The organism is Actinomadura syzygii (genome assembly GCF_008085905.1).
GTDB lineage: Bacteria > Actinomycetota > Actinomycetes > Streptosporangiales > Streptosporangiaceae > Spirillospora > Spirillospora syzygii.
Genome location: NZ_VSFF01000019.1, coordinates 1 through 56,491, shown reverse-complemented (window position 1 = coordinate 56,491; position 56,491 = coordinate 1). Strand labels below are relative to the sequence as shown.

Sequence of the window (56,491 nt, the reverse complement as noted above, 5' to 3'; positions counted from 1 at the left end):
GTGGACGGCCGCCGCGCCCGGCCCGGTCGCCGAGCCGCTGGTGGACGCGGTCGTCCACGAACTGCGGAACCTCGGAGCCAAGGTGGAGACGGGCCGGTTCGGCGCGGACATGAAGGTCGCCCTCGTCAACGACGGCCCGATCACCCTCATCCTGGAATTCTGAGGACGGCGGTCAGCGGAAGCCGTACACCATTCCGACCAGGGTCCCGATCGTCCCGAGGAGGGCGAGGACGATGAGGGTCTTGTCGACCGAGGTCAGGCGTCCGCGCACGTCCGACGAGTAGACGACCCCGCCCGGCTCGTGTTCCACGTCGCCTTTCTGGAACGGGTTGCGCAGCCAGACCAGCCGCCACAGCGCATCGGACTTCAACTGCTGGTGCGCGGGCCCGCAGGCGAACAACCGTCCGCGAACCCGTTTCGTGCACGGATGCCCCTGCACCTTCAGCACCCGGCACAGCGTGGGGACGAGCAGGAACTCGTAAAGGCACCACGTGAGCAGCCCGAGCAGCGCAATGCGCCACGAATGCAGCCACAGGGCGACGCCCGCGAACGCCGCGAACAGGGCCCACCACACGAGCGCGGACTCCCTACGCGGAAGCCGCCGGGCCCCCTTGCGGGACGCCGACGGCTCATCCTCCCCCAGGTTCGCGACCATCGGTAGGAACCCCACCTCCCCGAGCGGTGGCCGGTTGAAAATCGTCTATACCCGACGATATTGCCCAGGGGATGCGGGTGCTACCCGTGCTCCTCGCGCTACCCGTGCCGCGCGGGCCGCCGGCGCAGTTCGATCTTGGCGTTCGCGCCGGTGTCCGGCGAGACGACGATCTCCTGCGCCGCCGCCACGCCGCCCGCCAGGAGTTCGGCGTCGACCGGGACGTTGCGTTTGACCAGCGCCAACGCGACCGGCCCCAGCTCGTGGTGGCGGGCCGCCGTCCCGACGAACCCGACCGTCCGCCCGCCGGGGACCTCGACCGGGTCGCCGTGCGCGGGCAGCCGGTCGACGCTGCCGTCCAGGTGCAGGAACACGAGGCGGCGCGGCGGACGCCCCAGGTTGTGGACGCGGGCGACCGTCTCCTGCCCCCGGTAGCAGCCCTTGTTCAGATGGACGGCCGTCTCCACGAACCCCGCCTCGTGCGGGATGGTCCTGTGGTCGGTGTCGAGCCCGAAGCGCGGCCGGTGCCCGGCGATCCGCAGCGCCTCGTACGCCCAGAGGCCCGCCGGGCGGAGCCCTTCGGGGAACTCGCCGCGCGGGACGATCCGGGTGACCGTCCCGGCGACGTCCGGCCAGGCCAGGCCGCCCTCCGGGGACTCGGGGCCGGTGATCACCATGAACTCGTCGGACACGTCGGCGACCTCGACGCGGAGCATGAACCGCATCCGGTCGAGGAACTCGACGAGCGGCGCCGCCGACCCCGGCTCGACGTGCGCCCACGCGGCCTCGCCGTCGTCGATCAGGAAGAGGTGGTTCTCGATGTGCCCGTTGGGGCCGAGCAGCAGCGCCTCGGTCGGCTCGAACGGCTTCAGGCCGTCCAGGTGCTGGCTCAGCAGGCTGTGCAGCCAGCTCAGCCGGTCGGGCCCGGAGACCCGCACCACGCCCCGGTTGCTCCGGTCGACGAAGGCGGCGCCCTCCGCCAGGGCGCGTTGCTCCTGGGACGGCTCCCCGTAGTGGGCGGCGACCTCCTGGTCGGGCGCGTCCGCGGGGACGGCTCCTGGCGACTTCAGCAACGGGCTCTCCATGCGTCCAGGTTATGTCGCGCGGCAGTCCTTGCACCGTCCGTAGACGGTGAGGTGGTGCACGTCCGTCTCGAAGCCGTAGTCGCGGGCGAGGACGTCCGCGAGACCGGCCGCGGCGCGGGGGTCGACGTCCTCGACGGTCTCGCAGCCCCGGCACACCAGGTGGATGTGCTCGGCCTCGGCGGCGAGGTGGTAGTTCGGCGGTCCGTGCCCGAGATGGGCGTGCTTGACCAACCCGAGCTCTTCGAGGAGTTCGAGCGTCCGGTACACGGTGGAGATGTTCACGCCGCGGGCGGTGCGCTGCACCTCCGTGCAGATCTCCTCGGGGGTCGCGTGCTCCAGGTTGGTGACAGCTTCGAGGACCAACTGGCGCTGGGGGGTGACCCGGTACCCCTTCGCCCGCAGCTCCTCCTGCCACGACTCGACCATGCTCCGAGTCTAGATCCCGGCCCGGGGTGCCCATCCGGTTCTTGTTCGCTCGCCGGAAACTCACTTGCCTCTCCGCGCGGGGCTCGCATACGTTCGAGTCACGCGCGAAAGGAGGTGGTCCAAGCAATGGTTGATTGTAGGACTCGCGAGGTGGCTGTCAGCTAGTCGCCGTTCCGCCTCGGCGCCGCCGCTCGTAGCGGTGGCAACCGGTCGCGACGGTGACCGGCGAATACCAGGCAGTTACCCGGTCCCCGGACCGATGGACCCGTCCTGTCCATCGTCTCGCCCCATGGCGGGAAGGTCCGGGGATCGCTCATTTCCAGGGCGCCTCGACCGCTCTCACGCGACGCGCTTGAGCTGCGCGGACAGGTGCGACTGGAGCTTCTGCCCCACCGCCCCCATGTCGTACGCCCAACCGAGGTCCTCGCCGATCATCCCGTAGAGGCGGTGGCCGGACGTCACCTCCTTGGCCGACTGGGTGCGCGCGACGACGTCCGTCTGCAGCTCGACGCGGCTGAACGCGACCGTCCCGACGTAGATCTCCACGATCCCGGTCGGATGGGCGAGGGTCACCTCGACCTCGTTGTTCGGACGCGCCCGCCAGTACCCCGTCTCCGTGGCGAGCGGACGTCCGAGGGTGCCGTCCGGCTCGATCAGCCACGTCCGGCTGGAGTAGATCAGAAACGGCTTCCCGTTGTGGGTGAAGGACAGTTCCTGGCCGAAGTTGAACGACTCGATCGTGGGATAGCCGCCGACACCGGCGCCCTCCCACGTGCCGAGCAGGAACTCCAGGGGCTCAAGGTCCGGGTGCAGCTCAGGATCCATGGGCATCGAGCGTAGCGGCGGCGGGCGCCGTTGCCGTAGTTCCCGTTGTGATGGTCCGCGTTGCCGTGGTCCGGGGCGTCCCTCCTAGCGGAGGCGGCCGAGCCGGACCACGAGGAGGACGGCGGCGACCGCCGTGACGCCCAGGAAGAGGACGAGAATCCCCGCGTTCACCATCCCGCTCATGCCCGTCCCCTCCGCTGATCCATAGCGGGATGCTACGCGGGACGGCCCCACTAGAGTGCGAGGCATGGCGAGACCACTGGTGATCAAGGTGACGGCGGGCGCGGACGCGCCCGAGCGCTGCAACCAGGCGTTCACGGTCGCGGCGGCGGCCGCGGCGAGCGGCGTCCCGGTGTCGCTGTGGCTGACCGGCGAGTCCGCGTGGTTCGCGCTGCCGGGGCGCGCCGCCGGGTTCTCACTGCCGCACGCCACCCCCCTCGACGACCTGCTGTCCGTCATCCTCGCGACCGGGCGCGTCACCCTCTGCACGCAGTGCGCCGCCCGCCGCGGGATCGGGCCGGACGACGTCCTGCCCGGCGTCCGCATCGCCGGGGCGCCGACCTTCGTCGAGGAGATCACGATGGACGGCGTCCAGGCGCTCGTCTACTGACCGGGCGTCCGCCGCGCGGCGGGTGCGGACGGCGAGGGCGAGGCCCGCGACGACCGCGCCGGTGAGCCCGAGCATCAGGTCCCCGATGGTGTCGCGGTAGGCGGTGACCGATTCGGGGGTGTCGAGGATGAACAGCTCGTACTCGACGAATTCCCAGACGATCGCGGTGATGGCGCCGATTCCGGCGCAGCAGAGGCCGAGCGTCCAGGACGAGAGGCCGCCCCATCTCCGCAGCGCGATCCCGGCGGCCGCGCACAGCAGGGCCCAGTTGCCGAAATGGCAGGCGTCGTCGAACCAGCCGATCGAGTCGTAGAGGTCGGCGGCGTTTCCGCCGACGTCGATGACGAACGGCGCGGTGACGAGAAGGTCGATGTCCCAGGGGAACGGCCGGGCGCGCCCCCGCAGCGCCCAGCCGAGGGCGACCACCATGACGGCGGCCGGATAGGCGACCGCGCGGGCGCCCATGGCCTTGTCCGCGAACCGGTCCCATTCGGGGAACGCGACGGCGAGCGCGAGGAGCGCGGCCAGGGCCGCCTTGGCGGCGAGCGCCGGCGCCCGCCAGCGAGAACTGTGCATGAGTCGAGGATGACCGCCCGCGCGGTGTCGCGACATCTGCGCGGATACTCATGTTCGTCTGAGTGCGTGCGCCGTCCCGCGCGCGGTAGAAGCGCCGTAGATCGGAAATAGGACTGCCGACGCCCCGAACCGAGTGGAGCAGCCGGATGGTCGACGTACCCGCCTGGGCCTGGGCCGCGACGATCGGCCTGATCATCGCGCTCTTCGTGTTCGACCTGCTGGTGGCCGTCCGCCGCCCGCACCGGGTCGAGATCCGCGAGGCGGCGTTCTGGTCGGTGTTCTACATCGCGGTCGCCCTCCTCTTCGGCCTCGCCGTGTGGGCGGTCGGCGGCGGGACGGCGGGCACCGAGTACTTCTCCGGATGGATCGTGGAGAAGAGCCTGTCCGTCGACAACCTGTTCGTCTTCGTGATCATCATGGCGCGGTTCGCCGTGCCCGCCGAGTTCCAGCAGCGGACCCTGCTGTTCGGCATCGCGGCCGCGCTGGCGCTGCGGGCGGTGCTGATCGCGATCGGCGCGGCGGCGATCAACCTTTTCTCGTTCACGTTCCTGCTGTTCGGGCTGATCCTGATCTGGACGGCGGTGCAACTCGTCCGGCACCGCAACGAGCAGCCCGACGTGGAGGACACCTTCCTCGTCCGCCGCGCCCGCAAGATCCTGCCGGTGAGCGACGATTTCCACGGCGGGCGAATGCTCGCCCACGAGGACGGGCGGCGCGTCATGACGCCGCTCCTCCTCGTCTTCGTCGCGATCGGCAGCACGGACGTCCTGTTCGCGCTCGACTCGATCCCGGCCGTTTTCGGCGTGACGAAGGACCCGTTCCTCGTGTTCACCGCCAACGCGTTCGCGCTCCTCGGCCTGCGCGCCCTCTACTTCCTCATCGAGGGGCTGCTGGAACGGCTCGTCTATCTGTCGATCGGTCTGTCCACGATTCTCGGGTTCATCGGCGTGAAGCTGATCCTGCAGTTCCTGCATGAGGACGTCTCCCATTCGGTGCCCGAGATCCCGACGCCCTTCTCGCTGGGCGTGATCCTGCTGATCCTGCTGATCACGACGGGGGCGAGCCTGGTGCGCGTCCACCACCATCCGGAGGAGAAGGCGCAGGCGGGCTCTCTGCGGAAGCGCCGCGAGAAGAAGCCGCGCGAAGAGGAACCGGTCCACCACTAGAGGAGGAGGCCGCCGGTCGCGCGGATGTTCTGGCCGGTGATCCAGCGCGCGTCGGGACCGGCGAGGAAGGCGACCACGTCCGCGATGTCCGCGGGCTGGCCGATCCGTCCGAGCGCGGTGAACACCGAGGTCTGCTCCAGGCTCTCCGGCGAGTTCCCCACGCGCAGCGCGGCGGTGTCCGTGGCGCCCGGCGAAACGGTGTTGACCGTGATGTCCCGCGCACCGAATTCGCGTGCCGCGACCGCCGTGAACTGCTCCAGCGCCGCCTTGCTCCCCGAATAGAGCGCCAGCTCCGCCATCGGCAGGACGGTGTTGAGCGTGGAGATGTTGACGATCCGGCCGCCGTCCGGCATGAGCGGCTCCGCGCGGCGCATCGCCATCAGCGGGTATTTCGCGTTCACCAGCATCACCCGGTCGAACAGCTCCGGGGTGACGTCGTGGATCGGCGTCTTCGGGACGAGCGCGGCATTGTTGACGAGGATGTCCAGGCCGTCCGCGACGGGCTCGAAAAGGGCGTCGAGGCTCGCCGGATCCTCCTGGTCGGCGCGGACGGCGACCGTTCCCGGAATCTCCTCGACGAGCGCGTCGGCGGCGGGCTTCGCGTCCCGGTAACTGAAGACGACGCGGGCGCCGTCCCGGGCGAGCCGCCGGACGATCGCCGCGCCGATCCCCCGCGAGCCGCCCGTCACGAGCGCCCGCCTGCCATTGAGCGTCATGCTGAGCGTCATGCCCCCGGACGCTAACCGTCGAGCGGCCCGGTGTATTGAAGAATCGCGCGGAGTTCGGTGGGGGTGACGCCCGCCATCGTCCGGACTTCGCGGGTGAAATGCGGCTGGTCGGCGAATCCGCAGGCGGCGGCCGTCCCGAAGTCGCCGGACGGCGCGCCCAGCACCGACGCCGCCCGCTGGAACCGCGCGACGCGCGCCACCGTCTTCGGGCTCAAACCGAATTCCCGCTGGAAACCGGTCTCCAGACGGCGCCTGCCGATGCCGAGTTCCGCCGCCAATGGACCGACCTTCATGCGTCCCGCCACCTCGTGAATTCGCCACCAGGCTCGGGCCGCCGGAGCGTCGGGGCTTTCGCCGTCCGGGCTCAGCCATTCGGCGAGCAGGCCGTCGAGGACGGAGAGCCGGGCCGACCAGCCCGGCTCGGCGAACAACCGGTCCTCCAGTTCGGCGGTGCGGCCGCGGCCGAGGAGGTCGTCGAGCGGCACGACCGCGCCGGTCAGCGCGCTCATCGGCGTCCCGAACAGGGCGCGGACTCCGGCGGGCGTCAACCCGACCGTGACGCCCCGCTCCCACGCCGCCCCCGCGTGCACCAGCGGCGCGCCGCGCGCCCCGAAGGCCAGCGCGCCCCGCCCGGCGAGGTCGACGATCACCGTGACCAGGTTGAGCGGCAGCACCCGGCGCGGCGCGGGACCCGCCGTCCCGATGCGGAAGGCCCCGTACCCGGCGACGAACGGACGCAGCCGGGGCGCGGCCGGGCGGGCGCGCGTCGCGCACGGCTCCGCCCCGGCCCGCACCAGCACCGAATGCACCTGTCCCACGCGCCCATTCTCGCGGGGCGGCGCCGGTCCGGTCAGCCCATGCTCTTCGCGCCGTCCAGGGACTCCCGGATGATGTCGGCGTGCCCGGAGTGCTGGGCCGTCTCCGCGACGATGTGGATCAGGACGCGGCGGACCGACCAGTGCGTCTCGGTGTTCCAGGGGGCCTTGGGCAGTTCCTTGAGCTCGTCCAGGTCGGGGAGGGCGGCGACCAGTTCGTCCGTCCGGCGGGCGACCTCGGCGTAGGCGTCGAGGACCTCGGCCAGGGTCTCGCCGGGCAGCATGCGGAACTCGTCCGCGCGGCGCTGGAAGTCCTCCTCGGTCATCTGCGTGAAGTCGGGCATCGCGGACGCGCCCTCCTGGATGAACTCCACCCATCCGCGCTCGCACGACGTGACGTGCTTGATGAGCCCGCCGAGGCACAGTTCGCTCGCCGTCGTCCGCAGGCCCGCCTGCTCGTCGGTGAGGTCGCGGGTCGTGAACCGCAGGAAGTGCCGGTGCTTGGCCAGCATCGCCAGCAGGTCGGCGTGCTCTCCGGCCGGGGCCGCCTGCTGCTCGTCGGTCGTCATCGTCACGTCTCCACCTTCGGTCGCTTGGTCGCTTGGTCGCTTCTCGCTGACGGACACCACGCTAGGAGCGATAGCGGCCACTTCCTGACCTGAATAGCGGGAAGAATCGGACACATGGCGAACACCAGCTCACGGACCCTGCGCCTGCTCTCCCTGCTCCAGACCCACCGGTACTGGCCGGGCGCCGAGCTGGCGGACCGGCTCGGCGTGTCCGTCCGCACCCTGCGGCGGGACGTCGACCGGCTCCGCGACCTGGGCTATCCGGTCGAGGCGCAGCGCGGCGTGGACGGCGGCTACCAGCTCGCCGCGGGCGCCGCGCTGCCGCCGCTGGTGATCGACGACGAGGAGGCGGTCGCGCTGGCCGTGGGCCTCCAGGCGGCGGCGCAGGGGTCGGTCGAGGGCATCGCCGAGTCGTCGGTGCGGGTGCTCGCGAAGGTCGTGCAGGTGATGCCCGCCCGGCTGCGGCGGCAGGTGGAGGCGCTGCGCGCGATGACCGTGCCGACCGGGTTCGGCGGCGTGTCCGGGACGGAGGTCGACGCCTCCGTCCTCACCGTCATCGCGCTGGCCTGCCGGGACGCCGAGCGGCTCCGCTTCGGCTACACCTCCGCGGGCGGCGAGCGGACGGAGCGCGAGGCCGAGCCGTACCGGCTCGTCCGGCTCGGCCGCCGCTGGTACCTGGTGGCGTACGACCTCACCCGGCACGACTGGCGCAATTTCCGGGTCGACCGGCTTTCCGGGCTGGACGTGACCGGGGCGCGGTTCCGTCCGCGCGAGCTGCCCGCGGCGGACGCGGCGGAATTCGTCCGCGCCGCCGTCGACGAACGGGCCCGCTCCTACCAGGTTGAAGCGCTGGTGAGCGCCCCTGCCGAAACCGTGCGCAGGCGTATCGGACGATGGTGCACGATCGAGGAGATCGACGCCGGGCACTGCCGGGTGCGGATGACGTCCGACTCCCTGGATTGGCCGAGCATGGCGCTGGGCGCCGCCCGGGAGGACTTCCAGGTGGTGGAGCCCCCAGAACTCCGGACCTTCATGCGGGAATGGGCGTCCCGCTTCTCCCGTGCCTAACGCGGCCCGCAAGGTCGGCGGCGGCCTCAGACCATTCGGAGTACTCGAAGGAGAAACCCGCCTGGGTGAGCCGTCCCGGCACGACGCGGCGGCTCTTGAGCAGGAGTTCGGTGTCCGACCGGATGGCAAGCGCACCAAGCTCCGCCATCCATTTCGTCGCAGGCAGGCCCACCGGAACGCCCCAGGCGGCACGCAACGCACGCATGAACGCCCGCTGTGGCAACGGCCCCGGCGCGGCCAGGTTCACCGGCCCTTCGAGATCGTCCCGCTCAGCAAGAAACTCCACCGCCCGAACGAAGTCGCGGTCGTGAATCCAGGACACATACTGCCCACCGCCCGCGACCGGCCCGCCAAGCCCGAGCCGCGCGAGCCACAGCAGTACATCGAAGACCCCACCGCGATCAGGACTCATCACCATCGCGGAGCGCAAGGCGACCTTCCGCGTGGACGGCGTCTCGGCCTTCTCCTGCGCCCGCTCCCACGCCTTGGCGATTTCGACGCTGTAGGCCCAGTAGCGCGGCACGCCTTCCTCGTCCCCGCCGATCACGCCGGTCACCTCGTCGTTCGGCGCGTCGTAACGATGCGCGTAAATGGTCGCGGTACTCATCTGCAACCACACGCGGGGCGGCCGCTTCGCCCCCGCGATCGCCTCCCCCACGACCTCCGCGGAGCGCACCCGCGAATCCATCATCTCTTGCAGATTGGCCGGGGTATAACGGCAGCTGACACTGCGCCCGGCCAGGTTGACGACCACGTCACTGCCGTCGATCACCTCGTCCGCCCAGGGCCCTAAGGTCTCACCGTCCCAGCGAACCTCACGATCGCCCCGCGGGTTCCTGGTCAACACCACGACCTCATGCCCCGCACCGCCAAGCGCCCGCCTGAGAACCGTCCCGACCTGCCCGGTCCCGCCCGGAATCACAACCTTCACCAAGCCACCTCCCACCTTCCAGGACCGACCCTAACCCTCGAACTTGAACACGTTCAAACACTGAGACAAGTCTCACCCGGGGAGCGACGTGCGTAGATTGTTGGTTTTGCCCAAGAGTGGGTGGGTTTGTCCAGGTCAGTGGGTGAGTATCACACGGGGAGCACCGGGATTCGGCGAGTGCGGGCCCGGCCGCACCGGTCCCGGTGCGGTGGGGGGCGTCGCGATGAGAGTCATGCTCAGAGCGGAGATGGACACCAGGATCGCCAACGACGCGATCAAGACCGGCAGGCTTCCCGAGGTCATGGGGTCGCTGATGGAGAAGCTCGATCCGGAGGCCGCCTATTTCGGGCCGAGCGACGGCGGGCGCTCCTGCACGCTCGTGTTCGACATGCAGGACTCCTCGGCGCTGCCGAGCATCGCCGAGCCGCTCTTCCAGGAATTCGGCGCGAAGATCGAGATCCAGCCGGTGATGAACAGGGAGGACCTGGAAAAGGGGCTCGCCGCCCTGGGGTGACCGGCTAGACGTGGTCCCAGGGAACGGACGAGTACGCCTCGTGGACGGGGACCATCCAATCGTCGCGCGCCGGGTATTTCACGTCGCCTATCCGGCTCACGGGCGCGATGCCGAGCGAGTTGGTGACGAACGCGCCGTCGAATGAAGGCAGGTCGTCGACTCGGATCACGGCGCGGTAGGGGCGGAGTATCTCGTCCAGAAGTCGCATGGTGATGCCGCGCAGCATGGGGGCGTCCGGCCAGATGATGCGGCCGTCGCGGAAGAAGCCGATGTTGGTGATGCCGCCTTCGGCGACGCGGCCGTCCGACAGGACGAGCAGCGCCTCGTCGAAACCGGCCTGTTCCGCCTGGAGCCCGAAATGGATCTGGCCGAACGTGCCGACGTGCTTGATATGCGGGACGGGCCGCTCGTAGACGACCGGCAGCAGGCTCTGCGGTTTCGACGGCGCCTCGCCCGGCGGCCGCACGACCACCTGGACCACGGGTTCCGAGTCCGGCCGGTGGACGCTCACCCGGACGGAGGCGTCCGCGTCGCCCACGGCGTGCCGGATCAGTTCCCGGACGCGGGCGGGGTCGAGGGACGTCCCGAACAGTTCGCGGGTCGCGGCGTCGAGCCGTTCCAGATGGGCGAGCAGGCCCCGGACGCGGCCGGACCGCACCTGCATGGCGGTGAAATGGCCGTAGTTGACGAGCGCCGGGTGCGCGAGCGTCTCCGCCGTCGCCGGACGTCCGTCCACCTCGATGCGCATCTTCGTCCTCGGGCTCGGGGGAAGGGTGCTGAATTCTATGAGGAACCGCGGTTCCAGGAAGGGCCGCGGCCGGGCAGGGGAAGCGGCGTCGCGCGCAGGTCGGCCCAGTCGCGAAGCTCGCTCGCGAGGTCGGGGGCGATGGTGCGGGGCAGATGCGGGAGGGCCGCGTCGACCATGTTCTTCATTTCCCGCCAGCGCCGGACATAGGACGGGTCGGGCGACGCGAACCGCGGCGGGACCGCGTCGGCGCGGCTCATCGGCATCGCGGCCAGGCAGTCGCGGACGACGTCCTCCGCGGGCGGCAGCTCACCGGACAGCGCGTCCCGGAGGCCGAGTTCGTGCAGCGTCTCAACGAGCCCGGCCTTCGTTAAGGCGGCCCGCGCGGGCGGGAACGGCTGCGCGGACTCGGCCTGCCGCAGCAGCCAGAGGCCGAACCGCCCCCATTCGGCGCGCTGCGCGGGCGGGCCGTGCAGGCGGGCGAGCACGGCGCCGAACAGGTCCGCCCACCAGTCGGCGCGGTCGGGTCCGGCGGCGGGCTGCCGTTTCGCGAGCCAGCGCACGCGGTCCTCCGGGGACATGCGGCTCACCGCTGCGGTGGCGTCCTGCAGCGCGCCGCTCCGCGGCTTCACCGGCAGGGCCGCGGGCATGCGGATGCCGTGCACGTCGCCGGGCTGCGTGGGCATCCGGGGATCGGGCTCGCCGTCGTCCACCCAGATCGCGGTCTGCGAGTCGGGCTGGACGAACCAGCGCCAGCCCGGCTGGGTGGGAAGCTCCTCCAGGACGAGGCCGCGACTTTCCAGCTCATCGCGGAACTCCGGGAATCGGACCGCGCTTCGGAACGGTCCGTACGCCTCGCGGACGGTGGGCGGGACGACGTCGCCGTAATGCAGGGTGAACACGCGGACGGCGAGGCTGACGCCGTGCCACCGGCCGCTGCCGAGGCCCGTCCAGCACGACTCCACGAGCCCCAGATGGCGAACGGGATACGCCTTCTGGGCCTCGCCCTCGTCGCGGTCATAACCAAGACGAACTGCGAGGTCGCCCGTGTCCCAGGTCTCGTCCAGGCCGAGGACGGTTCCGGTCGCGACGACCGAGGCGTAGAAGTCGAAATCGTTCACCCGTACATTTTCGCAGGAAGAGCGAGATCCGTGCCCAATGACTTCTGAATTCCGGCAGCCGAATTTGGAGGTCGGGGCCGCTGGGCCGCGACGGTTTCAGCGCCGGGCGCGCGGTCCGGGTTTCCGGATGATCGCCAATGGCCCGTACCAGGCCCTGTGGCGGGCCGGACCGGAATGGCCGAGCGCGGCACGCGCTGCACAATGCACGCCCGCGCCGTCGGCCGCCCGCCGGGACGCGCGGGCCCCGGCGGCCGGCCTGCGGGTCAGCCGGCGGGTCAGCCGACGACGGCCTTGAGGCGCTCGTCGCGCAGGCGGCCCGCCCAGGAGTCGTCCAGCGGCTGGAGCTCGGCGCCGACCGCCCAGCGGAGCAGCAGGTCGGCGAGGCCGGGGTTGCGGACCAGCGCCGGGCCGTGCATGTACGTGCCGAGCACGCGCCCGTTGTAGGCGCCCTCGAACCCGTCGCCGTTGCCGATGCCGTGCACGACCTTCGCGAACGGACGCGCGTTCTGCCCCAGGTGGGTGACGCCCTGGTGGTTCTCGAAGCCGGTGATGCGCGGCACGTTCAGCTCGCCCGCGACGTCCCCGACGATCTCGCCGACCGCGCGCTGCTCGCCGCGCGTGGACCGGATGTCGAGCAGCCCGAGGCCCGCGACCGGCTGGCCCTCCTCGCCGCCGAACTCGTGGCCGAGGAGCTGGTACCCGGCGCACACCGCGAACACGACCGCGCCCGACTGGACGGCCCGCGCCAGCCCGCCGTCGCCGCGCAGCCGCTGCGCCGCGAGGATCTGCGGCCGGTCCTCGCCGCCGCCGAGCAGGTAGATGTCGCCGTCGGCGGGGACGGGCTCGTCCGACCGCAGGTGCACGGTCTCGGTCGGGATGCCGCGCAGCGCCGCCCGCCGCTCCAGGACGATCGTGTTGCCCTGGTCGCCGTAGGTGCTGAGCAGGTCCGGGTAGATCCAGACGATTTTGATGCGGTCAGACGACACGGCCGTACCTCGTTCGGATGGACTGGAAGGCGGTGTAGTTGGCGATCACGTCCAGGTGGCCCGGCGGGACGGCCATGACCGCCTGGTCGATGTCGTCCACGACGGTGAAGGAGACCTCGGCGGCCTCCAGCCGGGCGGCGAGGTCGATGCGGCGCTCGCCGCTGACCCAGACGGGACGGCCGCGCAGGATGCGGTAGTCGACGTCCCACAGCCAGGACGTGTCGCGGCCGTCCGGACCCTGCGCGTTGATCGACAGCGCGACCGGGCCGGGCGCGGGCTGCAGGACGTCGAACGCCTCCAGCCAGCCCGCCGGGTTCTTCGACAGCAGCAGCCGGATCGACCGGCCCTCGTGCTCGACCGTCGTGTACCGCCCGGCGACGGAGGTGACCTGCGACAGCAGCGGCAGCGCCTGCTCGGGCGGAACGCCGAACTGCGCGACGACCGCGAGCGCGATCAGCGCGTTCGACCGGTTCGCCCGGCCCGGCAGGGACAGCCCGGTCAGCGGGAACGTCCGGCCGTCCGGCGCGGTGATCTGGTCGCCGCGCAGCGCCCAGTCGGGACGGGGCCGGGAGAAGTGGCACTGGCGGCAGCGCCAGTCGCTGTCCTCGTCGGTGTCCTGCCGGTCGAGGGGACCGCCGCACTCGGGGCAGCACCAGGAGTCCTCGCGCCAGTGCTGGCCCGCCGCGACCCACGTGACGCTCTTCGCCGTGGCCGCGCCCCACGTGACGAGCGGGTCGTCGCAGTTCGCGATGACGTGGCTCTGCGGCGACGCCTCGAGCGCGCGCCGCCACTTGCCGGCGAGCAGCCAGATCTCGGCGGCACGGTCCATCTGGTCGCGGCTCAGGTTCATCAGCGCGACGACGTTCGCCCCGGTCTCCCGCAGGACCATCGGGACGTACTTCTCGTCGCACTCCAGAACCCCGTACCGGGCCGTCGGCGCGGACGCGAGCGCGGACACGTGGCCGGTCGGCATGTTCGCGCCGAACGCGTTGGTGGCGACCTCCCCGAGCGGCGTCATCGCCGAGGTGATCAGCCGGGTCGTCGTCGTCTTGCCGTTGGTGGCGCTGACGAGGACGAGCTTGCGGTCCTTCGCGAGCCTGGTCAGCAGCTCGGGGTCGAGGCGGAGGCCGACCTTTCCGCCGATCACCGAGCCGTCCCCGCGGCCCGCCATGCGGGACATCTTGGCGGCCGTACGACCGAGCGCGACGGCCAGCTGCGAACGCAGCGGAAGATCGCTCATGGACTCCGTCTTCTCTGGATGCGTCTGGTATGCGCCGGTAAACCGCTCCGAGCCTAGCCGCTGACGGCCCCGGTCCGGGCTCGTCCCCGGCGCTCCGCGGCGGGTTGCGGGACGGCCGGGACGGACGGGGGGCAAGATGTGAGCAGCATCACGGGACGTCAGGTAAACCAGCGCGGCCGGTCTTGACCCGTACCGAGATGTCGTGATTCGGTGCGACCTCCGACTGCGGTGTGCCAGATTCCCATCCACACGTCCGAGAACGGCGGCACCGACTACTTTTGTCGGGGGCCCTGCTGGTCGCGGGGGACGCGACGGCCGCCCGCGGCGGCGGGCCGGATCGCAAGGCGTGGACAGAGCGGCGATAAGGCGAGGTCTCAGCGATGCAGTGTCCGACGTGCGGGAACGACACGCCCGGGACGCTCGGCAAGTGTTCACACTGTGCGGCCCCGATCGACGTGTACTCGGCCGGGCCCGTCCTTCCCCTGTCGGCGCCCCTGCCGGCGCCGCCGGCGATGGGGACCGCCGACGCGCTCGGCGACCGGACGGTGATGGTGCCGCCGCCAACGCCGTCCTGGGCGGGCAGCGCGCAGCCGCCCGTCACGCCCGACCTCGACCTGCCGGGACACAACGGGCACTCGGAGAGCACGCGGTCTGCCACGCAGCGGACGGCGCCCGAGCCGCCGGGGACGGGCGGTCAGCCGCCGCTGCGGTTGACGGTCGAGCCGTCCACGCCTCCCGTGCCGCCTGTTTCGCCCGTGTCGTCCACGCCGCCGGTGTCGTCTGCGCCGCCGGTGTCGCCCGGGTCGTCCACGCCGCCCGCTTCGCCGCTGCCGTCCTTCGACCCCGAGGACACCGCCGCCTGGACGTTCGTCCCGGAGGACGACGACCCGTCCGGCGGCTTCGCTGCGCCGCCGCCTCCCGCGCCGCCCGCGGCCTCCGCCGCCGCGCCGGGCGCGTTCGGGCTGGAGCCCGCGCCGGAGCGGTCGGAGTCGATCGTCCCCGACTCGTGGTTCGCGCGGCCGCGCAAGCCCGAGGCGGAGGCCGACGCGACGCAGGTGTACCAGTCCCCCGTGCCGCCGCGGCCGCCCGCGCAACTGCCCGCCGTGCGGGACGCCGACGCGACCCAGATCGCCCCGGGCCCCGGCTACGGCAACACCCAGAACTTCGGCAACGCCCCCGGCTACGGCAACGGCTTCGGCAATGGCCAAGGCTTCGGCGGCGGGCCGGGCGGCTTCGGCGGCGACGACTTCGATCAGACCCGGATGGACCCCGGCACGCCCATGGGCGCCCCGCCGATGGGGCAGGGGCCGATGGGGCCGGGCCCCATGGGTCCAGGTCCCATGGGCGGTCCGATGGGTCCCGGCATGCAGCCGGGCCCAGGCATGCAGATGGGGCCGGGCGACCCCGCGTTCGGCGGGTACCCGCCGGGGCAGGGCGGCGGGCGTCCGGGCGGCGGCGGGCCGAGCAAGCCGCTGATCGCCGCCGTCGCCGCGCTGGTGACGGTCGCGGCCGGGGCGGTCCTGTACGTCGCGTGGCCGTCCGGGGACGACTCGTCCGGCAAGACCGGCGCGCATCCGTCGCCGTCCAACACGCAGGTCGCGCAGAAGAACCCGATCGCGCCCGCGACGAAGGAGCAGGCCGCCGCGCTGAACGCGATCCTGGACGCGAGCGTCGACACCCGCCGGATCCTCGCCGGGGCGCTCGGCCGGGCCGGGAAGTGCAAGACGCTGCCGCAGGCGATCCAGGGTTTCCAGGTCGTCGCGCAGCGGCGCCAGAACCAGCTCGTCCGGACGCGGAACCTCCAGGTCGACAAGCTCGCGAACGGCGAGCGGCTCCGCGCGTCGCTGACCGAGGCGCTGACGGCGTCCCTCCAGGTCGACCAGGTCCTGCTCCAGTGGGCGCAGCAGAACCAGCCGCGCTGCCACGGCCGGCCGAAGCCGGGCGCGGCGCAGGTCCCGGGACGCGCGCCCATCGAGCAGCGGGCGACGGCGGCGAAGAAGAAGTTCGTCGTCCTGTGGAACCCGGTGGCGAAGAGGACCGGCCAGCCGCTGCGGAACTGGCAGCGGGTGTGACGGCCGGTCACGACCCGGTTTCGACCTTGGGCGGACGGGTTCCCGTCCGACGGCGGCGCAGTATCTTGTCACCGTCGTGTCTCACGGGGTAGGGGGCCTCATGCGGTGTCCGGTCTGCGGAGGCGAGACGCCGGCGGCGTTGCCCAGGTGCACGCGCTGCGACGCGCCGCTGAACGGTCCGCCGGGCGTCGAGTCGACGACCCGCGACGAACCTCCGGCGCCTCCGTGGGGAGCGCCGCCTTCCCAATCGCCTCAGCCGCAGATCCCCGTCCCGTGGGAGACCCCTCCCCCGCCGGGGCAACCGCCGCCGGGGCAGCCGCCGTCCGACTACACGACGCCGATGCCGCCGTCGGACGAGACGATCACGCGGCTGTCCGCCGAGCCGTGGTCGGAGCCCGCGATCTGGCAGCCGCCCGCGCCGCCGAAGAAGAGCCGGGCCCCGTACTTCCTCGCGGCGGCGGGGGTCGTCCTGCTGCTCGGGGTGGCGCTCGGCATCGTGCTCTGGCCGAGCGGGTCGGGGCCGTCCGCCGGGCCGACGCAGGGCGGGGCGGCGTCGACGCCGCAGAGCCGGGGCGCCGTCCCCGAGACGGAGGAGTCGGCGAGCGGCGGCGACCTCGACGCGCAGGCCAAGGCGGTCGACGGCCTGCTTGAGGAGATGGGCTCGACCCGTTCCGACCTCGGTTCCGTCGTGGTCGCCGGATGCGGGACGAGCGGCATCCAGCGCGTCCTCGACGCGCGCAAGGCGCAACTGGAGAAGGCCCGCGCGCTGGACGTGAGCGCGCTCGACAACGGCGACCAGATGAAGGACGCGCTGGTCCGCGCCCTTGAGGCGTCGTCGGAGTCGAACCAGCGCTACCTGGACGTCGCGCCCGGCTGCCCGTCCGACTCCGAGGTCGCGGACGTCAACCAGCGGGCGAGCGACGCCAAGAACGAGTTCATCGGCTACTGGACGCCGGTCGCGGAGAAGGCCGGGCTGCCCTCCCGCAGCGCCGACGACATCTAGCGCGCGTCACTCGCCGCCGGGCTGGCCGAGGACGGGCGGCCCGGCGGACGGGTCCTCGAACGGCGCGACGAAGCGCTCGACCCAGCTCAGCACGGGTTCCAGCCAGTCGGTGACGCGCATCGTCTCGGCGACGTCGTCGATCTGGTTCTCCTCCTCGACGCCGATCGCGACGACGGAGAGGTCGCGGTAGAAGCCGTCCTGGCCGTCGTCGCCGTAGAGGGCGGTGAGCGCCAGCGGACGGTTGCGCTCCAGCTCCATCGACAGCGGGTGGCGGCGCAGCGCGCGGAGCCGGTGGCCGAGCTTCGGCGCGGGCGGCTGCTTCAGCCCGGGGAGCTGGTAGTCGAGCGGCGGGGCGGCGGCGTGCTTGTCCGGGGTGTCGCCGCCGTAGGGGAAGATCCGGTCCAGCTCGTGCAGCCAGCGGACCTGCGGGATGACCCAGGCCGGGCCGGGCGCGGCGCCGGCCGCCGCGCCGCCGAGGAGGCGTCCGGCGACCTCGGCGACGGCGGCGGTCAGCTCGGCGGGCGGGTACGCGCTGCGCAGCGACCGCGACCGCCTGGTCACGGCACGTTCCAGCACGGTCGCGAGCGCGCACTCGCGCAGCCGGGGCGCGAGCCGCGACCAGGCGCGGCCGAGCTCCGGCGGGACGGCGGGCAGCGGCCGGTTCACGACGTGCGCCAGGACCAGCGTGTCCGCCCACACCCGCAGCCACGCCCAGTCGGGGTTCCCGGCGACGAGGTCGGCCTCGCGCAGCTCGTACAGGGTGCAGGCCCGTCCGGACCGGCACTCGCAGCCGCACGCGGCGGACCGGCGGCCGTCCACGGGCGGCGGCGGTCCGGGCAGCTCCGCCTCGCGGCCCTCGCCGAGCGGGACGCGGACGCGCAGCGGGCGGTCCATGCCGTCCGCGAACACGGCCGCGACGCCGGGCCGCAGCGACACCACGGCGCGGGACTGGTCGGCGTCCAGGTTCATCGCCGCGCCGACCTGGTGCCGGTCGTCGAACGCGGGCAGCCGGTGCACGACCTTCAGCGCCGTGTTCTTGATCACGTCCGGGACGAGCTTGGTCGGGATCTGCTCGGCGACGATGATGCCCTCGCCGTACGCGCGGATCTCGGCGAGCATCCCCGCGAACAGCTCGACGGCGTGCGAGCTGCCGCGCTCGGGGCCGCGGTTGCGGAGCAGCCGGTGCGCCTCCTCGATGACGATGACGTGCCGCAGCGCGGGTTCGTCGCTCCGGTCGCGGCGGCGTTCGCGCATGCGGAGGTGCTCGACGATGCGGATGATGAGCGTCCCCATGAGGAACGCCTTGTCCTCGTCGTTGGCGACGTCCTCGATGGCGAGGACGATGTTGTCGCGCAGCATGCCGCCGATGTCGGCCGGGTGGCCGCCCTCGAAGAACCGTCCGGCGGAGCCGATGCGCAGCGACCTCAGCCGGACGTCCACGAAGCCCTGCACGTCGGCCATCAGCTCGCGCCCGTATCCGACATCCGAGATGACCTGGAGCGCGGCGTTCTGCAACTGCTCCAGCGTCGGGACGGCGGGCTCGATCAGCGAGCCGGGCACGCCCGCGCCGGTCACGACGTCCCACCCGTTGTTCTCGTACACCCGCTGGAGCGCCTGCGCCATGATCTGCGGGAACGGCTCCTCGGCGTCGAACGCGGCCTGGAACAGCGCACGAACCATGTCGATGTGGGCCTGCACCGGATAGCCGGGCTCCGGCGCGAGCGGGTTCACCGACAGCGGCACCGACTCCGGGTCGGACGGGTTCACGACCGTCACCGGCCCGCCGAGGTCGCGGATGCGCCCGGCCATCGCCGCGTACTCCGACTTCGCGGGCTCGATCGCCAGCCACGGGATGCCCGCGCGGGTGAGCTGCTCCAGCAGGTGCCGGACGGTCTGCGACTTGCCCGCGCCCGTCGCCCCGGTGACGAACACGTGCCGGTTGATCGTCGAGCGCGGCACGGTGAACCGTCCGACCTGCCGGTCCTGCCCGTCGAGGATGGCGCCGAGCTCGATCTGCGCGGACGCCTCCGCCGGGCTCTCGGACGCGACGGTCTCGGAGGTGACGTCGAAGTACCCGGCCTCCAGGACGCGCAGCCCCGGCACCTCGCGGCGCGGCAGCCCGGCCAGCGCGGCGAGCGCCCCGGCCGTCGCGACGAACGGGAACCGCTGCTCCGGCTCCGCGACCGCGCGCACCGGGGCGGGCTCCGCGCCGGGCCGCAGCATCCCGCTGAACGACCCGCTGCCGTGCCCCGACCGCAGCCGGTACGGGTGGTGGCCGAGCTCCATCGACCCGACGAGCACCGGCGCGATCTGCCCGAGCTCCGCCTGCGTGGCGGCCCCGGCGACGACCCGGACCTGCCACAGCCCCGCCTCCCGGAAGGCGTCCAGCTCGGCGAGCCGCTGGTCGGCCCGCGCCACCGCGAGCCGGGCCTGCTCGTCCTCGCCGCGGCGCAACATCCGCAACTCGTGGTGCAGCTCGCGCATCTCCGTGTCGATGAGCCGCTCGTCGCACGGGTCGGCGACCACGAACCAGCCGAACGGCCGCTCCATCAATGTGACGAGCGTCGCCTCGAACAGCCCGGGTCCCGCCTCGGCCCGGCCGACCTGCGGGGCGAGGCGTCCGGGACACCGCGTCCACGCCATCCGCTCGGCCCGCCGCAGCCACTCGTCCCCGACCGGCACGCCCCGCGCTCCGCTGGGGAACAGCAGCCCGTCTCCAGCTCCACCCACCGGCCCCGCGTTGGTGATCAGCTCAAGCGGCGACCCGCCGCCCGCCGACAACCACCCCACGACGAACGGCCTGCGCAACCGCGCCGCGGACAACGCCGCGGGCAGCACGCTGACGAAGTCCCACTCCGCCGACGCCTCCCGCTGCGGCGCCGGGATGGCCTGGATCCGATACCAGGGCCCCGGCAGCGCGAACTCGTCCGGAGGCGGCACGGCGGCGGCCGGAACCGTCCCCCGCGTCATCCCCCGCATCCCCACCGGCGGCGACCCCGGCGGCACCCCGGGCCCCCTCCCGTAGGGCGGCTGTCCCGGCGGCAACGATCCAGACGACGTCACCCCAGCATCCTTACGCGTCGCCCGCTCCCCCGACAACGCACGATCAGGAAGTGGACGGCGGGTCGGCCTTGTGGCGGCCGGTTGGTTTGAGGGGCGGGACTATTCGGGGTGGGCGGGGATTCGCGCCTCTGGGGAGGGCGTGGCGGGGATGTTGCAGGCGCGGGGACGGGGCGTCCGGCTGCTTCGGGTCGGCTGGTGGCGGTGGAGGGTCGGAGGGCGTGTCCTGCGCCGCCTCACGTGTCTGCTCCTGGCGGAGGTATTCCTCGAACTCCATGGAGTGCGCGGTCGGCAGGGTGATGATGCCGGGGTTGGCGTCCACGAGGAGGGTGCGGCGGCCTGTTGCGCCGGAGTGGGTGAAGACCATTGCGGTCGGTGGGAGTTCCTGGAGTTGCGGCGGCTCGACCAGCAGTTCGCGGAACCGTTGTTTGCGGTCGGGGGCCGGGGCGCGGGCGGCGACGGTGCGGCCCCAGGCGGTGGCCGAGCTGATGCCCTCGACCAGGGCGGAGTCGTCGGCGGCGGGGGCGGGGAGCGGCGACCAGACCGGGTCGGTGAGGCCGTCGCCGCGCGGGCGCGCGTAGGCGACCGTGCTGGCGTAGCTCTCGCCGGCGATGTCGAACAGCGTCTCGCCCGCCGCGTCGGTGATCTCCGCGACGAGCAGCGGCTGCCCGGCGCCGATGTGCTCGGCGGCGACGCGGGCGTCCTCGGGGTTGCCGAGGCGCATGAAGCCGACGGCGGCGTGGCCGCGGCGGCCTAGCCGCTCGCGGACGTGGCCGGGAATGGAGCGGTACATCAGCACGAGCCCGGTACCGGTGGCCTCGCACGCGTCGATGAGCCGGTCCAGGACGTCGCCGCGCAGCTTCTCGGCGCCGCAGAGGAAGAGCGTGTGGTCCCAGCGTCCGCCGGGCGGGGATTCGCGGATCCGGTGCGTCAGCGCCGTCGTCACGTACGTGCCGAGGATGCGGTTGGTGAGGACGCCCGCGCGCCGGTCCATCGACACGACGTGCAGCCGGGACGGTGGCAGCCGCACCTGTTCGGTGGCGAGCTTCTCCAGCTTGCGGAGCTGTGCTTCCAGGGCCCACGCGCGGCGGACGACGATCCGGTCGGTGGCGTCGCGGCCGAACAGCGTCGCGATCCGTTCCAGCTGGTCGTCGGTGAGCAGGCCCTTGCGCAGGTCGTCGCGCGGGTCGCCGACCTGGGCGAGGACGCGCAGCGCCGCCGTGATGCGCGGGATCGTCGCGTCCGCGCCGAGCACCTCGATGAGACGTTCCAGTATCGAGTTGTCGAAGGACAGGTCGCGGGTGCCGCCGTCCTCCTCGCCCGCGCTGACGACCAGGGACAGCACGTCGGCGAGCGCCTCGCGGTTCAGGCCGCGGGTGACGTCGAGGCGCGGCAGGTCGGCGGGCAGCACCCAGACGAGCGGGTCGTCGCCGCGGTCGGCGGCCAGGCGCAGCAGGTCGTGCGCGACCGCGCCCTCCGACAGGTCGATGACGGTGAGCCGCGCGCCCACCGCGAGCCGCGCCGCGCCCATCGTCGTGACGGCGGCGGACCAGCCCGCGAGGGTGCCGCCGACGACGTCCACCCGGTCGACGCCGGGCGGGACGGCGACCGGGTACCACTCGCGCTGCCCCTCGTAGGCCGTCCGGCGGCGCTCCCAGTCGGCCCTGGCCTTCGCGTACGCCTGCTCGGCCGCATCCGACTCGCGTTCGCGCGCGGCGCGCTCGCGCTCCTCGGCGTCCCGCTCGGACGCGATCCGCTCCCGGACGCCGCGCTCGTCGCGCCACAGGGCGCCGCCCGTGATGGCGAGGACCACCGCGCAGGCGAGCAGCGCCACCGCCGCGAACGCCCACGGCAGGACGCCCGCGACCGCGCACAGCAGGAACAGCACGACGCCGGCGACTCCGCCGCCGAACGCCGTGCGCAGCGGGCGCGCCGCCATGTGCTCGCCCGGCCGCCGCGCGGGCGCCGCCGCCGGGACCCGTTCGGGCCGCTCGGGGCGCCCCGGGGGCGGCCCCGGATCGGGGTGCACCTGCGCGTAGCGCCAGCCCACGTAGACGCGGTCGGGCTGTGTGAGCCGCGCCATCGCGGACCCGCTCGCCATGTCCGTCACGTCGAGAGACCCCTGGGAGTCGCGGGAATGATGGGAACGCCTGGGGGTGGCCGGGTTGGTTGGTTTTCTACGTACTTCTACACCGCACAGAGTAAAGAGCTTCCCGCGTCCTCGCGTCTTCTTCAATGGAACAGGACTACCGATGCCCGACTCCCCGCGCTAATTCGGTCACCAAGCCAACCTGCGGGAAAGATCGGACACGCCATGCCATACTCCTGGCCGCATCCGGCCACGGCGGCGCTCCGGGCGGTAATGTCCCGTGTCGGGCGGACGACGACCGACGTGTGAGGAGCCCGTGTGTCGCTGACCGGCTGGCCGCTGGCGGGCCTGCTGATCGTCGCCGTGGCCGCCGCGCTCGCGGCCGTGGCGTGGGGCTGGGGACGGTTCGCGGGCCCCGGCGTCCGGCGTCTGGCCGCCCGGCTCGGCGTCCTCGTGCTCTGCCAGGCGTTGGTCATCCTGATGGCGTTGACACTGGTGAACCGCCATTTCGGTTTCTACGCGACGTGGGGCGAACTGGTCGGCGCGGCCGGAATAGGGGCGGGCCGAATCGTCCCCGAGCAAGGTCGGGGTGAAACCGGGACCGCGCTGGTCCACCGCGCGCCCGAGGTGTCGGTCGGCGGCAGCCCGGAGCGCGACGGGCGGCTCGACACCGTCGACATCCACGGCGTCCGGTCGGGGCTGGACGCGCACGCCTACGTCTACCTGCCGCCGCAGTACTTCGACCGCGCCGCGAAGGACCGCCGGTTCCCCGTCGCGCTGGCGTTCAGCGGCTATCCGGGAGTGCTGAGCAACCTCGTCACGCAGGTCAGGTTGCCGCAGACGGCGCGCGACGAGGGCCGGGCCGGGCGGGCGCGGCCGACGGTGTACGTCATGCTCCGCCCGTCGACGGCGCCGGGACGCGACACCGAGTGCCTCGACGTCCCCGGCGGCCCGCAGTCCGCGACGTTCTTCACGCAGGACGTGCCGGACGCCGTCCGCTCCGCCTACCGGGTGTCCGGCGAGGCGAGGGGGTGGGGCGCGCTCGGGCTGTCGACGGGCGGCTACTGCTCGCTCAAGCTCGCCATGCGCCATTCGGACGTGTTCTCCAGGGCGGCGTCCCTGTCCGGCTACTACGGCGCGATCAAGGACCTCACGACCGGCGACCTGTACGGCGGGAGCCAGGCCGTCCGGAACGAGAACGACCTGTTCTGGCGGCTCCGGCACCGTCCGCAGCCGCCGATCTCCGTGCTCCTCACGACCAGCCGGGTCGGGGAGGGGAACAAGAACGGGACGCAGCGGTTCCTGTCGCTGGTCAGGCCGCCGATGCGGGCGTCGTCCCTCGTCCTGGACAGCGGCGGCCACAACTTCGGGACGTGGCGGCGCGTCCTGCCGCAGGTGCTGCGCTGGATGAGCCAGGGCCTGACCCCGTGAGGGCGACCCCGTGAGGGCGCCAGCGGCGGCGCTGGCGGCGGTCGTCGCGCTCGCCGGGTGCACGGCGACCGAGGCGGGCACCCGGCCGCACGAGCCCGCGCGCCGCCCCGCGGCCTTCGTCCCGTTCCCGGAGCACCTCGTGGACGACCGGCAGGCGATGTACCCGCGGCTCGTCCGGCTGCGCGACGGGCGGATCGTGCTCGGCGTCGCGACGGCCGCCGGAGACGGCCTCACCGACACGGCGCGGTTCTACGAGAGCGCGGACGGCGGCCGCACGTTCCGGACGCTGTCGGAGATCCGCGACCCGGCCGCCGCCGGCGGACGCGGCGCCTGCTGCGGCAGCCTGCTCGAACTGCCGCGCGCGGTCGGCGCGCAGCCCGCCGGGACGCTCCTGTGGGCGGGCACGGTCGGGATGAAGAACGACGCTCCCGAACGCCTGCCCGAGCTGCGCGTGTGGCGCAGCGGGGACGGCGGGCGCACCTGGTCCTACCTGTCGAGCTGCGCGACCGCCGACGCCGGGACGCCCTGGGACCGGGGGCTCTGGGAGCCGGAGCTGTCCCTCGACGCGCAGGGACGGCTGGTCTGCTACTACTCCGACGAGACCCGCCCCGGACACGACCAGGTCGTCATGGAGGCGCTGTCGCTGGACGGCGGCGCGACGTGGGGTTCGAGGACGCCGGTCGTCGCCCTGCGCGGACGCGGCGACCGGCCGGGCATGCCCGTCGTCCGGCGTCTTCCCGACGGCTCCTATTTCATGGCCTACGAGATATGCGGGCCTTCCGCGAAGTGCGGGGTCCACTACCGGCGTTCGCCGGACGGCTGGTCCTGGGGCGACCCGGCCGCGCCCGGCGCCGCCGTGCGCACCGGCGATGGCCGCGCCCTCTTCCACGCGCCCACGGTCGCCTGGGTCCCCGGCGGCGGTCCGGGCGGGACGGTCCTGCTCGTCGGCGGCATCGTCCGGGACGCGGACGGGCGGCTGTCACGGGACGCGAGCGGCGCCACCGTCTTCGCCGCCGCCGCGAACGGGCAAGGCGGCTGGCGCACGGAACCGGCGCCCGTCCGGGTGTCGTTCCCGGCCGAGCCCGAGCAGTCCGACGTCGTCTGCGCCAACTACAGTTCGGCGCTGCTCCCGACGAACGACGGAAAGGGCCTGCTGGAGGTCGCCACCAAGCGCGACAAGGACGGCGTCTGCCGCGCCTACGCGAGCGCTTCCCTCCGCCCTAAGCCTGGGCCGTAAGAAGAGCTCACAGGTCGCGGCATTCGGCGCCCACGCAATGGCGGTACGAGGCGACCAGCGATTTGAGTTCGGCCTTGCGCGGTTCGGGCGCCTGCGTCCACAGATTGCCCAGCTCCCACGGATCGCGGGCGAGGTCGTAATACTCGCGGTCGCCGTTGTCGTACTCGACGTACAGCTCGTTGGCCGTGCGGACCGCGTAATACGTCGGCGGGTTCCCGCCGTACCGTTTCGGCAGGTCCGGGTCGTCGTGCCGGTAATTGGGGCCGAGATGCTCGATGAACGCGCTCGTCCGCCAGCCGGAGACGGGTTGTCCGCGCAGCAGCGGGACGAGGGAACGGCCGTCCGCCGAGTCGGCGGGCCGCAGCCCCGCCATTTCCTCGATGGTCGGGCAGATGTCGGTGTTCTGCGCGAACCGCTGCTCGGTCTTCCCGGCCGGGACGCCGGGCCCCGCCACGATCAGCGGCACCCGGATATCGGTGTCGTAGGCGGTCAGCTTCCCCTCGACGAGCCGGTGCTGCCCGAGGTGGTAGCCGTTGTCGGAATTGAAGACGAAATAGGTGTCGTCGGCGAGGCCCTTGGCCTTCACCGCCGCCTCCAGCGCGCCGATCATCCGGTCCACCGACTGGACGGCCCGCACCCGCTGCCTGAACGCCTGGTCGACGCCGTGGAGTTGCCGGACGCGCAGCCTCGGGTATTTCCGCAGCCAGCCGGGCTTGTCGCCGATGTCGGGCTCGTTGAACCCGGGCGTGCGGGGCGCCCTGACGTTGGCGAACCTGCGGGCGTCCGCGGGCGCGGGCGTCGCGGGAGCGTGCGGCGAGAACGTCGACATCTCCAGCAGGAACGGCTGCCGGACGTCCGCCGCCCGGTTGATGAAGTCGACGCCTTTGCCGCTCAGCACGGTGTTCAGGTAATGCTGCGGGGAGCGTCCGTAGTGGGTGAGCGTCCCGTTTCCGTTCAACCAGTAGTTGTAGTTCGCGTATCCGAGACCGGTGACCTGCCATTCCGTCCAGCCGGGCGGAACGTAGGTCCGGGACGATCCCTGCTGCTTCGTCGTCTCGTACCCGTTCAGGTACTTGCCCATGAGCGCGGTGCGGTAGCCCGCCTTCTGCAACGCCACGGCGAACGTGTCCTGCTCGTTGCCGCGGTCGCGGAACACCGGGAAACCGCCCGTGGGCGGGTCATTGCTGCGGACCCCGGTGTTGTGCGGGTATTTCCCGGTCAGGATCGTCGCCCGGGACGGGCAGCACAGCGTGTCCGCGACGAAGTAGTTCGAGAACGTCAGGCCGCGCTGCTGCAACCGCTTGACGTTCGGCATGTAGTCGACCAGGTCCCACGAAAGGTCGTCGGTCAGGATGTAGACGATGTTGGGCCGCCCCTTTTCGGGTGCGCGCGTCGCCTCCACCTTTCCGTCCTTGCGGTCGCCGGATTCCTGGGAGCGCAGGCATCCGGCCAATGGCAGGGCCGCGACCAGCAGCGCCGCCACCGGCACGACCCATCGTCGCGGCTTCGCGGCGAGCATCACACACCCTTCGGACCGGCGGGGGGACTGACCGGGCGGCTGGCCGCGCCGGGATCGGGATCGATTTGATCAGGTTAGGGCACCGAGGCGGGCGGGACCGCCGGAGCGTCCTGCCGCGCGGCCTCCCCGCTCTCCGGCGGGCCGCCGTCCGGCGGCGGCCCGGCGGGGCGCGCGCCGCCGGCGCGGATCTGCGCCATCGCCGCCGCGAGCCGCGGCCGCATCAGCGCCTGCGCCGGACGCTCCACCAGCCAGTGCACGGCCGCCGCCGACGCCACCGCCGCCGCGACGATGACGGGCAGGATCGTCCACCGGTCGAGGAACGGGTGCGGGAAGAACACCTTCACGATCGCCCGCGCCACCGTCTCGTGCAGCAGGTAGAGCGGGTACGCGAGCCCGCCGAGGACGGTGAAGAGGCGCCACCGCAACCACGACAGGCGTCCGAACGCCGCGAGCGCCATGACCACGTAGAACACCGTCACCACGACGGGAATGACGATCTCGTGGACGCCCTTCCACGCGTTCAGCGGGCTGACGCCCTCGACGAGGTAATGCACCGACAGCGCCCACGACGCGGCGAGGACCAGCCAGAGCGCGATGTTCGACCCGAACCGGTGCAGCAGGAAGAACGCCATTCCGGCGATGAAGAAGGGCGCGGTCTCCGGCAGGACGACGGTCTGCAGCATCGCGCTGCCGCCCTCCTTGGCGAACGCGCCGATGATCAGCCAGGAGACCATGAACGTCACGCAGCGCGCGTACGTGATGCCGACGCGGGCGAAGATCGCGATGAGCACGTAGAAGTGCAGCTCCACCCACAGCGCCCAGTAGACGACTTCGAGCGGGGCGATGTGCATGCCGTCCTGGAGCATGGTGAGGTTCGGCAGGACGCGCCGGACCGGGTCGGCGCCGTTCCCGTACGGCACCGCCGACCCGCAGACCAGGTACAGCGTCAGGCTGAGCAGGACGCTGACCCAGTACGCCGGGTACAGCCGGACGACGCGCGCGACGGCGAAGTCGCCCGCGCCCCGTCCCCAGGCGGACATCAGGATGACGAAACCGCTGACCATGAACACGAGCTGCACGCCGAGGTACCCGAAGTGGGCGACGTCGGCCAGCTCGGGATAGATCTTCTGCGCGTCCCGTCCGGCCCAGACGGTGCTGCGCACGCCCGCGAAATGGTGCAGGACGACGAAGCCGACCGCGACGAAGCGCAGCAGGTCCAGCTCGCGCAGCCGGGTCGGCGAGGCGGGGGCGGCGAGGGCGGGGGGACGGGTCATCGGGATGCCTCCGCGGGACTGCGGGACGGGGTCTGGCGGCGGACGGCCGGGAGCCCCTCCCGGCGCAGCCGGGCGAGGGCGGCCTTCAGCCTCCTGCGCGCCCAGCGCTGGGCGGGCGCCTCCACGAACCGCTGGACCAGGTATGCCGACGCGAGGGCGGCGGCGCAGGACACTCCGAGGAGCGTCCACCGGCCGAGGTGGGCGCCGAGCAGATCGTCCAGGACGCGGCCGACCGTCTCGTGCACGAGGTACAGCGGGTACGTCAGCGCGCCGAGGACGGTGAAGCCGCGCCACCGCACGATATCGAACATGCCGACGGACACCATCGCCATGACGAGGAACGCGAACGTGACGCCGCCGGTGATGACCGCGTCCCACACCTTCGGCCACTCCAGTTCCGGGTTGACGGACGCGATCCGGTAAGGGACGGCGAGCCCCCAGCACCCGAACACGATCAGCCACAGGAGCAGGTTCGGCCCGAAGCGGTGAATCAGATAGAACGCCATCCCCGCCACGAAGTACGGAGCCCACGGCGGCATCAGGATCGCGGCCAGCGGCAGGAAGTTCGCCTCCATCGAGAAGGTGCCGAGAACGATCCAAAGGACCATGAACGCAAGGCACCGCTCATAGGTGAGGCCGCGCCACACGAGCAGGGAGATCAGGACGTAGAAATGGAGTTCGACCCAGAGCGTCCAGTAGACGACCTCCATGTGGTTCACCCCGATGCCCATCTGGAACATCGTCATGTTCGGCAGGTACACGGCGATCGGGTTGTGGCCCGCCCACGGCGTCTGTCCGATGGCGAGGAACGCGACGGCGGCGAGCGTGACGCCGAACCAGTAGCCGGGGAAGATGCGGGCGACCCGGGACACCGCGAAGTCGCCGACGCCGCGTCCCCACGCGCTCATCAGGATCACGAACCCGCTGATGAGGAAGAACAGGTCGACGCCGAGGTTCCCGAAGTGCGCGATCTGCGCGATGCCCGGCATGTTGTGGTGGTTCTGGACGCCCCAGCCGCCGAGCCGTCCCACGTAGTGGTGGATCATCACGAGCATCGCCGCCACGAACCGCAGCAGGTCGATCTCCCGAAGACGCGCAGGCGGCGGATTCACCGGGGACATCGGGGACATCGGGGTCATCGGCCCGCCTCGGACGCCTCCGCCCGCCGCAGGCTCGCGCGGCGGCGCTCCTCCCGCTTCTGGAGGAGCATGTCGGCGGCGGTGTCGATGTCGCCGTCCCAGATCACGCGGCCGTCCTCCAGGAACACGCCGCGGGTGCAGAGCTGGCGCAGCAGCGTGGCGTCGTGCGCGACGATCACCATCGTGCGGCCGCTGTCGCGGTACTCGTGGAGCCGGTCGATGCATTTGCGGCGGAAGAGCGGGTCGCCGACCGCGAGCACCTCGTCGATGAGGAACACGTCCGGGTCGGTGTGGACGGCGATGGAGAACGCCAGCCGCATGAACATGCCGGACGAGTAGAACCGCACCGGCTGGTCGAGGAACTGCCCGATGTCGGCGAACGCCACGATCGAGTCGAACTTGCTCAGCGTCTCGTCGCGGTCCATGCCGAGGATGGCGCCGTTGAGGAAGACGTTCTCGCGTCCGGTGAGGTCGGGGTGCAGGCCCGCGCCGACCTCGATCAGCCCGGCGACGCGGCCGCGGACGCGGACCGAGCCCTCGTCCGGCGGCATCACCCCCGAGATGATCTTCAAGAGGGTGCTCTTGCCGGACCCGTTCACGCCGACCAGCGCGACGGCCTCGCCGACGCCGACCGTCAGCGTGACGCCGTCCAGCGCGGTGAACCGGTCGCGCAGCTTCTCGCGGCGCAGCGCTCGGACGGTCATGTTCTTGATCGAGCGCGCGTGCCGCAGCGTGAACCGCTTGGACACGCCGTCGATGACCAGGGCGCGGGGCATCACAGCTCCTCCGCGAAGCGGCGCTGCAACCGGGCGAACACGAACTGCCCCGCCCCGAGCAGCAGGACGCCCAGCACCAGCAGGACGAGGGCGTCCCGGGTGAGCCCGGCGGGGAACACGAACGTCCGGTCGGTCGTCGGCCACCAGAACGCGCGCTCGAACAGCAGCACCCCGACCGCCATCGGGTTCGACAGGTAGAGGTCGAGCCCCCAGCCGGGCGCGGTGTCGCGGACCATCGTCCACGGGTAGATCATCGGCACGGACCAGGTGACGAACAGGGTCGCGATGTCCACGACCTTGTCGGTGTCGCGGTAGAAGACGTGCAGCGCGGAGCAGATCAGCCCGAGCCCGATGCCGAGCACGGCGACGAGCGCGAACCCGAGCAGCGCCGACCCGATCGCGAGCGCGGACGGCGTCCAGCCCCAGGCGATCGCGACGCCCAGCGCGATCGCCACCCCCGGCAGCAGGTGCACGCACGACACCAGCAGCGAGGCGACCGGGAACAGCTCGCGCGGCAGGTACACCTTCCGGATCAGCGGCGCGTTCCCGAGCACCGAGTGCGTGGTGTTGATCAGCGTCTCGTTGAAGAACGAGACCAGCACGAGCCCGGAGAACATGAAGATCGGGAAGTGCTGGACGTTCTTGCTCATCCCGAGGAACACGCCCGCCACGAAGTAGAACACCGCGAAGTGCGCGGCCGGGCGGACGTAGGACCAGCCGAGGCCGAGCAGCGACCCCTGGTAGCGGGCGCGCAGCTCGCGCCGCACGATCAGCCGCAGCAGGTAGCGGCGGCGCAGGACGTCGGCGAGCCCGCCGCCCCGGCCCGGCTCGACCAGCTCGGGATCGTCCGGCCCGGCCGGGGCTCGCGGAGCGGTCGTCACCGGCGCCGCGCACGGTCGAAGGTCTCGCGCCATTCCTCCGGCGAGGTGAGGCCGGGCAGGGCGTCCCGGTACCGGCGGCTGAGCGGCGCCCAGTCCTTGCCGAGCCGGGCGTGCAGCGCCGACGCGCGCCGGATCAGCGACCAGAACCGCTGCGGGTCGCGCTGGTACCAGGAGACCTTCGTCCCGTCGGCGGACGACACGAGCGCGCTGTTGAACTTCGTCAGCAGCCACCAGGTCTGGTCGACATGCGGGACGAGCGCCTCCGGGTGCGTCTTCGGGAACGGCCCGACCGGCTTCACCTGCCGGGCCGCGCCGAGCAGCGCCGTCTGGAACATGGCCCGCCGGTTCTTCGGCGCGACGACGTCGCGGCCCTTGCGCGGCGGCTTGCTCCGCCGGACGGCGGGGAACTCGTCCAGGTCGGACCTGGCCTGCGCGTCCACGAACCCGGCGCGCAGCTCCCGCAGCTCGCCCATCTTCGTGACGATCGAGGGGTGCAGGTCTTCGGGGCCCTTGAGCGCGTCCTCGATCGCCATCAGCATCAGCTCGGCCGTGGAGTACTGCATGGCGAGCGCGTGCTTGATGGTGATGAAGAGGCTCTCCTTGAGCATGTTTCCGCCGCGCTCGTACGGCGAGTACATGAGCGCGGTGACGATCCTGTTCCGCTCGGTGAAGTACGCCTGCCAGTCGGTCATGACGTCCTTGGAGTGCCACGGGACGTGCCACACCGCCGCGCCCGGCAGCGAGACGGTCGGGAACCCGGCGGCCTTGGCGCGGAGCCCGTACTCGATGTCGTCCCACTTGATGAAGAACGGCAGCGAGAGCCCGATCTTGCGGATGACCTCCACCGGGATGAGGCACATCCACCACGCGTTGTACTCGACGTCCGCGCGGCGGTGCAGCCACGGGGTGTCGCGGAGCGGGTGGGCGGCGAGGTCGTGCGACAGCTCGGTGTGCGCGGCGGGCACCATCCACCAGCGGTAGCGGGCGATGCTCTCGCCGAACACGTGCAGCACCGACCGGTTGTAGAGGTCGAGCATGTGCCCGCCGACGAGCATCGGGCCGCGCGCCAGGTCGGCGAACGTCACCGAGCGGAGGATGCCCTCGGGTTCGAGGATGACGTCGTCGTCCAGGAGGAGCGCGTACGTGCTGCGCCCCGACTCGACGGTCTCGTGCATGACGCGGGCGAAGCCGCCGGACCCGCCGAGGTTGGCCTGGTCGATGACGCGGAGCCGGCCGCCGAGCGCTTCGGCGGCGGCGGCGAAGTCGGGGTGGTCCTCGACGCGGTCGGTGCCCTGGTCGACGACGAGGATCTCGTCCACGACGTCGAGGACGTCGCCGGACGCGGCGAGCGCCGTCAACTGCTCGACGCAGAACCTCGGACGGTTGAAGGTGGTGATGCCGATCGTCGCCGTGCCGGGCGCCGTCCGGTCGGTGGGCGCGCACCAGTCCGCGCTGTCGAGCACGGCGGTGCGGCCGTCGGCGACGATGTCGAACCAGTACCAGCCGCCGTCGATGAACGGCGCGAGCGGCAGGTCGACGACCCGCTCGACCGACGAGTCGGAGTCGACGTGCAGGGACTTGACTCGCTCCTGGTGCCCCTTGCCCGTCGACCGGTAGATGAGGATCGTCGCCTCGCCGCGGACCCGGACCCGCAGCCGGACGTCCTCGACCGTGCTCCACCTGCGCCAGTACCCGGCGGGGAACGCGTTGAAGTAGCTGCAGAACGACACCCGCGTCCCGGACGGGACGACGATGCTGCGCCGTCCGACGATCTCGGCGCTGTCGTCCTGGGACGAGGGGCGGTACGCCGCCGCCGGTCCCGCGTCGTCGTCCTGCTCGGCGAGGACCCGCTCGGCCGCGCTCTGCAGGTCGGCGGTGCGGCGTCCGAAGACCGCGTTCCCGTCCACGTACAGCTTGAGGACGTCGAAGTCGCGCTCGCCGGGCATCACGACCCGGTGCAGCACGCGCAGGCCCTCGCCGCTCGACTGTTCGTCGGTCACCTGTTCGTCGGTCATCGGTCAACTCCTCCGCTGGTCAGCCGCTCGCCCTGGGTGAAGTGGGGCCGCAGCCGGTTGTCGACCATGCCGAGCGCGCTGGCGATCGCCATGTGCATGTCGAGGTACTGGTAGGTGCCGAGCCGCCCACCGAACAGGACGCCGTCCTCCCGCCGGGCCAGCTCGCGGTAGCGCAGCAGGCGGGCGCGGTCGTCGGCGGTGTTGACGGGGTAGTACGGCTCGTCGCCGCGCTCGGCGGACCGCGAGAACTCCCGCATGATCACGGTCCGGTCGTCCGGGTAGTACCGCCGCTCCGGGTGGAAGTGCCGGAACTCGTGGATTCGCGTGTACGGGACGTCCTCGTCGGCGTAGTTCATCACGGCGGTGCCCTGGAAGTCGCCCGTCTCCCGGACCTCCGTCTCGAAGTCGAGCGTCCGCCAGCCGAGGTCGCCCTCCGCATAGTCGAAGTAGCGGTCGAGCGGGCCGGTGTAAACGACGGGGACGCGCCCGGCGAGGTCGTCGCGCAGGTCGAAGTAGTCGGCGCCGAGCCGCACCTCGATGTTCGGATGGTCGGCCATCCGCTCCAGCCACGCCGTGTACCCGTCGACCGGGAGGCCCTCGTGGGCGTCGCTGAAGTACCGGTTGTCGAACGTGTACCGGACCGGGAGCCGCGTGATGACCTCCGCCGGGAGGTCGAGCGGATCGGTCTGCCACTGCTTCGCCGTGTACCCGCGGATGAACGCCTCGTAGAGCGGGCGTCCGATGAGCGAGACGGCCTTCTCCTCAAGGTTGCGCGGCTCGCGTCCGGGCGCGATCTCGGCGGCCTGCTCGGCGATGAGGGCGCGGGCCTCGTCCGGGGTGAACGACCGGCCGAAGTACGCGCAGATCGTGCCGAGGTTGATGGGCAGCGGGTACACGCGGTCCTTGAACGTCGTGTACACGCGGTGCTGGTAGCCGGTGAAGCGGGTGAACCTGTTCGCGTACTCCCACACGCGCTCGTTCGACGTGTGGAACAGGTGCGCCCCGTACCGGTGGATCTCGATGCCCGTCTCGGGCTCGTCCTCGCTGTAGGCGTTGCCGCCGATGTGGTCGCGGCGCTCCAGGACCAGCACCCGCAGCCCCAGCTCGGCCGCGCAGCGCTCGGCCACGGTGAGCCCGAAGAAGCCGGAGCCCACCACTACAAGATCAACGTTCACGGTCCATCTTTCCTGCGACGCCCCCGCCGCGTCGGAGCGCGATCCGTCCCCGCGTCCTGGCCCGTGGCCCGCGGAGGGTCGGGGAGGGAGCGACGTCGAGGATCGGCACTGAGAACTGACACGAGTTGATCGACGATGCCGCCCGCTAAGATACCGACACCCTCATCCCCGTTGTGCTGAATGACCCCGGTTGGCCGGTTGTACCCTGCCTTGTGATCCGGACCGGCGTCCCGCGCGTCGCACCCGTCCAGCCAGAGGAGTCCACTGGTGGCTGAGGTCTCCGGCGGCTCCCCGCCGGTCGTCTACCTCCACGTCGGCGCCCCGAAAAGCGGCACGACATTTCTCCAGGGCCTGCTCTGGAAGAACGCCGACGCCCTTTCCGAGGCGGGTGTTCTCCTGCCGGGCGGCTCGTTCGACGCGCACGTCCGCGCGGCGCGCGACCTTCGCGGGATGAAGCCCGAGCCCGACGATCCCGGTCCCGGCTGGGACGGCGCCTGGGACGAGCTCGCCGAGGTGGTGAAAGCGTCGTCCGGGCACCGCGCCGCCGTCATCTCCAACGAGGTCATCTGCGCGGTGGACGAGGAGGTCGCCGGACGGGTCGTCCGGTCGCTCGCGCCCTGCGAGGTCCACGTCGTCTACTCGGCGCGCGACCTGGCGGGGCTGCTGCCGTCCGAATGGCAGGAGTACGTGAAGCACCGGTTCCACTACGGCTTCGACCACTGGCTGGACGAGGTGGTCGACGGCCCGCGCGACGCCGGCGCGGCCGGGTGGTTCTGGCGGGTGCACGACGTGTCCGACGTGCTCGGACGGTGGGCCCGGCACGTCCCGCCGGAACGGGTGCACGTGCTGACCGTCCCCGGCCCGGACGCGCCCCGCGAGCTGCTCTGGGAGCGGTTCGCCGGGCTGGTGGGCTTCGACCCGTCCGTGGCCGACCCGTCGGAGGCCCGCGCGAACGCCTCGCTGAGCTGGACGGAGACCGAGCTGCTCCGGCGGGTGAACGCGGCCGTCGACGAGGACGTCCCGATGTGGCTGTACCACCGCCTCGTCACCGACGTATTGGCGCTGACCGTCCTCCCCGGGCGGGGCGAGCCGGGACGGGTGCCGCTGCCCGCCGAGCGCCGCGCGTGGGCGGAGGCCGAGTCGCACGAGCGGGTGGACGCGATCCGCGCCGGAGGCTACGACGTGGTCGGCGATCTGGAGGAGCTGCGGCCGCGCGGGCCCGCGCGGCCACCCGCGTCCGGCGCGCCCGGCGACCCCGACCTTCTCGACGCCGCCGCCCACACCATCCTCGGCCTCCTCGACCGGGTCTCGGTGCTCACCGAAGAACTCACGGAGCTTCAGCGCGAACGCCGCGAACAGCACGAGACGGCGCTGCCCAAGCTGATGGCGCGCCACCTCAGCGAGCGCAGCGGGGCCGTGTGGAAGATGCGGGTCGGCTACTGGCATCTCGTCGAGCGGCTCAAGGGGATCGAGCCGCCGCCCGAGCCCGAGCCCGCCGCCGACGACGATGACGACGAGGCGGACGCGCCGGGCGCCGTCCTGTCGAGCAGGGCTTCGCAGCGATGAGGCCGACGGTGTACGCCGTCGTGGTCACCTACAACCGGCGCGACCTGCTGGCCGAGGCGCTGGACGCGCTGGGCCGCCAGACCCGGCCGCCGGACGGCGTCGTGGTGGTGGACAACGCGTCCGGCGACGGCACGGCGGCGCTCGTCCGCGACCGGTTCCCGGACGTCGACCTGGTCGAGCTGACCGAGAACACCGGCGGCGCGGGAGGCTTCGCGGCCGGGATCGCCCGCGTGCTGGACACCGCCCGCGTGCTGGCCACCGACCGCGCCGGGCTCCTCTGGCTGATGGACGACGACACGATTCCCGAGCCGGGCGCGCTCGCCGCCCTGCTGGACGCGCGGGAGCGCGCGGCGGCGGAACCCGTCCTCGTCGCGAGCCGCGTCGTGTGGACCGACGGCCGCGACCACCCGATGAACACCCCGCGCGTCAAGCCGGGCGCGTCGCGCGCCGAGCGGGCCGCCGCGTCCGCGGTGGGCTGCCGCCCGATCCGGTCGGCGTCGTTCGTGTCCGTCCTCGTGGACGCGGCGGCGGTGCGGGAACGCGGGCTGCCGGTGGCCGACTACTTCCTGTGGAACGACGACTTCGAGTTCACGACGCGGTTGCTGCGCGGACGGTCCGGGCTGTACTGCCCGGCGAGCGTCGTCGTCCACAAGACGCGGACGTTCGGCGGAACCGACGCCGACCCCGGCGACCGCTTCTACTACGAGGTGCGGAACAAGGTGTGGCTGTTCACGCGCAGCCGCGGCCTCGCGCCCGGGGAGCGCGTCCTGTACGCGGGGTCGTCCGTGCGGCGGTGGGTGCGCACGTACGTGCGGTCGGCGGACCGGGCCGTCCTGCGCAGGGGCCTGCGGACCGGACTCGCGGACGGGCTGCGGCGCCGTCCCCGCCCGACGACGGAGGTCATTTCGGCGGCCATGCGTCGATATGATCCCTGACGACCACGACCGCGGAGGGCCTACGGGGAGGCGGGTGTGACTCCGAAGGAGACGCCGGACGGCGAGCACGGAGGCGACCTGCCCGAGGCGGACGCCCCGGCTCCGCACCTGCCCGGCCCGCCGCCGCGCCCGCAGTGGCTGGACGACGAGGACGAGCCCGCCGCCGCCGACCCGGCGCCGGTTGAGGAACCGGCCGACGAACCGGCCGAGGACGACGGCAGGACGCAGGTCGTGCGGCAGGCCGCGCGACCGCCGCAGCCGCCGCGGCCGTCCGGTGGGATGGCCGACTTCACCATGACCGACTTCTCCCGGGGCACGGGCACGCCGTCCGGCGAGCAGGCCGAGGACGAGGAGGAGGGCGCCGACCGCACCCGCGCGGAGCGTCCGGCCGCCCGTCAGGCGCAGCCTGAGCAGCAACTCCCGCCGCTCCCCCCGTTCCCCTGGGCACAGGAGACCCCGCCCGCCGCCTCGCCGCAGCCCCCGGCTCCACAACCCCCCGCCCCGCAGCCGCCCGTTCCCCGGCCACCGGCCCCGGAGCCGTTCCCGTACGCGCAGGAAATTCCGGAAACACCGAAGCCTCCAGCGGCCGAGCCGTTCCCGTACGCGCAGGAGATCCCCGAAACACCCAAGCCCACAGCGGCCGAGCCGTTCCCCTGGGCGCAGGAGATCCCGGACACCCCGCGCGCTCCGGCCCCCGAGCCGTTCCCTTGGGCGCAGGAGATCCCCGGCCAGACATCTGGCCCGGCGGCATCACAGCCCTTCCCGTACGCCCAGGAAGTCCCCGGCCAGACATCTGACCCGAGGGCGTCACAGCCGTTCCCGTACGCGCAGGAAGTCCCCGGCCCGGGACCGACCGCGTCGCCGAGCCCGGTGGCGCCGCATCCGGTCGCTCCCCCGCCGCAGGTCGACGAGCCCTGGCGGCAACAGCCGCAGCCCAAGCGCAAGGGCGGTGGCGTCGCCAAGAAGGTGCTCCTCGGGGTGGCCGGGGTCGTGGTCGTCGGCGGTCTGGTCGCGGGCGGCTTCGTCATCCTGAACAGCCGCGGCGGTGATTCGGACGGCGGCGGCGAGGACGGCGCGCGGCTCGCCGGGAAGCTGTTCGCCGCCGACCCGGCGGCCCGCGTCGACGGACGCGACCAGGAGCTCACCGGCGTCGCGGCGTCCGGCGCCACGGTGGTCGCGGTGGGCGGCGAGGCCGACCCGGGCAACTACCGGGGCGTGTTCGTCGTGTCCACGGACGGCGGCCGGACGTTCAAGACGGCCGAGGTGCAGGGCGCGGACGGCGGCGAGCCCGGTCCCGGCGAGGTGCCGCGCGTGGTCGCGGGCGGCCAGGGCGGCTGGGTCGCGATCGGCAACCGCCCCGGCGGCGGCGCCGTGTGGACGAGCCCGGACGGCCGCGCCTGGCGCCGCCAGCCCGACGCGGCGGGCGACGTGTTCGGCCCCGGCAACCGCCTCACCCAGGTCATCGGCACCGACAAGGGCTTCCTCGCGCTCGGCGAGAACTCCCGCAAGGGCGACTTCAGCGACGCGACCCCGGCCGTGTGGCTGTCCGCGGACGGCCGCAACTGGGACGCGCTGACCGGCTCCCGGATCGGCGTCCCGCTGCGCGGGCGGGTCGTGCTGGAGGAGGCGGCGGCGAGCGGCGGCACGGTCCTGATGGAGAGCGCGCACACGCCCTCGCCGGGCAAGGCGTCGTTCCGCCGCGCGTGGCGGTCCACGGACGGCGGCCGCACGTGGTCGCCCGCCAAGATCCCCGCGCCGAAGGGCACCCGCGGCCTCCGCGTCGGCGGCGGCCGGGCGGGTCTCGTCGCCGTCCGCGAGGTCCAGTCGGGCAAGTCGGTGTTCGGGCAGGTGTACACGTCCCCGGACGCGGCCCGGTGGAAGGCGGCCGGGAAGCTGGCGCCGTCCGGATACCGGCAGGTCAGGCAGTTGCTGTCGACGGACGCCGGATACGCGGCCATCGTGGAGCGGGCGCGCGACATCGCGGTGAGCCGGTCCGCGGACGGCGCGTCCTGGCAGGACGCCGGGACGCTCTCCGCCTCGTCCGGCCGCAGCCTGCTCGGCGCGTCCGCGACCGCCGAGCAGACGGTGCTGGTCGGCCGCGACCCGGGCGAGGGCGACCTGAACCCGCTGCTCGCGGTGCGGGACGCGCGCGGCGCCGAACTCCCGGTCGACCCGCTGAAGATCCCCGGCGCGTTCCGTCCCGACCAGGCGGTCGCCGCCGTCGCCGCCGCGGACGGCGCACCGGCGGTCGCGGTCGGCAGCACCGGCGGCGACGCCGCGATCTGGTCGTCGGCGGACGGCGCGTCCTGGACGCGCGCCCGCTTCTCCGGCGGGGTGTCCCGTCCTGCGCTGCAACGCCTGACGTCGGTGGCGCACGGCGCCGCGGGCTGGCTCGCGGTCGGCGACGGCGGCGGCGCCCCGCGCGGCCCGCTGGTGATGACGTCGTCGGACGGCGCGCTCTGGCGCCCCGCCGACACCGACCCCGTGTTCGAGCGGAAGGGCTCGCTGCCGCTCGCCACGCAGGGCGCGGCCGCCGCGCAGGCGGGGTACGTCGTCGTCGGGGACGACGGGCCGTCCGGCGCGATCTGGTTCTCCCCCGACCTGAAGTCCTGGCAGCGGGGCCGCGGCGTGGGCCGCAACGACCTCACCGCCGACAAGGGCGGGGGCCGCTGGGTCCGCGACGCCGCGGGCGGGGCGTTCGGCTTCGCCGCGGTCGGCGGCATGCAGTGGCCCGGCAGGCCCGGCGGACGCCCGGCGGTGTGGAGCTCACCGGACGGCAGGAAGTGGCGGCTGCAGGAGTTGAAGCTGCCCGCCGGGCTGTCGCAGGGCTGGCTCACGCATGTCGCGGCGAAGGGGAACGCGCTGTTCGCGGCGGGCGAGGCGGTCGGCTCGTCCGGGACGGCGATGCTCGGCTACGTCTCCGCCGACGGCGGGCGGACGTGGCGTCCGGCGACGCTGCCGGCGTCCGGCTCGAACGACCCGGTCAGGGTGACGGCCGTGACGGCGACGCCGAGCGGCTTCGTCGTCGCCGGGACCGCCGGGCCCGCGGGCGCGGCCGACGTCGTCGCGTGGACCTCGGCGGACGGCGCGTCCTGGAAGGCGCAGGCGCCGGGCGACGACGTGCTCGGCGCGACCGGACGGCAGGAGATCACCGGCCTGACCCCGTTCAAGGGCGCCCTGCTCGGCGTCGGCCGCACGGTCGCCGGATCCGGCGAGCAGCCCGTCCTCTGGAAGCGTCCCGCGCCCTGACCGGGCCGCGCGGCTCAGTGCTCGGGTTGCGGCGGCGCCGGATCCAACCCGGCGGCGGGATCGTAGCCGTCCGCCGTGTGGGCGCGCTGGCGCGGCACGAACCGGACGGGCGGCTCCGCCGCGCCGCCGCGCGCGTCCTCCCGGTGGCGGGACCGGTTGCGCCGGGCGCCGTAGGAGGCGACCACCCGCCGGTAGAACGGCCTGCGGATCGCGGTCGGGACGAGCCGGTACCCGCCCCGCACCATGACGTTCCGCCAGTACTGCGGCTGGGAGATGAAGCCCTCCCGGAGCATCTGGCGTTGCAGCCGCAGCTCCGAGCGGAGCAGGTCGCGGCCGCCGCGCCGCTCGTACGCGCCGTCGCCGACCCGGTAGAAGACGAGCGGCTGGGGGACGTTCACCGTCCGCGCGCCGTTGGCGATCATCCGGGCGAAGAGCCAGTAGTCCTCCATCAGCGGGAGGTCGCCGTAGCCGCCCGCCGCGACGACGGCGCTGCGCCGGTACACGACCGTCGGATGGTTGAACGGGTCGTGCAGCCGCGAGTAGCGGGCGATGTCGGCCGGGTCGCTCGGCGGGATGCGCTGCCCGACGACGTCGGAGATGTCCTCGCCGAACTCCAGCAGCCCCGCGCCCACCAGGTCGGCGCCCTCGCGCACCAGCGGGACCTGGATCTGGAAGCGGTGCGGCATGGCGACGTCGTCGGCGTCCATCCGGGCGACGATGTCGTGGCGGGCGGCGTGCAGGCCCGCGTCCAGCGCCGGGCCGAGGCCGCGGTTCTGGTCGAGTTCGACGAACGTCACCTCGACCGGGCTGCCCTCGACCAGCGCGCGCAGACGGCCGGCGAGTTCGGCGGAGACCGGACCGTCCCGGACGAGGACGACATGGTCGGGACGGAGGGTCTGGTCGTGCACCGCACTGTGGAAGGCGTCCCGCACGTGTTCCTCGTGATCGCCGCCGTAGACGGTCATCAGGAGGCTGAAGGGTTCGGGCGTCATGCTTCCGTTCCGGGGGGAGCGTGGCCCTGAGAGCCCGGTGCGGGGGGCGGCTCCTCGGGGCGGAGGTCGGGAGGATTCAGTTGTCGCGTCCTAGGTGGGACGCCTTGGCGGCTTTGATGGTTGGCCCGGGTCAAGATACCGGTGTGCCACGACAAAAGGGCCGTGACCGAAGTGCCCGGTCGGCACCGGTCCGCCCCTGGTCAGGAATGCGCGCATACGTCGCGGTCTGCCCGGACCTCGCCCGCGACCTTCGGGACGGCGGCGTTCTGCCCGCTCAGCATCGCCCCGTCCTTGCCGATGACCAGGTACACGTAGCCGGGCTTGGCGGACGCCCACGGACGCGGCGGATGTCCCGGAACCGCGAGCGCCATCCGGGCGGCCTGCCGTTCGGCGCCCACCCCGTACAGGATCTGCGTGCGCGGATACCGCTTCTTCGTGCTGCCGACCTTGACGATCTGGAAGCCGCGCTCGGCGAGCTGGTCGGCGGTCCGCTGCGCGAGGCCCGGCATCGCGGTGGCGTTGAAGACCCCGGCCTTCACCTGGTTCGGCGGGACGGGCCGCACCCCGTTCTGCGCCACCACCGGCGCCGGCGCGGCGGGTTCGGGGAGCTTGTTGTCCTCCCGGACGGCCCGGAACAGCGGCTCCGCCTGCGCCTGGTCGAACTGGACGCGGTTCTTGTCCTGCGGGAACGCCTGCACCGGGACGGTGACGAACCGCACCTTCCCCGCGCTCATCCCGCGCAGGCTGCCCGCGAGCTTCTGCATGACCGAGAGCGTGAGCCGGTCGTCCGCCTTGATCGACTTGGTGGCGGCGGACAGGAACCCGTAGGTGCGCCCCGGGTCGGTGAGCATGCCCTTGTCCGTGGCCTTCTTGACGACGGACGCCATGAACGCCTGCTGCCGCTTGATCCGGTCGAGGTCGGAGCCGTCGCCGAGCACGTACCGGGTGCGGACGTACCCGAGCGCCTGCTCGCCCCGGACGACCTGCCGTCCCGCCTTGAGGTGCAGCTCGGCCTTCGGGTCGTCGATGGGCTTCGGCACGCAGATCTCGACGCCGTCGAGCGCGTCCACGACGCGTTTGAACCCGGCGAAGTCCACCTCGACGTAGTGGTCGACGTGGATCTTGGTGAGGGACTCGATCGTCCGCCAGGTGCAGGCCGGGCCGCCGTTGGCGAACGCCGCGTTGATCAACCCGAACTGGGCCGGGATCTTCGCGCCGTTCTTCTTCTCGCACTGCGGCATCTGCACCATCGAGTCGCGCGGGAAGCTGATCCCGATCGCGCTCTCGCCGCCGGGCGAGATGTGCAGCAGGACCGTCGTGTCCGAGCGCTGCCCGGCCTCGACGCCGTACCGGGCGTTCTCCCCCTCCCGGCTGTCGGACCCCATCATCAGGATGTTCAGCGAGTTGTTGAGCTTCGCCGGACGGTTCTCGCCGAGCCGGTCGTCGACGTGCTCGCGGTCGATCTGGCCGTCCAGCCTGCGCCAGAACCCGTAGGCGGTGAGGCTCGCGCCGACCAGCACCACCGACATCGCGACCGACAGCCAGCCGAGCACGCGCCACAGCCGCCCCCGCGCCGGCGGCCCCGGCTGCGGCGGGGCGGCGTCCGCGTAGTACACGCGGGAGGGCACGGCAGCTCGCGGCATCCGTCACATTTCAGCACAGTTTGGACAACGGTCACCCGCGTCACGGGAAAGTCGTCCGGCCCCGGGCGGGCGTGCCGGCGGCGTGCCGGAGGGTGTGCCGGGAGGGGCGCGGGAGGCCCACGGTGCGCCCTTCCCCGCGATGCCGCGGTCGCTAGACTCCTCCGAAGATGAGCACCGTAGACGCGCTGACCGACCAGGCCATGGTCGTCCTCCAGGACCGGCCCCTCGTGCCGCTGAGCGCCTGGCTGAGCAGGGCACTCGCCGAATGCGCCGGCAGCGGGCGCACCCTGCAGCTCGTCACGCCCCTCGACTCGCGGCTGTCGCTCCCGCTGCGGACGGCCGCGACCGGGCAGGACGTGCAGTGGGTGGTCCGCAACGGCGACGGCTACTACGAGGGCCTCACCGGGCGTCCGCTCAAATGGAACGGCGGGACGTTCGTCCCCGTCCCGGAGGCGCGCGACTACGCGCCCGGGTTCACCACCCGTCCGACCGCGCCGATCGGCGCGCAGCTCACCCTCGTCTACCGCACCCGGCACGGCGCCGACGGCGACATCGGCGGGCCCGTCGAGCGCCTCCTCCAGCTCCTCACCGGCAAGCAGCCGGGCGCGCTCGGCCCGACCGAGCCGCTGGAGCACCCGTGGCGCCGCGACCGGTTCACCGAGTACGCGCGCGGACGCTCCACCGCGCGGCTCCTCGTCGGCGGCGACGGGCCGCGTCCCGCGCAGGCCGTCTGCGACTTCACCGCGGTCGACGGCGGCGGCGTCGCCGAGGTCAGCACCGTCACCGTCGGCTACATGCCGGAGGACCCGCCGCCGCTCCAGCACCTCCCGACGCTCGTCGGCGCGCTCGCCGCCGACCAGGCCGTCGCGTCGCTGTTCGTCCAGGTCACCCCCGGCCGCGCCGACCTCACCACCGAAGCGCGCTGGACGGGCGCGCCCGCCCCCGTCGCGCTCGCCGTCGCGGGCGCCGTCGCCGGGCCGACCGGCATCCCCGGCCAGCAGGTCGGGCCGCCGCGCGCGCCGCTGACGTTCTTCCCGCTCGGCGACGGCCGCTCCCAGGACGGCTGGCAGCGGCACAGCCTCCTCATGCAGCACCTCCAGTCGGGCTGAGCCCCCGGCGCGCGCCCGGCGCGCGCCCGGGTGAGACGTGCGGTGAAGCGGGCATCGCGGCGACCGTCCCGACAAACGCCTGCACAGTGCGGATGATCTACCCGTAAGGGATGATGTACGGTCCTGCCCATGGGGCAGCTCGACGCACTTGAGCGGGCCGTCGAGGGGACACTCGCCGAGGGGTCGTTCGAGTTCGACGGCGAGGAGGCGGTGCTCCGCATCGATGGGTCGTTCGTCGTCACGACGGGCTGGTTCCTCTCCCTCGGGGTGGGCGGCGTCGCGTCGCTGATCGGCGGGGCCGTCATGTCCCTGACCGGGCTGCAGGACGAGGCGCGCTGGGTGTTCGGCCCCGGCACGGGCCTGATCGTCGTCTCCCTCGGCTACCTCATGCTCCTGCGCTTCACACCGCTGAACGGCCTGTGGCCCGACCTCGAACTGCGGTTCGCCGAACGGACGCTCGTGCACCGGCGGACCCGCATCCCGTTCCGCGACCTGCGCCCCGAACACCTCGTGTGGAAGAACGGACGCTTCTTCCGGCGGCTGTACGTCCGGCACCCGTCGCTGCGCAAGCAGCTCGCCGGGTTCTTCGACAGCGAGCGGCGGCAGGCGGCCGAGTTCCAGCGGCGGCTGTGGGAGCTGATCTCCGCGCCGGACGTGCCCGGCGCCCTCGCCCACGACGGCGGCCTCACCCCCGTGCAGCGCTGGATCGTCGCGGCGGGCGCGCCCTACTCGGCGATCAACGGGTTCCGGCTCGACCGGCTCGGCGCCGCGCCCGGCGCGGACGCCGCCACCGCCGACCGCCGCGCCGCGCAGGAGCTCCTGCACGACCCGTGGGGCGCCTACGACCTCGAACAGCTCCTCGGCGCCGTCAACTGGCTCGTCCAGGACGGGCACCGCGCCGACTTCGCCCACGACGCGCACCTCGCCGCCCGTCCGCCCGCCGCGCAGGAGGAGTACGGGACGCTGCTCCGCGAGGTCGACGCCCTCATCGCGGGCGACCGGCTCGAACCGCCGTTCGTGGAGCGGCTCATCGAACTGGTCCGCGTCCGGTACGGGGACGAGGGCGGCTCGTACGCGCGGCTCGTCCCGAAGCTGCTGCGCGACGAGCCCGGCGCCGACGCCAGCGAGGAGGGCGCGGAGCTCGCGCAGTTCCTGCACCAGCTCTTCAACGACCGCAACCACGCGGCCGAGGAGCTGCACCGCCTGAAGGCCCTCGCCGACCCGGAGCTGCGCGCCAACGTCGGACGGTTCCTCATCTGGGACTACGGCCGCGCGCTGATGCTCTACCGCTGGGGCTACATGGTCGGCTGGCTGACGGAGGAGTACTGCTGGGAACGGATGCTGCCGCTGGCCCTCGACATCCAGCGGCGCTACAAGTCCTGGCAGGACATGGCGACCTGCTACCTCCAGGGACGCCGGCTCTGGTCGGGCGGCGGCGGGAAGACGCAGGGCGAGTACGAACACCTCATCCACGAACTGTCGACCGAGGCGCACAGCCCGTGGACCGTCGTCCCGTGGGACCTCGACCTCACCCGCGACTGGACGTGATCTCGGGGCTTCCGGCTAGCCGCCGATGACCCCGCCCTGGTAGGCGGCGCCGTCCTGGCCGGGCGCCTGCGCGGCGGACCCGCCGCCCCCCTGCCCGGAGGCCTTCCAGCTCCGCGCCGGGGCCTCGCTCGCGCCGTCCGGGTAGACCGTTCCCCCGGCCCAGTGGACGAGGGAGTCGGCGAACCGGCGCGCCACCCGCGTCGCGTCGGGGATGTCGCCGACGGCGCGGACGTCCACCCACCAGACGGGGACCGCCACCCGGTCGGCGAAGTCGGCGCCGAGCAGCCGCCGGATCTCGCTCCGCGCGGACACCTGCACCGGGTCCTCGATGGCGACGAGCAACCGGCCCTCGGCGTCGTAGAGCAGGGTCGGGTCCGGCTCCCCGCCGCGCAGCTCCAGCGGCTCGCCCATGGCGATCATGCCGTCCGCCACGGCGTGCACGTCCGGGCGGCGGCGCACCAGCGCCACCAGGTCACTGCTCATCGGGTCACCCCATCGGGCGGACTGAGCGGGCCGTCGCCGCGCGCCGCGGCCGGCCGCCGGCTTGAGTCGGACACCTGCCCCCCTCTCCAGCGCAACCCTATGAGACATCCGGACGCCCCGCCGCCGTCCGCGGGGAGGTACATCCGGAGTCATACCTACCATCCCTCGTGAAATTGGGAACTTCCGCCCGCTAATCTGGTCCGATCCGCGAACCGTCCCCCGCATGGACACAAGCACGGAGCGCTCATGAGTTCCCCCCAATGGCCCGGCCAGCCCCCGGGCGGCCCGTTTCCGCCGCCCCCGCCGCCGGGCCCGCCGTTGCCGCCCGGCGGCCCCGGCTTCCCGCCGCCGCACCGAGGAGGCGGCGGCGGCGCGCTCGTCCCGCTGCTGATCATCGGTGTGGTGGTGGTGCTCGCGTTCATCGGCATCGGCGCGTTCGTCATCCTGAACACCGGGGACGACGACCCGCACCGGACGTCCGCGTTCCCCAGCTACACGCCGTACAGCCCGTCCTACACTCCCTACTCACCCGAGTCGACGCCGTCGTCCACGCCTTCCAGCGGGACGTCGTCCGACCCGGCCTCCATCCTGGGTCCGACCATCCGGACGGCGAAGGGCAACACCTTCACCCGTGCGGGCACGCGCACCGCGTCCTGCACCAGCCGCGCCAACGCCAAACTGCAGACCGCCCTGCGCGTGAACCCGTGCGTCGGCGAGATGTACTCGGCGGTGTACGCGAGCCCGTCCAAGAACATCATCACGTCGGTGTCGATCGCGAAGTTCGCCAGTTCGTCGGCGGCGAGCAGCGTCAGCAACGTCACCAACACCGAGGGGTGGCCGCTGCTGCTGACCCCGTCCGACGCGAGCGGGCTGCCGCAGCCGCGCGCCGATCCCGCATACTGGACGCGGTCCTGGTCGCAGGGCTCGTCCGTCATCTACGCCCAGTCGTACTGGTCGAACGGCGGCCCGACCGGCGGCCGCACCGGCAGCGTCTTCGCCACGGCGGGCGAACTCGGCGTCGAGATCACCAACACCCTGGTCTGGTCGAACTGACCCCTCACCCTCTACCGGCCGGAGCGCGCATCGTTCAACGATGCGCGCTCCGGCCGCTCCCTTTATTCCTTCCGCGCAGCGAGCGCCCGAGGTATGTCAGCGGGTGCGGCGCGGGTCAGCGGGTGCCGGGGGCGAAGTCGCCGAGCGAACGCGCGAACGCCTCGTAGGCGACGCGGCTGACGGCCGCGTGGGTGGCCTCGCCCAGCCGGGAGAAGTCGACCGCCGCGCCCATCGCGATCTGCCGGTCGTACGGGACGTGCACGACCGGCGTCCCCCACGCGGTCAGCATCTGCGCGGCCCGCGCGAGGTCGGCGCCGACCTGGGGGGCGTGCGAGACCATCGCGATGACGGTCCGCGCCAGGAGGCCGCGCTGCGCGCCCTGGGAGAACCACTCCAGCGCCCCGCGCGCGCTCAGCGCGCCGTCGACCGTCCCCGGGGTGACCAGCACGACGCTGTGCGACTGGCCGAGCAGCGAGCGGTGCAGGTCTGTGAGGATGCCCGCGCTGCAGTCCGTGACGGCGGCGGCGATGTAGCGGCTCACCGTGCTGAACGCCGCCTGGTACGTGTCGAAGGTGAACTCACCGGTGATCCGGCCGCCGCGGGTCGCGGCGAGGACCCACAGCCCCTCCCTGGTCTGCTTCAGGTACTGCGCGGCCTCCTCGAACGTCCGCGGCTGCTGCGCGGCGAGGTCGAACAGCGACAGCTCCGACCGGACGCCGAGCCGCAGCGGCAGCGACCCGAGCTCCGCGTCGGCGTCGATCGCGAGGACCCGGTCGGGACGGTGCCGCGCCAGCTCCGTCGCCAGCAGCGCGGCCATGGTCGTCTTACCCGCGCCGCCGCGGACGCTGACCACCGTGATCTGCCGGTACCCGCCGACCGGACGGCGCAGGTACTCCGCGATCTCGGCCTGCGTCCTGATCTGCCCGGACGCGCCGACCGCCTTGCGGACACCGCGTCCCATCCGGCGCACGAGCGCGTCGCCGTGCTGGTTCTTGCGGACGAACTCGTCCGCCATGGGCACCGCGCCATGCTGGTGTTCCTGCTGCGGCGGCGCCGGCGGCGGGGTCGGTTGGCCCGGCGTCTGGACGGGCGGCGCGGGATGTCCGCCGGACCCGTCGCGCGCCTGCTCCTGGTCCTCGGCGCCGGGAGCCTGCGGGAGCCCGGGGGCCTGCGGCGCGCCGCCCCCGACCGGGGTGATCGCCGCCTCCCAGCTGAACTCCTCGTTGACCAGCGGCACCTCGGCCTCAACGGCCTGCTGCTGCGGCTGCTGCGCTACGGGCTCGGCCTGCGCCGCGGGCTGCTGCTCCAACGGCGGCGGCTCCGGCGCCGCGGGCGGGGCCGGAGGCGTGGGCTCAGGCACGCTCGGCTGCGGCGCGTCCGGGAAGGGATCGTACGACGCGGGCTGGACGGGCTCGGCGGGCGCCTGCTCCTGCTGCGGCGGATCGGGAAACGGGTCATACGGCTGCGGCGGCCCCGGTTGCTCGACCTGCTCGACCTGCGCCGCCTCGGCGGCCGGTTGCGGCGCCACGGGCGCGGCCGGAGGCGCCGCGAGAGGCTCCGGATCCGGCGCACCGGCGGCAGCGGTCGGGGGCTCCTGGTGGGCGCTCTGCCGAGCCGCCTCAGCACCCCATCCGGCGTCCGCGGGACGGGCCGCCGCCGACCCGAACGTCGCGAAGCCGCGCTGGGACGCGCCGAGTTCGCGCAACACGCCAAGCTGCCAACCCGAGTCCGGCACCCGCCCTCCTCTCGTCCCGGTGCCAGCCTAGGGGCTCCGAGGCCCCAGCCGAACGCCCGCTCCACCCTCTAAGATCCCCACCCAAGCGGCGACGGAGACCTCACCCTCCTAGTTCGGAGGCCGAGTGCCCCCGGGACCGTTCGGCGGCACATACGGCCGCCCGCCCTGCTGCCCAGGCGGCGTCGGCGGAAGAGGCGGCGGCGCTCCAGCAGCCCCACCCCACCCCGGCGGCGGCCCGTACTGCTGAGCCCCACCGACAGGCGCCACCCCACCGGCCCGCCTCTTGGCCCTCACCACGAGAAACACGACGAACACCACACCAAGCAACCCAGCCGCAACAAGCCCGACAACGAGCAACTGCGTATTCCGCGCGGCCTGATCACCACTCTTCTCAGCCGCCGTCTTGGGCTGCTTAACCGACGGCACGGCACTCGGCTGGACGGGATGGGAGCTCATCCACCTGTCATACGCAGCGAACACCGGATTCGGCGCGGACTTAGGAACGTTGGCCGTCAACGCAGCATGCGGGACGACCACCCCGTAACCGGTCATGTTGTCCCTACCCGGAGGCCCCACGTCCACGGTCGTGTTGGTGATCCTCCGAACAACCTCACGGGCGGACATATGCGGGTACTTCGCCCGAACAAGGGCCACCACGGCAGCGGTCAATGCCGTCGCCTGACTCGTCCCAGCAAGATCTGTGGCTACTCGACCGTCGGCTTGAAGCGCGTTGACGTCGTCACCGGGCGCCGCAGCCACGACATAGGACTGGCGCTCAGTGCCCACCCAAGGTCTCTTCTGATTATCCACCGCACCGACCACAAGCGCACCGGCACAGTTCGCGGGCTCCATTGACCTATTTTTTTGGTCACCCTCGTTCCCAGCACCCACAACGACGACGACATCTCGTTGAAGCGCGTAGGCGACCGCTTCTTGATTTTGCGGACGACACCCGTTCAGCGCGGCAAACGCCTGCGAAATACTGATCACCTTGGCGCCATGATCGGCCGCAAATCGGATTGCTTTGTCCCATACCGAGAAGTCCGACTTCACTGACATGATCTTTGCCTCGGGTGCAACGCCCACGTACCCGGTGCTGGTTCCTTGCGAGGCGATCAGCCCGGCCATCCCGGTGCCGTGCGAGTCGTCCAAATCTGAGGTGGCACCGATCTGACCGTCCCCACCAGCGGGTGTCACATCAGTACCGGGCACCAGGACTCCCTCTAAGTCGGGAATCCTCCCGTTGACCCCATTGTCGACCACAGCGACAGTGACGCCTGCTCCCTTGCTGATCGGCCAGACTTTCTTCTCGATCGCCCAAGCCGAGAACCACCACTCGTCCTCCCGCCCTCGGGGAGCGGCGGTGGCAGGCATCGCCGTGGTCAGAACCAGGGCCGAACTGGCCGTCATCGCGGCGAGCAGTCGTGTCATTCGTAGCACAGCGAAACCTCTTTACAAGGAGCACGGCATGAGCGGTTCATAGAAATCGATCCGCCCACGCCGCCTCCTCAATCGTCTCGTGACCGAACTCGGGGTCAGCCAATCACGGGAGGAGAGGCGTCATCATCGTTTCCGCCCCACACGTCTTCGTCCTCAGTGAGCCAGGTGGTGCGTTCGTGATCCTCTTCGCCCTTGCCGCCGCCACGACCTCCCATGGGCGCGCCGCCCATGCCGCCGCGGGCACCGCCACCGGCTTTACCGAGGCCCTTCGCTCCGCCGCCGCCACTGCCCTTGCCCGCGCCGGTACTGGGCATGCCGCCTGGAATGCCACCGGCAACCCCACCGGGGAGGCCACCACCGCCACCTCCCGGCATGCCGCCACCGCCACCACCGGGAAGACCACCGCCACCGCCGCGGGCGAACGGGTCGACACCCGCGCCGCCGCCACCGCCGGAAAGGCCGGCGAGGTCGCTCCCAGGGGAGCCACCACCCGGGACGCCACCCCCATAGCCACCGCCGTGCAGGGTGCCGTCACCAACGTTTCCGGCACCGTCGAACCCGCTCGGCAGGCTGCCGCCACCTCCCGGCATGCCCCCACCGCCGGGTAGACCACCGCCACCACCGGGAAGACCACCGCCACCGGAAGGGCCACCACCAGGGATCGTCTTCGTGCGCCTTCGGTAGATACCCGTCTTCGGGATGTCGGTTGAGATCTCCGGGGGCATTGCCGTGTTGGCCTCACGGGCACGGCCGCTCAGACGTTGCATGTGCTCCACGGCGGCCTTCGCCTCGGTGTTCTTGATTATCCCGAGGGCTTCGGCCTTCTTCATTCCGACCAAGCTCGCGGCCGGTCCGACCAGGAGAGAGCTTCCGGTCATGAAGCCAGCCTGATCCCAGGTGAGCCCCTTGAAGAGTCCTTCTCTCGGCTGGTGCGTCCTGTACCAATCCAGATGCTCGCCATGCTTCGAAAGAGCTTTGCCCGTACTGTCGGCGGCGAGCCGGATGTTCTCGGCGCTCTCCCCCAGCCGCTGCAACTGCTTGATGGCCGCGTCCGCGTCGTCGCCCTTCCAGACAGCGGCTAACGCGTGGCTCTGGTTCCGCAGAGTTCCCGCCGCGGCCTCGAACTTCTCGGCAACGCCCAGGTATACCGGTCCGGCTTCGATCACCCTGCGCGGGTTGGTGGCGTCGAAGAACTGGTGCATGGCGTCCATGTCGCCGGACCACTGCTGACCGTTGTCGGTGTTGGAGCGAATCGGCGCCCGGTATCTTTTGTCACCCATGGCTAACTCCCACCCCATTCTTCGGTGGTCCGCCGAGTTGAACTGGACCTGCCGCCCGATGTCACCCGCTTGGCGGCGAAAACGTTGGTCTGCTCCTTCTCATCATGGTTGGCCACCATGCGCTGCAGAGCGTCGATCATCTCGTCGTAGCTATTGATGAATTCCTGGTACTGCCCCGAGATCTGGTTGTACGCCGCGACGGTCGATGCTCCCAGGGCCAGGCCTGCGGGATACACACCCAAATCTTGCGTGGTGATATTTCCCTTTTGCCCGAGTTCGGCGGAGGTTCCCTTGCCCTCTTCGAACTTCGCGCGGTTCTTCTTCAAGGCGTTGATGACCTTCTTGACTTCTTCGGTGTCGATCTCGCTCTTCTTACCACCCATACATGAGCCTCCCGGAGGCTGGAAGACCCGCTACCTACCTCACGTTGAGTTCCGTTGGAGGATTCGGGTCTGGCGGTTACCGCAACCGGCCTGGGAACACGGGGTGGGCCGGGGAGCGTGGGGGAGCGTGTGGTCTGTGGTCAGCCGCTGATGATGCCGACGTTGGTCTTGACCGTGCCCTGCCCCGTGGTGCTGGACGACTGGATCACCTGACCCAACTGCTGCACGATCCGCGAGATGTCCGCAGCCGAGGCCTCCCACTGACCCAGCTTGGACTCCACACTGCTGGCCAGATCGTCCAGCTCCGAGTTCATCTGGTTGAACTTCTGCTGGAACTGCGCGTACGCCTGCTCCATCGCCCCGAAGTCCATCGAGCTGTAGCCCATTGTTCCTCCGTGTGCTCGTGAGTACCGAGAAGACCGATCAGCCGTTCAACAACCCGGCGACCCGATTGACCGCCTCGGTCTGCTGCTGCTCACTACCCTCGTAATTGATCTTGACCTGCACCAACTTCTCGTGCAGCTGGTTCAGCACATCCAGGACCTTGCCCAGCTCACCATTGAACTCGTTGTACACCTTGGTGAACGCACTCCCCGCCTCACCGATCCACCGGCCAGACAGAGCCGCCTGCTCATGACCGAGATCGGCCTGAATCTTACGCAGGTCCTGCGCAGCCTCCTCGACCCGCTGGGCCGCCTGGGCCATTTCCCCTCTGTCGACCGCAGACTTCTGGCTCATCCGTCACCCATCCCCTTTCGTCCCTCGACGCGGCGATCCTGGACCTGTCGCCGACATGGTCGACTTGATCACCGCTGTCAAGATCAGCACACATCCTCGTAAAGCGAGGCTACATGCCAGGATTGCCCCACGCTGGAGATCGGGACTTACGGAAGTCCACATTGAACAAATGGTGACCACCGAAGCCCAGAAGCCTCCGACAGGAGAGCTATCACCCTCTTCCGCGCATCACCCTCCGGGCAGTTGGACAGTTCACTCGAATATGCCCCCCACCTGCTAGAACTTCGCAGATGCACGCCTCCATGACCAGGTCGCACGCGGTTCCAGGGACGGGTCAATCAGACATCCAACACCCATGGCCATAATGCGGGTGATCACGGAATGATCCCCAGATCCCTCAGAAAGTCTTCTTTTCTTCCATATTGCTGGCCATCGATAGTTGATCACCGTTATGGACCGTTGCGTGTGAGGCGCCCTCGATGGCGGAGCAATGCCAATTTTCGGAGATAGCGCTCCGAGCAGGAAGGATGGGCTCGGCGTATCCCAGGGGCGCGTCATCGCTGGACCGTCCTCGACGGGGCCTGTGGGCGGCACCCGGAGCAGCCAGCGGGATATGGCGGGGAGCGTCTTGGATGGGGGCCGGGGTGACTCGGTTTCGCTGGGGAGTTCGCGCGCCTTGCCGAGCTTCTACGTCTTCGCTCGGCGTGCGAGTTTCGGAGTCACCCCGGGCCCACGTCTTCTGGGCGGGGTTCGTGCGTCAGCCGCCGGACGGCTGCGACTGCGCGGCGCACTCCGCGGAGTCTTTGTTGACCTGCGCGTCGCTCTTCCCGTTCTTGTCGGTCGGGACGACGACCAGCGACGTCGGCTCGGGCATGCCGTAGCCCTTCTTCCGCATGCAGGCCACCACCTTGCCGAGCGCCTCGCGCTGCGCGGGGGTGAGCTCCGAGCCGCCGCCCCCACCGTTCGTGCCGCCGCCGCCCTTGGTGCTGCCGCCGGTGCTTCCGCCACCGCCGTTGCCCGTGATGGTGCCGCCACCGTTGCCGGTGATGGTGCCGCCGGCCGAGGGCGACACCTTCCCGCCGGCGTCGTCCTTCGAGTCGCCTCCGCAGGCGCTCATGCTCAGCGTCAGCGCGGCCGCGACGACCGGGACCACCAGCAGTCTCTTCATGATCACTCTTCCGTTCGGGTTGATTGCACACCAATGAGGACGGCCGTCCGCGCACACGGAGGTGAGCGCGCGGGCGGCCGCTTGGGGAAGAAAGTCAGTTCGGAGGCCGGGAGCCTCCCGGGCCCTGCGGTGGCGGGTAAGGACCTCCTCCTTGAGGCCCGCCCTGACCACCCGCCGGCGGATTAGGCGGACCGCCCCAACCGGACGGCCCACCCCTAGGAGGCACCGGCTGCCCGCCCTGCTGCGGCGGCGCGGCCTGGCCACCCCAGCCCGGCGGCGGACCGGACTGTCCCCCGCCCGGCCCCATCGGCGGCGGCGGCTTCTTCCTGCCGCGCCGCACGAGGAGGAGCAGCACCCCTCCACCGATGACGACTACCACGGCGACGATCCCCAGCAGGATGTAAAGGTTGCGATCCGCCTGGTCGGCCTTCTTCGTCGCCTCGGACTTCGGCACCTTGGTCTTGGACGGCTTCGCGCTGGCCTGCGGATTCTGCGCCAACCAGCGGTCGTACGCGGCGAACACGGGGTTCGGCGCGTTCTTCGGCACGTTCGCGGTCAGCGCCGCGGCCGGGATGATGACGCCGTTCCCGGTCATGTTGTCCCTGCCGGGAGGACCGGCGTCCTTGGTCGTGTTGATGATCCGCTGGACGACCTCGCGCGCCGGCATCTGCGGGGCCTTCGACCGGATCAGCGCCACGACGGCCGACGTCAACGCCGTCGCCTGGCTCGTCCCCGCCACACCATCGGTGACCTGACCGTTGGCGAGCAGGGTGTTCACCGGGTACCCGGGGGCCGCGACGGCCACGTACGGCTGCCGCTGGGTTTGGTTCCATGCTCGTTTGGTGCTGTCGACGGCGCCCACGGCCAGGACGCCGCTGCAGTTCGCCGGCTCCTGCGGACTGTTGGCCCCGTTCCCGTCATTGCCCGCGGCGGCGACGACGACCACGTCCTTCTGCAGTGCGTAGGCGACCGCCTTCTGCACCTCTGGGCGGCATCCGTTGCTCGCGGCGAATCCCTGGGAGATGCTGATCACTTTCGCCCCGTGATCAGCCGCGAACCTGATCCCCTTGTCCCAGGCGCTGAGGTTGGCGTTCACCGACATGATCTTGGCATCGGGCGCCACGCCGAGGTAGCCCGTACCGCCGCCCCGGCTGGCGATGAGTGCGGCCATGGCGGTGCCGTGCGAATCCTCAAGATCCGAGGATGCGCCGACCTGGCCGTCTCCGCTGCCGGAGTTCGCGTCCGTGCCGGGCACCAGCGCGCCTTGTAGATCGGGAAGCCGTCCGTTGACGCCCGTGTCGACGACCGCGACGGTGACACCGGCGCCCTTCGAGACCGGCCAGACCTTCTGCTGGACCTCCCACGCCGAGAACCACCACTCGTCTTCCCGCGGGCCGGCGGCGTCCGCGGGTATCGCGGTGGTGAGGACCAGAGCGGACGTCGCTCCGATCGCGGCGAGCCATCGTGTCATCCGTCGCACAACGAAACCTCACTACACGGAACACGGCGTGAGCGGCCCGACTTCGCCGATCCGCTCACGCCGTCTCCTGCTGCGTCCTCTGGTGACTGAGCCTCGCTCAGCCAATCACGGGAGGAGCGGTGTCACCATCGTTTCCGCCCCACACGTCCTCGTCCTCCATGAGCCAGGTGGTGCGCTCGTGCTCGTCCTCGCCCTTGCCGCCGCCGCGGCCACCGCCCATCGGGCCGCCCATGCCGCCGCGACCGGCGGCTCCGGCCTTGCCGAGGCCGCGGCCCGCGCCGAGAGCGCCCTTGCCCGCGCCCATTCCGGCGCCGGGCATGCCGCCAGCCAGACCGCCGGCGCCGGCGCCGCCGCCGGGGATGCCGCCGCCACCGCCGCCGCCGGGAAGCCCGCCGCCGGGCAGGCCGCCCTTGCCGAACGGGTCGACGCCACCGCCGCCACCGCCGGGCGGGAGACCGGCGAGGTCGCTGCCTCCGCCGGGACCGCCACCGGGGATGCTGCCGCCGCCACCGCCGCCGGGAAGGCTGCCGCCACCGCCGCCGGGGATGTTGCCCCCGCCGGGGATGTTGCCGCCGTGGCCGCCGCCGGGAAGGCTGCCGCCTCCACCGCCGGGAAGGCTGCCGCCACCGCCGGGAATGCTCCCGCCGCCACCGCCGCCGCCCGGGTTGCTGATCTTGCCGCCGCCGGGGAGGTTGTTCTTGGGCACCCTCTCGGTGAGGGTGGTCTGCGGCATGTCGGTGGAGATGCGTTCTGGCATGTTGCCGTTGGCCTGGACGGTTCGCTCGCCGAGGCGCTTCATGTGCTCCTTGGCGGCCTTGTCCTCGGCGTTGTCGATGATGCCGAGGGCCTCGCCGATCTTCTTGCCGCCGAGGGCGAGCATGCCGCCGCCCGGGCCGCCGACCATGGTGCCCGCCGCGACGACGCCCGCGTCGTCCCAGGAGAGGTTGCCGACGAATCCCTTGCCGGGACGGTGCGTCTTGTACCAGTCGAGCTTCGTCCCGTGGTCGGTCAGGGCCGCGCCGGTGGTGCTGGAGACCTGCTGCATGCCCGTCGCGCTGTCCACCAGGCGCTGCATCTGCTTGACGGTCTCGTCGGCGTCGTCGCCCTTCCAGACGCCGGCGAGCGCGCTCTTCTGCGCGCGGATGATGCCTGCCGCCTCTTGGAACTTCTGTGCGGCGGCCGTGTAGTATCCGCCCGCGTCGCTGACCCGCTGCGGATTGGTGGCATCAAGGATCTTGTTCATGTCGTCGATGCCGCCGTCCCAGTCGGTGGGACTGTTCTGGTGTGAGCGAATCGGCTCGTCGTGCTTGCCCATGAGGTATCGATCCCGCCTAGTCGCGCCTAGTACGCGCTCGTGTTCTTGGTGGTGGGGGTGGCAGCACCACCGCTCGTCATCGCCCGGTTGGCGGCGGCGGTGTTCTGCTGTTCCTTCTCGTCGTGGTTGCCCACCATGCGATCAAGAGCGTCGATCACACCCTTGTAGCTCTGGAGGAACTGGTCGTACTGGGTCTTGATCTGCGTGTAGGCGGTCGTGGTGGAGGCTGCCAGGCCCTGCACCGCGGGATACTGCCCCAGTTCGGCGTTCGTGATGTTGCCGTGCACCGAGATGTCGTTGCGCGTGCCCTTGCCCTTTTCGAAGTCCTCGTAGTTCGCTCTGAGCTTTTTGAGGATCTTCTTGACCTCTTCGGTGTCGATCTCGCTCTTCTGATCACCCATGTGAGCCTCCGGCGGGCCGGGAGTCGCCCGCTACCCCGTGTTGACTTCTCTCGTAGAAGTTCTCGCGCCTGACCGCCGCCACGGCCGGCCGCCTCGGTGTCGGGCGGCCGGCCGGGGGAGCGTGTGGTCTGTGGTCAGCCGCTGATGATGCCGACGTTGGTCTTGACCGTGCCCTGCCCCGTGGTGCTGGACGACTGGATCACCTGACCCAACTGCTGCACGATCCGCGAGATGTCCGCAGCCGA

The 56,491-nt window shown here is 71.9% G+C and carries 49 protein-coding genes and 1 pseudogene (1 of these 50 cut by a window edge); 15 read left to right on the top strand and 35 right to left on the bottom strand.

Annotated features, from left to right (window positions below; translation table 11 throughout):
• Positions 1 to 163, top strand: the 3' portion of a protein-coding gene (dtd, locus tag FXF65_RS40665; RefSeq protein WP_148355825.1) for a D-aminoacyl-tRNA deacylase. It extends 263 nt beyond the left edge of the window; 163 of the gene's 426 nt are visible here — the last part of the coding sequence; its start codon lies off the left edge, out of view; its stop codon occupies positions 161 to 163.
• A gap of 9 nt (positions 164 to 172) precedes the next feature.
• On the opposite strand, the gene FXF65_RS40660 is transcribed toward dtd, so the two are convergent.
• From FXF65_RS40660 to FXF65_RS40645, 4 genes are all read right to left on the bottom strand, one after another.
• Positions 173 to 655, bottom strand: coding sequence for a hypothetical protein (locus FXF65_RS40660; protein WP_148355824.1), 483 nt, complete (start codon positions 653 to 655; stop codon positions 173 to 175).
• Positions 656 to 753: 98 nt separating this feature from the next.
• Entirely contained in the window at positions 754 to 1,737 is a 984-nt protein-coding gene (ygfZ, locus tag FXF65_RS40655; protein WP_148355823.1) for a CAF17-like 4Fe-4S cluster assembly/insertion protein YgfZ, read from the bottom strand.
• 9 nt (positions 1,738 to 1,746) lie between these two features.
• Positions 1,747 to 2,163, bottom strand: a complete 417-nt coding sequence (locus FXF65_RS40650) for a Fur family transcriptional regulator (protein ID WP_148355822.1) — start codon at positions 2,161 to 2,163, stop codon at positions 1,747 to 1,749.
• Positions 2,164 to 2,502: 339 nt separating this feature from the next.
• Positions 2,503 to 2,988, bottom strand: a complete 486-nt coding sequence (locus tag FXF65_RS40645) for a heme-binding beta-barrel domain-containing protein (RefSeq protein ID WP_148355821.1) — start codon at positions 2,986 to 2,988, stop codon at positions 2,503 to 2,505.
• A gap of 247 nt (positions 2,989 to 3,235) precedes the next feature.
• On the opposite strand from FXF65_RS40645, the gene FXF65_RS40640 reads away from it, so the two are divergent.
• Positions 3,236 to 3,598, top strand: a complete 363-nt coding sequence (locus tag FXF65_RS40640; RefSeq protein WP_148355820.1) for a DsrE family protein — start codon at positions 3,236 to 3,238, stop codon at positions 3,596 to 3,598.
• Between the two features lie 30 nt (positions 3,599 to 3,628).
• Here the strand turns inward: FXF65_RS40640 and FXF65_RS46425 are convergent.
• Positions 3,629 to 4,174, bottom strand: a pseudogene (locus FXF65_RS46425) (DUF2238 domain-containing protein); the annotation flags it as partial.
• A 146-nt stretch (positions 4,175 to 4,320) separates the two neighbouring features.
• Between FXF65_RS46425 and FXF65_RS40635 the strand changes: the two are divergent.
• Positions 4,321 to 5,340 (top strand): TerC family protein, encoded by a 1,020-nt coding sequence (locus tag FXF65_RS40635; RefSeq protein WP_148355819.1) that lies wholly within the window; start codon positions 4,321 to 4,323, stop codon positions 5,338 to 5,340.
• On the opposite strand, the gene FXF65_RS40630 is transcribed toward FXF65_RS40635, so the two are convergent.
• Genes FXF65_RS40630 through FXF65_RS40620 form a run of 3 tightly spaced genes read right to left on the bottom strand, consistent with a single transcriptional unit; the run spans position 5,337 to position 7,452 of the window.
• Positions 5,337 to 6,068, bottom strand: coding sequence for an SDR family oxidoreductase (locus FXF65_RS40630; RefSeq protein WP_246199430.1), 732 nt, complete (start codon positions 6,066 to 6,068; stop codon positions 5,337 to 5,339). The two genes, FXF65_RS40635 and FXF65_RS40630, sit on opposite strands and share 4 nt — an antisense overlap.
• Positions 6,069 to 6,079: 11 nt before the next feature.
• Positions 6,080 to 6,886, bottom strand: a complete 807-nt coding sequence (locus tag FXF65_RS40625) for a helix-turn-helix domain-containing protein (RefSeq protein ID WP_148355818.1) — start codon at positions 6,884 to 6,886, stop codon at positions 6,080 to 6,082.
• 32 nt (positions 6,887 to 6,918) lie between these two features.
• Complete coding sequence (locus FXF65_RS40620; protein WP_148355901.1) at positions 6,919 to 7,452, bottom strand: DinB family protein; 534 nt, start codon at positions 7,450 to 7,452, stop codon at positions 6,919 to 6,921.
• Between the two features lie 114 nt (positions 7,453 to 7,566).
• Here FXF65_RS40620 and FXF65_RS40615 point away from each other — a divergent pair, with 114 nt between their 5' ends.
• Positions 7,567 to 8,520 (top strand): helix-turn-helix transcriptional regulator, encoded by a 954-nt coding sequence (locus tag FXF65_RS40615; RefSeq protein WP_148355817.1) that lies wholly within the window; start codon positions 7,567 to 7,569, stop codon positions 8,518 to 8,520.
• Here FXF65_RS40615 and FXF65_RS40610 read toward each other — a convergent pair.
• The gene (locus FXF65_RS40610; RefSeq protein ID WP_148355816.1) at positions 8,483 to 9,451 is read right to left on the bottom strand and encodes a TIGR01777 family oxidoreductase; all 969 of its coding nucleotides are present in this window, start codon (positions 9,449 to 9,451) and stop codon (positions 8,483 to 8,485) included. The genes FXF65_RS40615 and FXF65_RS40610 overlap by 38 nt on opposite strands.
• A gap of 232 nt (positions 9,452 to 9,683) precedes the next feature.
• On the opposite strand from FXF65_RS40610, the gene FXF65_RS40605 reads away from it, so the two are divergent.
• Positions 9,684 to 9,965, top strand: coding sequence for a DUF3303 family protein (locus tag FXF65_RS40605; RefSeq protein ID WP_148355815.1), 282 nt, complete (start codon positions 9,684 to 9,686; stop codon positions 9,963 to 9,965).
• Positions 9,966 to 9,969: 4 nt separating this feature from the next.
• On the opposite strand, the gene FXF65_RS40600 is transcribed toward FXF65_RS40605, so the two are convergent.
• The 4 genes from FXF65_RS40600 to FXF65_RS40585 form a co-directional block, all read right to left on the bottom strand.
• Positions 9,970 to 10,713 (bottom strand): aminotransferase class IV, encoded by a 744-nt coding sequence (locus FXF65_RS40600; protein ID WP_148355814.1) that lies wholly within the window; start codon positions 10,711 to 10,713, stop codon positions 9,970 to 9,972.
• Between the two features lie 35 nt (positions 10,714 to 10,748).
• Complete coding sequence (locus FXF65_RS40595) at positions 10,749 to 11,831, bottom strand: hypothetical protein (RefSeq protein WP_148355813.1); 1,083 nt, start codon at positions 11,829 to 11,831, stop codon at positions 10,749 to 10,751.
• 275 nt (positions 11,832 to 12,106) lie between these two features.
• The gene (locus FXF65_RS40590) at positions 12,107 to 12,817 is read right to left on the bottom strand and encodes a type 1 glutamine amidotransferase (protein ID WP_148355812.1); all 711 of its coding nucleotides are present in this window, start codon (positions 12,815 to 12,817) and stop codon (positions 12,107 to 12,109) included.
• Complete coding sequence (locus tag FXF65_RS40585) at positions 12,807 to 14,057, bottom strand: Mur ligase family protein (protein ID WP_148355811.1); 1,251 nt, start codon at positions 14,055 to 14,057, stop codon at positions 12,807 to 12,809. Before FXF65_RS40585 ends, FXF65_RS40590 begins: the two co-directional genes overlap by 11 nt.
• 380 nt (positions 14,058 to 14,437) lie before the next feature.
• Here FXF65_RS40585 and FXF65_RS44290 point away from each other — a divergent pair, with 380 nt between their 5' ends.
• Together FXF65_RS44290 and FXF65_RS40565 are read left to right on the top strand one after the other, a co-directional pair.
• Positions 14,438 to 16,129: a hypothetical protein gene (locus FXF65_RS44290; RefSeq protein ID WP_222869011.1), complete on the top strand. Its 1,692-nt coding sequence runs from the start codon at positions 14,438 to 14,440 to the stop codon at positions 16,127 to 16,129.
• Between the two features lie 340 nt (positions 16,130 to 16,469).
• Entirely contained in the window at positions 16,470 to 17,132 is a 663-nt protein-coding gene (locus tag FXF65_RS40565) for a hypothetical protein (protein WP_148355807.1), read from the top strand.
• Between the two features lie 6 nt (positions 17,133 to 17,138).
• Here FXF65_RS40565 and FXF65_RS40560 read toward each other — a convergent pair whose 3' ends face one another.
• Together FXF65_RS40560 and FXF65_RS40555 are read right to left on the bottom strand one after the other, a co-directional pair.
• On the bottom strand, positions 17,139 to 20,102 hold the full coding sequence (locus FXF65_RS40560) for an ATP-binding protein (RefSeq protein ID WP_187412792.1): 2,964 nt from the start codon (positions 20,100 to 20,102) through the stop codon (positions 17,139 to 17,141).
• Between the two features lie 136 nt (positions 20,103 to 20,238).
• Complete coding sequence (locus tag FXF65_RS40555; protein WP_246199429.1) at positions 20,239 to 22,293, bottom strand: hypothetical protein; 2,055 nt, start codon at positions 22,291 to 22,293, stop codon at positions 20,239 to 20,241.
• A 306-nt stretch (positions 22,294 to 22,599) separates the two neighbouring features.
• Between FXF65_RS40555 and FXF65_RS40550 the strand changes: the two genes are divergently transcribed.
• Entirely contained in the window at positions 22,600 to 23,712 is a 1,113-nt protein-coding gene (locus FXF65_RS40550) for an alpha/beta hydrolase (RefSeq protein WP_148355806.1), read from the top strand.
• A 10-nt stretch (positions 23,713 to 23,722) separates the two neighbouring features.
• Positions 23,723 to 24,949, top strand: coding sequence for a sialidase family protein (locus FXF65_RS40545; protein WP_148355805.1), 1,227 nt, complete (start codon positions 23,723 to 23,725; stop codon positions 24,947 to 24,949).
• Between the two features lie 7 nt (positions 24,950 to 24,956).
• On the opposite strand, the gene FXF65_RS40540 is transcribed toward FXF65_RS40545, so the two are convergent.
• From FXF65_RS40540 to glf, 7 genes are all read right to left on the bottom strand, one after another.
• A complete protein-coding gene (locus tag FXF65_RS40540; RefSeq protein ID WP_148355804.1) occupies positions 24,957 to 26,468 on the bottom strand; it encodes a sulfatase family protein in 1,512 nt (503 codons plus the stop codon).
• A 74-nt stretch (positions 26,469 to 26,542) separates the two neighbouring features.
• Positions 26,543 to 27,742 (bottom strand): acyltransferase family protein, encoded by a 1,200-nt coding sequence (locus FXF65_RS40535; RefSeq protein ID WP_148355803.1) that lies wholly within the window; start codon positions 27,740 to 27,742, stop codon positions 26,543 to 26,545.
• Complete coding sequence (locus FXF65_RS40530) at positions 27,739 to 28,881, bottom strand: acyltransferase family protein (protein WP_148355802.1); 1,143 nt, start codon at positions 28,879 to 28,881, stop codon at positions 27,739 to 27,741. The genes FXF65_RS40535 and FXF65_RS40530 overlap by 4 nt, the downstream gene beginning before the upstream one ends.
• Positions 28,878 to 29,657: an ABC transporter ATP-binding protein gene (locus tag FXF65_RS40525; RefSeq protein ID WP_148355801.1), complete on the bottom strand. Its 780-nt coding sequence runs from the start codon at positions 29,655 to 29,657 to the stop codon at positions 28,878 to 28,880. Before FXF65_RS40525 ends, FXF65_RS40530 begins: the two co-directional genes overlap by 4 nt.
• The gene (locus tag FXF65_RS40520) at positions 29,657 to 30,538 is read right to left on the bottom strand and encodes an ABC transporter permease (RefSeq protein ID WP_246199428.1); all 882 of its coding nucleotides are present in this window, start codon (positions 30,536 to 30,538) and stop codon (positions 29,657 to 29,659) included. Before FXF65_RS40520 ends, FXF65_RS40525 begins: the two co-directional genes overlap by 1 nt.
• A complete protein-coding gene (locus FXF65_RS40515) occupies positions 30,535 to 32,553 on the bottom strand; it encodes a glycosyltransferase (RefSeq protein WP_148355799.1) in 2,019 nt (672 codons plus the stop codon). Before FXF65_RS40515 ends, FXF65_RS40520 begins: the two co-directional genes overlap by 4 nt.
• Positions 32,550 to 33,728 (bottom strand): UDP-galactopyranose mutase, encoded by a 1,179-nt coding sequence (gene glf / locus FXF65_RS40510; protein ID WP_148355798.1) that lies wholly within the window; start codon positions 33,726 to 33,728, stop codon positions 32,550 to 32,552. The genes FXF65_RS40515 and glf overlap by 4 nt, the downstream gene beginning before the upstream one ends.
• 267 nt (positions 33,729 to 33,995) lie before the next feature.
• Between glf and FXF65_RS40505 the strand changes: the two genes are divergently transcribed.
• Genes FXF65_RS40505 through FXF65_RS40495 form a run of 3 tightly spaced genes read left to right on the top strand, consistent with a single transcriptional unit; the run spans position 33,996 to position 39,478 of the window.
• On the top strand, positions 33,996 to 35,294 hold the full coding sequence (locus tag FXF65_RS40505) for a hypothetical protein (protein ID WP_148355797.1): 1,299 nt from the start codon (positions 33,996 to 33,998) through the stop codon (positions 35,292 to 35,294).
• Positions 35,291 to 36,229, top strand: coding sequence for a glycosyltransferase (locus FXF65_RS40500; protein ID WP_148355796.1), 939 nt, complete (start codon positions 35,291 to 35,293; stop codon positions 36,227 to 36,229). Before FXF65_RS40505 ends, FXF65_RS40500 begins: the two co-directional genes overlap by 4 nt.
• Before the next feature lie 36 nt (positions 36,230 to 36,265).
• Positions 36,266 to 39,478, top strand: a complete 3,213-nt coding sequence (locus FXF65_RS40495; RefSeq protein WP_148355795.1) for a hypothetical protein — start codon at positions 36,266 to 36,268, stop codon at positions 39,476 to 39,478.
• Positions 39,479 to 39,492: 14 nt separating this feature from the next.
• On the opposite strand, the gene FXF65_RS40490 is transcribed toward FXF65_RS40495, so the two are convergent.
• Complete coding sequence (locus tag FXF65_RS40490) at positions 39,493 to 40,470, bottom strand: glycosyltransferase (RefSeq protein WP_148355794.1); 978 nt, start codon at positions 40,468 to 40,470, stop codon at positions 39,493 to 39,495.
• Between the two features lie 200 nt (positions 40,471 to 40,670).
• Positions 40,671 to 42,113, bottom strand: coding sequence for an LCP family protein (locus FXF65_RS40485; protein WP_148355793.1), 1,443 nt, complete (start codon positions 42,111 to 42,113; stop codon positions 40,671 to 40,673).
• 167 nt (positions 42,114 to 42,280) lie between these two features.
• Here FXF65_RS40485 and FXF65_RS40480 point away from each other — a divergent pair, with 167 nt between their 5' ends.
• Together FXF65_RS40480 and FXF65_RS40475 are read left to right on the top strand one after the other, a co-directional pair.
• A complete protein-coding gene (locus tag FXF65_RS40480; RefSeq protein ID WP_222869010.1) occupies positions 42,281 to 43,222 on the top strand; it encodes a DUF6177 family protein in 942 nt (313 codons plus the stop codon).
• Positions 43,223 to 43,351: 129 nt separating this feature from the next.
• Positions 43,352 to 44,770, top strand: a complete 1,419-nt coding sequence (locus FXF65_RS40475; RefSeq protein WP_148355792.1) for a DUF1266 domain-containing protein — start codon at positions 43,352 to 43,354, stop codon at positions 44,768 to 44,770.
• Positions 44,771 to 44,785: 15 nt separating this feature from the next.
• Here the strand turns inward: FXF65_RS40475 and FXF65_RS40470 are convergent, their stop codons facing one another.
• A complete protein-coding gene (locus tag FXF65_RS40470; protein ID WP_187412791.1) occupies positions 44,786 to 45,253 on the bottom strand; it encodes a hypothetical protein in 468 nt (155 codons plus the stop codon).
• 246 nt (positions 45,254 to 45,499) lie between these two features.
• Between FXF65_RS40470 and FXF65_RS40465 the strand changes: the two genes are divergently transcribed.
• Complete coding sequence (locus FXF65_RS40465; protein WP_148355791.1) at positions 45,500 to 46,306, top strand: hypothetical protein; 807 nt, start codon at positions 45,500 to 45,502, stop codon at positions 46,304 to 46,306.
• A gap of 115 nt (positions 46,307 to 46,421) precedes the next feature.
• On the opposite strand, the gene FXF65_RS40460 is transcribed toward FXF65_RS40465, so the two are convergent.
• The 10 genes from FXF65_RS40460 to FXF65_RS40405 all read right to left on the bottom strand — a co-directional run bounded on the left by FXF65_RS40460 (position 46,422) and on the right by FXF65_RS40405 (position 56,246).
• Positions 46,422 to 48,041: a MinD/ParA family ATP-binding protein gene (locus tag FXF65_RS40460; protein ID WP_148355790.1), complete on the bottom strand. Its 1,620-nt coding sequence runs from the start codon at positions 48,039 to 48,041 to the stop codon at positions 46,422 to 46,424.
• A 108-nt stretch (positions 48,042 to 48,149) separates the two neighbouring features.
• On the bottom strand, positions 48,150 to 49,472 hold the full coding sequence (locus FXF65_RS40455; RefSeq protein WP_148355789.1) for a S8 family serine peptidase: 1,323 nt from the start codon (positions 49,470 to 49,472) through the stop codon (positions 48,150 to 48,152).
• A gap of 104 nt (positions 49,473 to 49,576) precedes the next feature.
• Positions 49,577 to 50,761: a hypothetical protein gene (locus tag FXF65_RS44285; protein ID WP_187412790.1), complete on the bottom strand. Its 1,185-nt coding sequence runs from the start codon at positions 50,759 to 50,761 to the stop codon at positions 49,577 to 49,579.
• A gap of 2 nt (positions 50,762 to 50,763) precedes the next feature.
• On the bottom strand, positions 50,764 to 51,144 hold the full coding sequence (locus tag FXF65_RS40435) for a hypothetical protein (protein WP_148355786.1): 381 nt from the start codon (positions 51,142 to 51,144) through the stop codon (positions 50,764 to 50,766).
• Between the two features lie 140 nt (positions 51,145 to 51,284).
• On the bottom strand, positions 51,285 to 51,530 hold the full coding sequence (locus tag FXF65_RS40430) for a WXG100 family type VII secretion target (protein ID WP_148355785.1): 246 nt from the start codon (positions 51,528 to 51,530) through the stop codon (positions 51,285 to 51,287).
• Positions 51,531 to 51,567: 37 nt separating this feature from the next.
• On the bottom strand, positions 51,568 to 51,882 hold the full coding sequence (locus FXF65_RS40425; protein WP_148355784.1) for a WXG100 family type VII secretion target: 315 nt from the start codon (positions 51,880 to 51,882) through the stop codon (positions 51,568 to 51,570).
• A gap of 757 nt (positions 51,883 to 52,639) precedes the next feature.
• Positions 52,640 to 53,050: a hypothetical protein gene (locus FXF65_RS44280; RefSeq protein ID WP_187412789.1), complete on the bottom strand. Its 411-nt coding sequence runs from the start codon at positions 53,048 to 53,050 to the stop codon at positions 52,640 to 52,642.
• Positions 53,051 to 53,144: 94 nt separating this feature from the next.
• Positions 53,145 to 54,521 carry a S8 family serine peptidase gene (locus tag FXF65_RS40415; RefSeq protein WP_148355782.1) on the bottom strand — a complete coding sequence of 459 codons (1,377 nt, stop codon included), beginning with the start codon at positions 54,519 to 54,521 and terminating at the stop codon, positions 53,145 to 53,147.
• 106 nt (positions 54,522 to 54,627) lie between these two features.
• Entirely contained in the window at positions 54,628 to 55,845 is a 1,218-nt protein-coding gene (locus FXF65_RS44275) for a WXG100 family type VII secretion target (RefSeq protein ID WP_187412800.1), read from the bottom strand.
• Between the two features lie 26 nt (positions 55,846 to 55,871).
• Positions 55,872 to 56,246, bottom strand: coding sequence for a hypothetical protein (locus FXF65_RS40405; protein ID WP_148355781.1), 375 nt, complete (start codon positions 56,244 to 56,246; stop codon positions 55,872 to 55,874).
• Between the last annotated feature and the right edge of the window lie 245 nt (positions 56,247 to 56,491).

What these genes read in the sequence shown, in the direction of transcription:
- FXF65_RS40660 (WP_148355824.1), bottom strand. Translation starts at nt 655, where the DNA reads ATGGTCGCGAACCTGGGGGAGGATGAGCCGTCGGCGTCCCGCAAGGGG.
- ygfZ (WP_148355823.1), bottom strand. Translation starts at nt 1,737, where the DNA reads ATGGAGAGCCCGTTGCTGAAGTCGCCAGGAGCCGTCCCCGCGGACGCG.
- FXF65_RS40650 (WP_148355822.1), bottom strand. Translation starts at nt 2,163, where the DNA reads ATGGTCGAGTCGTGGCAGGAGGAGCTGCGGGCGAAGGGGTACCGGGTC.
- FXF65_RS40645 (WP_148355821.1), bottom strand. Translation starts at nt 2,988, where the DNA reads ATGGATCCTGAGCTGCACCCGGACCTTGAGCCCCTGGAGTTCCTGCTC.
- FXF65_RS40640 (WP_148355820.1), top strand. Translation starts at nt 3,236, where the DNA reads ATGGCGAGACCACTGGTGATCAAGGTGACGGCGGGCGCGGACGCGCCC.
- FXF65_RS40635 (WP_148355819.1), top strand. Translation starts at nt 4,321, where the DNA reads ATGGTCGACGTACCCGCCTGGGCCTGGGCCGCGACGATCGGCCTGATC.
- FXF65_RS40630 (WP_246199430.1), bottom strand. Translation starts at nt 6,068, where the DNA reads ATGACGCTCAGCATGACGCTCAATGGCAGGCGGGCGCTCGTGACGGGC.
- FXF65_RS40620 (WP_148355901.1), bottom strand. Translation starts at nt 7,452, where the DNA reads ATGACGACCGACGAGCAGCAGGCGGCCCCGGCCGGAGAGCACGCCGAC.
- FXF65_RS40615 (WP_148355817.1), top strand. Translation starts at nt 7,567, where the DNA reads ATGGCGAACACCAGCTCACGGACCCTGCGCCTGCTCTCCCTGCTCCAG.
- FXF65_RS40605 (WP_148355815.1), top strand. Translation starts at nt 9,684, where the DNA reads ATGCTCAGAGCGGAGATGGACACCAGGATCGCCAACGACGCGATCAAG.
- FXF65_RS40600 (WP_148355814.1), bottom strand. Translation starts at nt 10,713, where the DNA reads ATGCGCATCGAGGTGGACGGACGTCCGGCGACGGCGGAGACGCTCGCG.
- FXF65_RS40585 (WP_148355811.1), bottom strand. Translation starts at nt 14,057, where the DNA reads ATGAGCGATCTTCCGCTGCGTTCGCAGCTGGCCGTCGCGCTCGGTCGT.
- FXF65_RS44290 (WP_222869011.1), top strand. Translation starts at nt 14,438, where the DNA reads ATGCAGTGTCCGACGTGCGGGAACGACACGCCCGGGACGCTCGGCAAG.
- FXF65_RS40565 (WP_148355807.1), top strand. Translation starts at nt 16,470, where the DNA reads ATGCCGCCGTCGGACGAGACGATCACGCGGCTGTCCGCCGAGCCGTGG.
- FXF65_RS40560 (WP_187412792.1), bottom strand. Translation starts at nt 20,102, where the DNA reads ATGACGCGGGGGACGGTTCCGGCCGCCGCCGTGCCGCCTCCGGACGAG.
- FXF65_RS40555 (WP_246199429.1), bottom strand. Translation starts at nt 22,293, where the DNA reads ATGGCGAGCGGGTCCGCGATGGCGCGGCTCACACAGCCCGACCGCGTC.
- FXF65_RS40540 (WP_148355804.1), bottom strand. Translation starts at nt 26,468, where the DNA reads ATGCTCGCCGCGAAGCCGCGACGATGGGTCGTGCCGGTGGCGGCGCTG.
- FXF65_RS40535 (WP_148355803.1), bottom strand. Translation starts at nt 27,742, where the DNA reads ATGACCCGTCCCCCCGCCCTCGCCGCCCCCGCCTCGCCGACCCGGCTG.
- FXF65_RS40530 (WP_148355802.1), bottom strand. Translation starts at nt 28,881, where the DNA reads ATGACCCCGATGTCCCCGATGTCCCCGGTGAATCCGCCGCCTGCGCGT.
- FXF65_RS40525 (WP_148355801.1), bottom strand. Translation starts at nt 29,657, where the DNA reads ATGCCCCGCGCCCTGGTCATCGACGGCGTGTCCAAGCGGTTCACGCTG.
- FXF65_RS40515 (WP_148355799.1), bottom strand. Translation starts at nt 32,553, where the DNA reads ATGACCGACGAACAGGTGACCGACGAACAGTCGAGCGGCGAGGGCCTG.
- FXF65_RS40500 (WP_148355796.1), top strand. Translation starts at nt 35,291, where the DNA reads ATGAGGCCGACGGTGTACGCCGTCGTGGTCACCTACAACCGGCGCGAC.
- FXF65_RS40490 (WP_148355794.1), bottom strand. Translation starts at nt 40,470, where the DNA reads ATGACGCCCGAACCCTTCAGCCTCCTGATGACCGTCTACGGCGGCGAT.
- FXF65_RS40485 (WP_148355793.1), bottom strand. Translation starts at nt 42,113, where the DNA reads ATGCCGCGAGCTGCCGTGCCCTCCCGCGTGTACTACGCGGACGCCGCC.
- FXF65_RS40480 (WP_222869010.1), top strand. Translation starts at nt 42,281, where the DNA reads ATGAGCACCGTAGACGCGCTGACCGACCAGGCCATGGTCGTCCTCCAG.
- FXF65_RS40475 (WP_148355792.1), top strand. Translation starts at nt 43,352, where the DNA reads ATGGGGCAGCTCGACGCACTTGAGCGGGCCGTCGAGGGGACACTCGCC.
- FXF65_RS40470 (WP_187412791.1), bottom strand. Translation starts at nt 45,253, where the DNA reads ATGAGCAGTGACCTGGTGGCGCTGGTGCGCCGCCGCCCGGACGTGCAC.
- FXF65_RS40465 (WP_148355791.1), top strand. Translation starts at nt 45,500, where the DNA reads ATGAGTTCCCCCCAATGGCCCGGCCAGCCCCCGGGCGGCCCGTTTCCG.
- FXF65_RS40455 (WP_148355789.1), bottom strand. Translation starts at nt 49,472, where the DNA reads ATGACACGACTGCTCGCCGCGATGACGGCCAGTTCGGCCCTGGTTCTG.
- FXF65_RS44285 (WP_187412790.1), bottom strand. Translation starts at nt 50,761, where the DNA reads ATGGGTGACAAAAGATACCGGGCGCCGATTCGCTCCAACACCGACAAC.
- FXF65_RS40435 (WP_148355786.1), bottom strand. Translation starts at nt 51,144, where the DNA reads ATGGGTGGTAAGAAGAGCGAGATCGACACCGAAGAAGTCAAGAAGGTC.
- FXF65_RS40430 (WP_148355785.1), bottom strand. Translation starts at nt 51,530, where the DNA reads ATGGGCTACAGCTCGATGGACTTCGGGGCGATGGAGCAGGCGTACGCG.
- FXF65_RS40425 (WP_148355784.1), bottom strand. Translation starts at nt 51,882, where the DNA reads ATGAGCCAGAAGTCTGCGGTCGACAGAGGGGAAATGGCCCAGGCGGCC.
- FXF65_RS44280 (WP_187412789.1), bottom strand. Translation starts at nt 53,050, where the DNA reads ATGAAGAGACTGCTGGTGGTCCCGGTCGTCGCGGCCGCGCTGACGCTG.
- FXF65_RS40415 (WP_148355782.1), bottom strand. Translation starts at nt 54,521, where the DNA reads ATGACACGATGGCTCGCCGCGATCGGAGCGACGTCCGCTCTGGTCCTC.
- FXF65_RS44275 (WP_187412800.1), bottom strand. Translation starts at nt 55,845, where the DNA reads ATGGGCAAGCACGACGAGCCGATTCGCTCACACCAGAACAGTCCCACC.
- FXF65_RS40405 (WP_148355781.1), bottom strand. Translation starts at nt 56,246, where the DNA reads ATGGGTGATCAGAAGAGCGAGATCGACACCGAAGAGGTCAAGAAGATC.